At 57.4% G+C, this 57,671-nt stretch carries 46 protein-coding genes, 1 other RNA gene and 3 pseudogenes (2 of these 50 cut by a window edge); 21 read left to right on the top strand and 29 right to left on the bottom strand.

Annotated features, from left to right (window positions below):
* Positions 1–164 carry the 3' portion of a hypothetical protein gene (locus tag RHM56_RS16335; protein ID WP_322233929.1) on the top strand. The gene continues 22 nt to the left of window position 1, outside the view, so 164 of the gene's 186 nt are visible here — the last part of the coding sequence; the start codon falls outside the window, past its left edge; its stop codon occupies positions 162–164.
* 62 nt (positions 165–226) lie between these two features.
* Positions 227–784, top strand: a complete 558-nt coding sequence (locus RHM56_RS16330; protein ID WP_322233928.1) for a hypothetical protein — start codon at positions 227–229, stop codon at positions 782–784.
* 128 nt (positions 785–912) lie between these two features.
* Here RHM56_RS16330 and RHM56_RS16325 read toward each other — a convergent pair.
* Positions 913–1,169, bottom strand: a pseudogene (locus RHM56_RS16325) (recombinase family protein); the annotation flags it as partial.
* Positions 1,170–1,612: 443 nt separating this feature from the next.
* Here RHM56_RS16325 and RHM56_RS16320 point away from each other — a divergent pair.
* Complete coding sequence (locus tag RHM56_RS16320; RefSeq protein ID WP_322233925.1) at positions 1,613–2,149, top strand: hypothetical protein; 537 nt, start codon at positions 1,613–1,615, stop codon at positions 2,147–2,149.
* Between the two features lie 67 nt (positions 2,150–2,216).
* Positions 2,217–2,888 carry a hypothetical protein gene (locus tag RHM56_RS16315; protein ID WP_322233923.1) on the top strand — a complete coding sequence of 224 codons (672 nt, stop codon included), beginning with the start codon at positions 2,217–2,219 and terminating at the stop codon, positions 2,886–2,888.
* A 136-nt stretch (positions 2,889–3,024) separates the two neighbouring features.
* Here RHM56_RS16315 and RHM56_RS16310 read toward each other — a convergent pair whose 3' ends face one another.
* Entirely contained in the window at positions 3,025–3,594 is a 570-nt protein-coding gene (locus RHM56_RS16310) for a recombinase family protein (RefSeq protein ID WP_322233922.1), read from the bottom strand.
* 575 nt (positions 3,595–4,169) lie between these two features.
* Here RHM56_RS16310 and RHM56_RS16305 point away from each other — a divergent pair.
* A complete protein-coding gene (locus RHM56_RS16305; RefSeq protein ID WP_322233921.1) occupies positions 4,170–4,757 on the top strand; it encodes a hypothetical protein in 588 nt (195 codons plus the stop codon).
* A gap of 55 nt (positions 4,758–4,812) precedes the next feature.
* Here the strand turns inward: RHM56_RS16305 and RHM56_RS16300 are convergent, their stop codons facing one another.
* Positions 4,813–5,130 carry a helix-turn-helix transcriptional regulator gene (locus tag RHM56_RS16300; protein WP_322233920.1) on the bottom strand — a complete coding sequence of 106 codons (318 nt, stop codon included), beginning with the start codon at positions 5,128–5,130 and terminating at the stop codon, positions 4,813–4,815.
* Between the two features lie 179 nt (positions 5,131–5,309).
* On the opposite strand from RHM56_RS16300, the gene RHM56_RS16295 reads away from it, so the two are divergent.
* The 3 genes and pseudogenes from RHM56_RS16295 to RHM56_RS16285 all read left to right on the top strand — a co-directional run.
* Positions 5,310–5,534 carry a hypothetical protein gene (locus tag RHM56_RS16295; RefSeq protein ID WP_235571170.1) on the top strand — a complete coding sequence of 75 codons (225 nt, stop codon included), beginning with the start codon at positions 5,310–5,312 and terminating at the stop codon, positions 5,532–5,534.
* Positions 5,535–5,552: 18 nt separating this feature from the next.
* Positions 5,553–5,846, top strand: coding sequence for a hypothetical protein (locus tag RHM56_RS16290; protein WP_322233919.1), 294 nt, complete (start codon positions 5,553–5,555; stop codon positions 5,844–5,846).
* A gap of 609 nt (positions 5,847–6,455) precedes the next feature.
* A pseudogene (locus RHM56_RS16285) lies at positions 6,456–6,728 on the top strand (TonB family protein); the annotation flags it as partial.
* A 524-nt stretch (positions 6,729–7,252) separates the two neighbouring features.
* On the opposite strand, the gene RHM56_RS16280 reads toward RHM56_RS16285, so the two are convergent.
* Together RHM56_RS16280 and RHM56_RS16275 are read right to left on the bottom strand one after the other, a co-directional pair.
* Entirely contained in the window at positions 7,253–8,743 is a 1,491-nt protein-coding gene (locus RHM56_RS16280; RefSeq protein ID WP_322233918.1) for a DEAD/DEAH box helicase, read from the bottom strand.
* 332 nt (positions 8,744–9,075) lie between these two features.
* Complete coding sequence (locus RHM56_RS16275) at positions 9,076–10,389, bottom strand: site-specific integrase (protein WP_322233916.1); 1,314 nt, start codon at positions 10,387–10,389, stop codon at positions 9,076–9,078.
* A gap of 123 nt (positions 10,390–10,512) precedes the next feature.
* Here RHM56_RS16275 and ffs point away from each other — a divergent pair.
* The 4 genes from ffs to recR all read left to right on the top strand — a co-directional run bounded on the left by ffs (position 10,513) and on the right by recR (position 14,229).
* Positions 10,513–10,605: signal recognition particle sRNA small type (ffs, locus tag RHM56_RS16270), an RNA gene on the top strand.
* A 237-nt stretch (positions 10,606–10,842) separates the two neighbouring features.
* Complete coding sequence (gene dnaX, locus RHM56_RS16265; RefSeq protein ID WP_322233914.1) at positions 10,843–12,918, top strand: DNA polymerase III subunit gamma/tau; 2,076 nt, start codon at positions 10,843–10,845, stop codon at positions 12,916–12,918.
* Between the two features lie 76 nt (positions 12,919–12,994).
* On the top strand, positions 12,995–13,333 hold the full coding sequence (locus RHM56_RS16260; protein WP_016780291.1) for a YbaB/EbfC family nucleoid-associated protein: 339 nt from the start codon (positions 12,995–12,997) through the stop codon (positions 13,331–13,333).
* Between the two features lie 293 nt (positions 13,334–13,626).
* Positions 13,627–14,229: a recombination mediator RecR gene (recR, locus tag RHM56_RS16255; RefSeq protein ID WP_322233912.1), complete on the top strand. Its 603-nt coding sequence runs from the start codon at positions 13,627–13,629 to the stop codon at positions 14,227–14,229.
* Between the two features lie 205 nt (positions 14,230–14,434).
* On the opposite strand, the gene RHM56_RS16250 is transcribed toward recR, so the two are convergent.
* The 16 genes from RHM56_RS16250 to ccoN (RHM56_RS16175) form a co-directional block, all read right to left on the bottom strand.
* Positions 14,435–14,977, bottom strand: a complete 543-nt coding sequence (locus RHM56_RS16250) for an adenine phosphoribosyltransferase (protein WP_322233910.1) — start codon at positions 14,975–14,977, stop codon at positions 14,435–14,437.
* Positions 14,978–15,032: 55 nt separating this feature from the next.
* Positions 15,033–15,767, bottom strand: a complete 735-nt coding sequence (fnr, locus tag RHM56_RS16245; RefSeq protein WP_322233908.1) for a fumarate/nitrate reduction transcriptional regulator Fnr — start codon at positions 15,765–15,767, stop codon at positions 15,033–15,035.
* A gap of 179 nt (positions 15,768–15,946) precedes the next feature.
* A complete protein-coding gene (gene hemN, locus RHM56_RS16240) occupies positions 15,947–17,329 on the bottom strand; it encodes an oxygen-independent coproporphyrinogen III oxidase (protein ID WP_322233906.1) in 1,383 nt (460 codons plus the stop codon).
* A gap of 94 nt (positions 17,330–17,423) precedes the next feature.
* On the bottom strand, positions 17,424–18,107 hold the full coding sequence (locus RHM56_RS16235; RefSeq protein ID WP_322233903.1) for a sulfite exporter TauE/SafE family protein: 684 nt from the start codon (positions 18,105–18,107) through the stop codon (positions 17,424–17,426).
* Positions 18,100–18,330: a cbb3-type cytochrome oxidase assembly protein CcoS gene (gene ccoS / locus RHM56_RS16230; RefSeq protein ID WP_322233899.1), complete on the bottom strand. Its 231-nt coding sequence runs from the start codon at positions 18,328–18,330 to the stop codon at positions 18,100–18,102. The genes RHM56_RS16235 and ccoS overlap by 8 nt, the downstream gene beginning before the upstream one ends.
* Positions 18,331–18,350: 20 nt before the next feature.
* A complete protein-coding gene (locus tag RHM56_RS16225) occupies positions 18,351–20,801 on the bottom strand; it encodes a heavy metal translocating P-type ATPase (RefSeq protein WP_322233897.1) in 2,451 nt (816 codons plus the stop codon).
* A gap of 106 nt (positions 20,802–20,907) precedes the next feature.
* Positions 20,908–21,450 carry a FixH family protein gene (locus RHM56_RS16220; RefSeq protein WP_322233895.1) on the bottom strand — a complete coding sequence of 181 codons (543 nt, stop codon included), beginning with the start codon at positions 21,448–21,450 and terminating at the stop codon, positions 20,908–20,910.
* 12 nt (positions 21,451–21,462) lie between these two features.
* The gene (ccoG, locus tag RHM56_RS16215; protein WP_322233892.1) at positions 21,463–22,878 is read right to left on the bottom strand and encodes a cytochrome c oxidase accessory protein CcoG; all 1,416 of its coding nucleotides are present in this window, start codon (positions 22,876–22,878) and stop codon (positions 21,463–21,465) included.
* A gap of 304 nt (positions 22,879–23,182) precedes the next feature.
* Positions 23,183–24,160 (bottom strand): cytochrome-c oxidase, cbb3-type subunit III, encoded by a 978-nt coding sequence (ccoP, locus tag RHM56_RS16210; RefSeq protein WP_322233890.1) that lies wholly within the window; start codon positions 24,158–24,160, stop codon positions 23,183–23,185.
* Positions 24,157–24,348, bottom strand: coding sequence for a cbb3-type cytochrome c oxidase subunit 3 (locus RHM56_RS16205; RefSeq protein ID WP_322233886.1), 192 nt, complete (start codon positions 24,346–24,348; stop codon positions 24,157–24,159). Before RHM56_RS16205 ends, ccoP (RHM56_RS16210) begins: the two co-directional genes overlap by 4 nt.
* 5 nt (positions 24,349–24,353) lie before the next feature.
* Positions 24,354–24,962, bottom strand: coding sequence for a cytochrome-c oxidase, cbb3-type subunit II (gene ccoO, locus RHM56_RS16200; RefSeq protein ID WP_416194918.1), 609 nt, complete (start codon positions 24,960–24,962; stop codon positions 24,354–24,356).
* A 2-nt stretch (positions 24,963–24,964) separates the two neighbouring features.
* Positions 24,965–26,407: a cytochrome-c oxidase, cbb3-type subunit I gene (gene ccoN / locus RHM56_RS16195; RefSeq protein WP_322233881.1), complete on the bottom strand. Its 1,443-nt coding sequence runs from the start codon at positions 26,405–26,407 to the stop codon at positions 24,965–24,967.
* Between the two features lie 486 nt (positions 26,408–26,893).
* Complete coding sequence (gene ccoP, locus RHM56_RS16190; protein ID WP_322233878.1) at positions 26,894–27,832, bottom strand: cytochrome-c oxidase, cbb3-type subunit III; 939 nt, start codon at positions 27,830–27,832, stop codon at positions 26,894–26,896.
* The gene (locus tag RHM56_RS16185) at positions 27,825–28,019 is read right to left on the bottom strand and encodes a cbb3-type cytochrome c oxidase subunit 3 (RefSeq protein WP_322233876.1); all 195 of its coding nucleotides are present in this window, start codon (positions 28,017–28,019) and stop codon (positions 27,825–27,827) included. Before RHM56_RS16185 ends, ccoP (RHM56_RS16190) begins: the two co-directional genes overlap by 8 nt.
* A 15-nt stretch (positions 28,020–28,034) precedes the next feature.
* Entirely contained in the window at positions 28,035–28,643 is a 609-nt protein-coding gene (gene ccoO / locus RHM56_RS16180) for a cytochrome-c oxidase, cbb3-type subunit II (protein WP_322233874.1), read from the bottom strand.
* A 10-nt stretch (positions 28,644–28,653) separates the two neighbouring features.
* On the bottom strand, positions 28,654–30,078 hold the full coding sequence (ccoN, locus tag RHM56_RS16175) for a cytochrome-c oxidase, cbb3-type subunit I (protein ID WP_322233870.1): 1,425 nt from the start codon (positions 30,076–30,078) through the stop codon (positions 28,654–28,656).
* A 72-nt stretch (positions 30,079–30,150) separates the two neighbouring features.
* On the opposite strand from ccoN (RHM56_RS16175), the gene RHM56_RS16170 reads away from it, so the two are divergent.
* A complete protein-coding gene (locus tag RHM56_RS16170) occupies positions 30,151–30,828 on the top strand; it encodes an alpha/beta family hydrolase (protein ID WP_322233866.1) in 678 nt (225 codons plus the stop codon).
* A gap of 93 nt (positions 30,829–30,921) precedes the next feature.
* Here the strand turns inward: RHM56_RS16170 and RHM56_RS16165 are convergent, their stop codons facing one another.
* From RHM56_RS16165 to acnA, 3 genes are all read right to left on the bottom strand, one after another.
* Complete coding sequence (locus tag RHM56_RS16165) at positions 30,922–32,487, bottom strand: PAS domain-containing methyl-accepting chemotaxis protein (RefSeq protein WP_322233863.1); 1,566 nt, start codon at positions 32,485–32,487, stop codon at positions 30,922–30,924.
* A gap of 112 nt (positions 32,488–32,599) precedes the next feature.
* A complete protein-coding gene (locus RHM56_RS16160) occupies positions 32,600–33,391 on the bottom strand; it encodes a type II CAAX endopeptidase family protein (protein ID WP_322233860.1) in 792 nt (263 codons plus the stop codon).
* 176 nt (positions 33,392–33,567) lie between these two features.
* Positions 33,568–36,309 (bottom strand): aconitate hydratase AcnA, encoded by a 2,742-nt coding sequence (acnA, locus tag RHM56_RS16155; RefSeq protein WP_322233857.1) that lies wholly within the window; start codon positions 36,307–36,309, stop codon positions 33,568–33,570.
* A gap of 482 nt (positions 36,310–36,791) precedes the next feature.
* Between acnA and rlmM the strand changes: the two genes are divergently transcribed.
* On the top strand, positions 36,792–37,868 hold the full coding sequence (gene rlmM, locus RHM56_RS16150) for a 23S rRNA (cytidine(2498)-2'-O)-methyltransferase RlmM (RefSeq protein WP_322233854.1): 1,077 nt from the start codon (positions 36,792–36,794) through the stop codon (positions 37,866–37,868).
* Positions 37,869–37,882: 14 nt separating this feature from the next.
* The gene (gene tusA / locus RHM56_RS16145; protein ID WP_322233852.1) at positions 37,883–38,131 is read left to right on the top strand and encodes a sulfurtransferase TusA; all 249 of its coding nucleotides are present in this window, start codon (positions 37,883–37,885) and stop codon (positions 38,129–38,131) included.
* Positions 38,132–38,237: 106 nt separating this feature from the next.
* Here the strand turns inward: tusA and RHM56_RS16140 are convergent, their stop codons facing one another.
* On the bottom strand, positions 38,238–39,638 hold the full coding sequence (locus RHM56_RS16140; protein WP_322233849.1) for an MATE family efflux transporter: 1,401 nt from the start codon (positions 39,636–39,638) through the stop codon (positions 38,238–38,240).
* Between the two features lie 185 nt (positions 39,639–39,823).
* Here RHM56_RS16140 and pdxB point away from each other — a divergent pair, with 185 nt between their 5' ends.
* Positions 39,824–40,966, top strand: coding sequence for a 4-phosphoerythronate dehydrogenase PdxB (gene pdxB, locus RHM56_RS16135; protein WP_322233846.1), 1,143 nt, complete (start codon positions 39,824–39,826; stop codon positions 40,964–40,966).
* A gap of 107 nt (positions 40,967–41,073) precedes the next feature.
* Here pdxB and RHM56_RS16130 read toward each other — a convergent pair whose 3' ends face one another.
* A complete protein-coding gene (locus RHM56_RS16130) occupies positions 41,074–41,247 on the bottom strand; it encodes a PA1571 family protein (RefSeq protein ID WP_322233844.1) in 174 nt (57 codons plus the stop codon).
* A 253-nt stretch (positions 41,248–41,500) separates the two neighbouring features.
* Here RHM56_RS16130 and RHM56_RS16125 point away from each other — a divergent pair, with 253 nt between their 5' ends.
* Positions 41,501–43,267, top strand: a complete 1,767-nt coding sequence (locus tag RHM56_RS16125) for an ABC transporter transmembrane domain-containing protein (RefSeq protein WP_322233841.1) — start codon at positions 41,501–41,503, stop codon at positions 43,265–43,267.
* Positions 43,268–43,355: 88 nt separating this feature from the next.
* Here RHM56_RS16125 and RHM56_RS16120 read toward each other — a convergent pair whose 3' ends face one another.
* The gene (locus RHM56_RS16120; RefSeq protein WP_322233839.1) at positions 43,356–43,637 is read right to left on the bottom strand and encodes a pyrimidine/purine nucleoside phosphorylase; all 282 of its coding nucleotides are present in this window, start codon (positions 43,635–43,637) and stop codon (positions 43,356–43,358) included.
* A 90-nt stretch (positions 43,638–43,727) separates the two neighbouring features.
* Positions 43,728–44,270, bottom strand: a complete 543-nt coding sequence (locus tag RHM56_RS16115) for an exonuclease domain-containing protein (RefSeq protein ID WP_322233836.1) — start codon at positions 44,268–44,270, stop codon at positions 43,728–43,730.
* 212 nt (positions 44,271–44,482) lie between these two features.
* Here RHM56_RS16115 and RHM56_RS16110 point away from each other — a divergent pair, with 212 nt between their 5' ends.
* On the top strand, positions 44,483–45,259 hold the full coding sequence (locus RHM56_RS16110) for a transporter substrate-binding domain-containing protein (RefSeq protein WP_322233834.1): 777 nt from the start codon (positions 44,483–44,485) through the stop codon (positions 45,257–45,259).
* An 83-nt stretch (positions 45,260–45,342) separates the two neighbouring features.
* A pseudogene (locus RHM56_RS16105) lies at positions 45,343–45,957 on the top strand (GNAT family N-acetyltransferase); the annotation flags it as partial.
* 183 nt (positions 45,958–46,140) lie between these two features.
* Here the strand turns inward: RHM56_RS16105 and RHM56_RS16100 are convergent.
* Positions 46,141–46,689, bottom strand: a complete 549-nt coding sequence (locus RHM56_RS16100; protein WP_019407685.1) for an RNA polymerase factor sigma-70 — start codon at positions 46,687–46,689, stop codon at positions 46,141–46,143.
* A gap of 324 nt (positions 46,690–47,013) precedes the next feature.
* Here RHM56_RS16100 and RHM56_RS16095 point away from each other — a divergent pair, with 324 nt between their 5' ends.
* Positions 47,014–47,766 (top strand): thioesterase II family protein, encoded by a 753-nt coding sequence (locus tag RHM56_RS16095; RefSeq protein WP_322233829.1) that lies wholly within the window; start codon positions 47,014–47,016, stop codon positions 47,764–47,766.
* Positions 47,767–47,837: 71 nt separating this feature from the next.
* Positions 47,838–57,671 carry the 5' portion of a non-ribosomal peptide synthetase gene (locus tag RHM56_RS16090; protein ID WP_322233826.1) on the top strand. Its footprint extends 3,147 nt past the window's final position, so 9,834 of the gene's 12,981 nt are visible here — the first part of the coding sequence; it begins with the start codon at positions 47,838–47,840; its stop codon lies off the right edge, out of view.

Below are 57,671 nucleotides of genomic sequence, written 5' to 3'. Positions count from 1 at the left end.
TTGATGAGTTCCGCGAGAACCAGCGTCTTTCGTATGCTGAGGCTGCTACGCGTATTCACCAGGCAGCCCAAGCTGTATCCCAAGACAGAAAGTCAGCTAAAACCTTCCTCCAGCGGATTGGTATAGTCGATCAAAAAGGCGAGCTCAACGAAGCCTATCGTTGATGTATCAGCTTCTTCCCTCGTTCGTCCTAGGATTTCATGGGTGTGACCGAGAGACAGGCGAGATGGTGCTTTCCGGCAACACTCAACTGAATCCCAGCAAAAACTCATACGACTGGCTCGGCAAAGGCGTTTATTTCTGGGAGAACAATCCAGAGCGAGCGCTGAGCTATGCAACCTTTCTCCGCGATCATGATAAGCGCGCCATAAAGGCGATCAACAATCCGTTTGTCGTTGGAGCTGTGATTGATTTGGGGTTTTGTCTTAACCTCACCGACGAGAATGCTTTGATCCTTGTGCAGCAGGCGCATAGTGATCTTGCATCTATTTCAGCAGATGCTCAAACCGCTATGCCGATCAATGAACCGGGCTTCAAGGGTGATCAGGACTTACTCAAGCGGCACCTCGATTGTGCAGTCTTCGAGACTTTGCATGGGTTGCGTGAGGAAGGGCAGTTGGATCCGTTTGACTCAGTCCGGGCCCCCTTCTGGGAAGGTGATGAGCTCTTTCCTGGAACGCTGTTCCGTCAGAAGACACACATTCAGCTTTGTGTACGCAATCCTAGGCGCATTAAAGGTTATTTTCGGCCATTAGGTGAGGACGGTAGCCCGCTTCAGCCATGATCGTAGTCACCCTTTTCTCGAGCGTTGGCTTTGTGGTGTTTCTCTGCTTGACGCATAGGCTTAAGGTTTGCCGGGAAAGTGGGTGTGGAAGGTTTTTGCCTGTGCGTGCCATTCGCTACAGGGCGTTCTCACTCAAGCCAGCCCTCAGGCACTGACTGTCCCTCATCGATCAGCCGTCGCGCATGGTCTAACTGCTCAGAAGTCAGATAGGCTTTGGCCCAAATCGAACTCCTTTAACTTTAGCATCAGATCGGCCAGCACTGGTGCGCTCACCAATAAGGTGTCGCTCGAAGTCGGCCATCCCTGCGATGATCGTCAACACCATTAGCCCTTCTGGTGAAGTTGTGTCAGCCCATGGCTCAGCAAGCGACCGCACGCCTGCCCCTGGGTAGATACCCGAGCGTATCCAATCTGCTGTCCTGCATTTTCCATGGGGCACCTGTCGCATTAGTCGTCGCGGGTAGGCTAGCGCCTGCGACTGACTTATGCGACAGTCAGAAGCCCGCAGAACCTGATCAGGTGCCTGAGTAACATAACTCAGGAGTAGCGCGACAACTGTGGGGTGGTGAAACCGGAAGCCAGAATGTGTAGACAACTCCTGTCGCACTTCCCATTCTTGGAGTCTCAGTTGCAGAATGGATTTTATAGTCTGAACAAGGGTTTATGCATTGGTTTGGATAGTTGTCCTGCATTATTTTGGGTATTATTCGACAGCGATGTCGTCTAATTAGTTGTCAGGCCACGTTGAAATGCAATGCTGCCTGCGGCAGTTTGCTTCGCTCGTTCATGTCTGCGTTGCTCAGCCTTTAACCAAACATTCGGCATATTATGAAATATCTACCCGGTCTTGGAAAAATAGCTGAAGAAAGCTTGGAAATGGTTTCATTGGCTAACACGTTATTTGTAAGCTGTGATAGCCAAAAAACGCTATCCACACATCCGTATACAGAAAAATTCATCTTCCAAAACGGCCATAAATTAATAATAGAAAAGCTTCTCTCCATAGCCATCAAAATGAGATTTCTAGACGATCAGTGCCAATTGCTAAACGAGTATGATCGTAAAAATAGCGGCAGAGTCAGCACTCAAAAAGTAGATGTTGGCCTGCGCGAAGCGTTCAACAAAATAATTCATAGCGGATCTATTGAGATATTTTCCCGGCCTACCAAAGTAACTGTATCGCGAGAATATGGAGATAGTTCGGAGCCTGGTCTCCGCATACCAGAGGGAGTCTATAAAAGCCATTCGATATTTATAGAAGTAAAGGGGGTCAAAGGTGGCGCAGAGTGGACTTTTAATACTGAACTATTTCATCTGTCCAATGAGATATTTCGAGTGATCTCGCACTTCAAGCCTGATGCTTAGCTTTAATATTCCTAACACTATGTATTCAAGCCGTTCGTTTCGCTTGCTCGGGACTTAGAGGGTCAAAATGAGAGCCAGACTATTTGCAATAGCACTGCTGGCCCTGCCGCTGGCAGCACAGGCGCAAACCACAGCGCATGAAATAGAAAGCACTTGTGCGACACAATCCAAAGTGGCCGCCGATATCATGAAAAGGCGATTGGATGGCGAGCCCATAGAAAGCCTTTTGGCGGTATTCCGGCAGGCTGAAAATTTCCCCGGCTCGTTCAGGACGCGCGTTAGAGAAGCTTACCAAGTAGAGGTTGGTTCGGAGGCGGAGAGAGAAGGGAAAATAGAGGCGTTCAGCAAAAAGCACTATTTAGAATGCAAAGCGCATGAGGTTAGCAAGCCTGCAAGGCCCAGCTACACAATAGAGGACTGGCTACAAAATCCCCAAGGCTTCGGCACTGACCCACAGACGATTACGGAAGCAGATCACAATCAGTGCAAGGAGTTGGGTGCGCTCGTGATGGGCGTGGTTAAGATGACGCAAGAAGGTGTCCCGGAGAACATCATTCGGCAGACGCTCGCGGATTCAAATCAACTGCACCTGAACAATGCCATTAAGTACGCCTACTCACTGCAGCAATTTCCCCGGCATATGAGCGATCAAGTTGCGATGCAGTCATCCGAGGCAGCTGTTATGGTATGTTTCCTGAAAAAGGGCGGGGTAATATTTAAGTACGGGGAACAGTTATGAAAGAAAGGCGGCCTGGCTCTGTGGCGCAGTCAGGACATAGGTGCGGACAGGTCAGTCCTGGTCGGATTTACCATAAAGGCCGTTATGGGTAACGCATCACTGGGTTCCTCTCAGTGCTAGATGCAAGAAAACCCACTCAAGCCTTATTCCAATGTCGTTTGATTGTAGCAATGCCTACCCCCAGTTCCGCTGCTGCCTGGGCCTGTGTCATGTCCTTTGCTTTGAGTCGTTGTACTGCTGTTGTAGTGCCAGCAGCCTCTGGTCTACCCAGTTTCTTGCCCGCAGCCTTTGCGCGAATCAAACCTTGCTGGGTACGTTCGATTAGTAAGTCACGCTCAAACTCAGCTACAGCGCCCAGCACTTGCATGGTCATCTTGCCTGCTGCCGATGTCAGGTCTACACCGCCAAGGGCGAGGCAGTGAACGCGGATGCCTGTGACAGCCAGATGCTCGACTGACTGCCGTACATCCATCGCGTTACGTCCTAGACGGTCAAGCTTGGTAACGATCAGCACGTCTCCACTCTCCATACGTTCCAGCAGCTTCTGAAAGCCTGGACGTTCCTTGGCAGCCACACTACCCGAGATGGTTTCCTCAATTACCCGGCCGGGCTGTACGTCGAAGCCGGCGGTCTTGACCTCCTGCACTTGGTTTTCAGTGAACTGGCCTAAGGTCGAGACACGGGCATAAAGGAAAGTGCGGGACATGGGGCCACTCCGTGAGGGATCATTTAACGTGGGATCATAGTATCATGGTGTCGTAAATAAAGAAACCCTATTTAGATGATACCTTTCCAAAGACAGGCTAATAGCATCATTTAACGGTCGTTTGATGAGCCATAGCTGACCTACTGACACCAAGACTTATGGTTGGGTACGGTCGAGTACAAATGGCCCTTTGCTACCACAAAAAGAAGAATGGGTATACGATCCTTAAATCTTTACCGACTGAGCAAAGGAATGTATGGCACAGGTTTCGATTCCATCCGTTGCACATTATCCTCTGGAGGATCAATCAGTCAGGGTTGAACCCACCTTGCTGGCTAACGCGGTTCGCATCCCCCAGAACACTATTTGGACGACGAACATCATGGTTCGATTTATTGTCCTGAATGTGGAGTTATGTGCAGCCGTATGCCACGTAAGCAAGCCAAGCGAATAGACAATGTGGACGCATTCTATTTCCACATACGAGGATTCGACGAGGTGGTGTGCCCACACCGTAAACCGGGTGGAAGTGCCGGTCTCGACGGTACTGGTAAAGAAAAAAAGCGATCAACCTCGTGACTTTCGCAGGCTGGAAGAGCCTGGACGATAATGAACTGACCGAAGACGAAGAGCCGGAACAAGCTTCGACGCATAAACGTGTGGTTCAGGGTGGATCTGCCGGAAATGGACGCGGGGTTGAACTCGTCTTTGATGCAAATGGCGGTTTACTAAACGCAGGTGAGTTCCGCACCGTGCGTAGGCTCGTATTTCTCGCTCAAAAATCACTCGATATATCAGTACAATTTGACGATCAGGACGCAACAAGGCTAGGTGACCTGATTGTGTGGACTGAAAGAGTTGAGAAGAACCCTAGCCGATATATAGGGAAGAGCTTTCTATTTTTTGGCCAACCAACCTCAATTCGGCAGGGGACACATCGGGTTTTCTTCAACTTCCAATCTCACGCACACCAGCTAAGCGGACACTGTGATCCTCGTATATTTGAAAAGCGGGGATGGAAGACCTTTGAGCGCAGCCATTACTACATTTTTTATGGATTGGTTGAAGGAGCCGAAGCACACATGACGGTTCGAATTCTGGAGTCGGGTCAAATTGACCGACTTCCTTTGTCGGCACATGAGCTATTCAATTCATTGCGCTGATTCGCTGTTCTAAAAAAACGGGGTGAACATTGAGCTCTTCACTATGAGTTTACTGCTAGCCACCCCGCGCCTTTCGAATAGCTTTGAGCATGCCCATCAATACTTTGGGGTCTTCGGTTTCATAAATGATGTCGCAAAGCTGATGCCGAAGCTCGCCAGCACCCAATGGTTCTTTGGCTTCAAATTGAAGAAGTGACGCCAGCGAAACACCCAATGCCTTCGCAAGCTGATGCAGCGCATCAAATCCCGGCGAATACTCACCACGTTCAAACCTGCTTATGGTCATCGGTTCATAGTCCAGTGACTCTGCAAGCTGTGCCTGAGTCAACCCCAACGCCTTTCGTAATGCCCTGATCCGTTGGCCGAGAACCATGGACGCATCCCGAGTCATAAACAATCCAAATCAAAAGATTGATGCTCACACCGGAAACCGTCGTCATGAAGGACACAAAAAGATAGTAATGATGCAAAAAATATCATCTGATGATATTTTATACTGCCATTTGCCATCATGATTGGCATGCAAATCAGGCGCTGCAGAAGGAAACGGGGATGAAATTGTACTTTGGGATTTTTTTGGCCGTTTTAAGTATGCCACTGGCCAGTCTGGCAGGCATCTTTGCCATGGAGCTCGGCTATGTCTGGAATATACGGCAAGCCATCGGAGTCGGCGTCGTCGTGAGCTTGGTGTTACTTTTGTTAGCGTTGACCCTGTTTTTATGTGGCATACCATCAACCTTGCAGCGTCTACGGGTCCAGACCAGCGCCAGCAACTGATTTTCAAGGATGAGCTACATGAACATGTTTAGACAGCTGCGTTGGCTGGCGCTGACGACCAGTGCGACCGCTTCAAACGCCGTATCAGCCGCTCAAACGGGTAGCGGCTCATCTGATCAGATGCTATGGGCATTCCTTCTAGCGGCCCCACCAGCAGCTTATGCCGGTAATAAGTGGTGGCGTTGGGGCATAGGTTTCAGGTTCGGTGCTGCAAGCGGTTCGGATTTTCTATCTGCTTTGAAATGGTCATTGATAGCCGCTGTATGGGTAGCAGTCGTGATGGGACTTGCATGGCTAATGCATCAGAAATGATATATCTAATGTGTATTTAGCAATCCAACCCCAAGGTCCATTCTGTAGCACGTACCTTTAGATGTGGTTGTCAGCAGGGTCACCATACTTGAGGTCGTTCCCTGTTGATGGTCAATCTAATCCGTCAAGTATTTGGTCGATGGAAATATTATGCGAAACACTATTTTAGCTTTGACCTTTTTGCCTTCCATCACATTTGGTCATAACTTTAGTGAGTCCAGCCTGAAAGATCTGGAAGACGCTTACAGCGTGAAGTTTTCAGGTGGACTTTCGAGTGCATTTTCAAACGATCACGACCAAGGGTTGAATTGGTTCAAAAATAAAGCATTTGAGCTGGATAACGATTTTACAATCAGGATGTGCGGCGACGGACTTTGTTACATTCGGGAAAATACCGGATCATTGATGCTCGCGGTAGAGCAGAAAAAAAGTGATTTCAACGGTAGAAAACTTCAAGGACAGCTTGTCCGAATTATTGGCACGGACATGTATGGAACCATGGTTCTTGAAAGATTATCTACCCACAATAAAACTGTAAAGCAGCTAGTTAAACTGCCAGTTCCTAGCCCAACCAAGTCAGAATATAATTTGGCTGGAAAAATTAATGAACTGATCAAGGTCCGATCCGCTGAAGGCTGGGCAAGACCACCATCAGTAAGGAAGGAAATGGTAGTTGAACTAGAAATTAGCATGACACCAGACGGCACAGTTAAATCAGTCAGCGTAACCAAGACCAGTGGTGATGAACCATTTGACACATCAGCAGTTGCAGCAGTCAAAAACATTGGGCGACTGACTGAGATGCAGGAAATTAAACCATTGGATGTTGACCGATACCAGTCATTTAAGATGAAGCTCACACCAGAGGACTTGACTCTGTGAAAGTGGTATTTAAAGTATTTGTATGCTGAAACAGTTTTTGTGAGCCCAAGATTCGGTTTGTTTGCACAGTTATTTAATGGGGCTGATCCTTGTGCTTTAATAGTTTTCGAGAATCAGCGGCTCTGGAACTGCATGTGAGGTAACGAACGTGCAATGCGCAGCATACGTTATAAGCGAATAAACGGTGTTTCGGCGGGGTAAAACTAATTTGGGTTGCCTAGTGTTGGTTTGAGTTCGATCAAGCCTTAACTGGAATCTCAAAGATTCTTGAAGGCTTAATTGGCTTCACAAGGTCACTGCAGGTACTGTTGAAATTATAACTCTGTGTAAAGAACTGCGACGCGAAGCGGAGTATCCCTTGTCGTGCAAGGGATCTAATATATTTCATTTGACTCAGTACGAATTCTTAGTTGAAATTCGTCTGCTTCGCATCCGAATTATTCGCTGTGCGAATGTATGTTATAAATTTCTAGTAGGTTTCCTTAAAGAGTGTAAGGTAATTAACTAATTATTAGAGTGCCGAACTAAATTTGATTTTCTAAGCCTAGCCGTTTCACCTCCTTGGTGTAATTATATATCGTGCTTACTAGTATATTGGTTCTTTTTGCTACGGTGCCTGGCTTTAAGCCAGATGCTAGCAAACGCATTGCTTCGGGTTTGTTTGTTTCCGGTTTTGGTCCCCGAGTTTCATGCTTTCTATACGTTCTGGTATGCTTTGTATCGATGATCGCTTCTTTCAGATACGTGTTAACTAAATATTCGGCAACCTCGTAGGTTTGCACGTATAAGTTTACATCTTCTGTGGACGTATCATCCCGTAACGAACAACGGTACACGTTTTGAAGCGTAGCATCGAACAAGTATGTTCTCTTCCAGGCATCACGCAGTGATTCATAAGACTTATTGTACTTTTCGGCTAAATATTTCAAGCACTTAGTAGCAATGGTAACGTGATTTCCATGAAACATGCACAATACATTAGATACGTGCAGCCACTCATTCAAGCCACGGCTGTCCATAGGGCATTCAATAAGGTTGCTTTTATGATCAAGGAGTGCCCAATTTTGTACGAATACAAGGTATTCTCGGGTAGGTCCGACTAAGTTTGATACGAGGTCTGTGATAATTTGAATGTTGCGTTTTTCTTTGCCAGTTACAGCATTTCCAGTTTGGGGCTTGTGAGTGGAGTTCAATACCGACTTGCTACACTGATCCCAAGTAAGCATAGGGTAGATTGTTACTTTCTTGTTGTGTTTGAGTGTGTTGCTTGGTAATAGGATCGAATTGCGATAATTAAAACCGTGGGCGTCTGCGAACCACTCGAAAAGAGAACCAGCCCATGTGGCAGTGAGCAGATGCACTTCACGGCAATGTTTGAATCTATCGAAGAACCCAGCCTCATCAGCAAAGTACACAACGGAATATTTTTTATCTTCCCCGGTTGAGACGAAAATTTCTTGGTTAGCATATGCTGCTTCGTATATTTGAAGAGCCTCCTTCGACAATAATGAGGTCGGACCGGTCCCGTTTGAATTTGGACGAAAGGCCCGCAGCTCAATTTCAATGTTTTTTACGCAACCTGATTTGATAGTTACTCGACCGGACGTGTCAATATCAAGGTGTTGTAATGCTACCAGCTGGGAGGTTTTAATCTTGTTGGCTTGTGGCCTTACAGCTAAAGGTAACTCATCGACAATCACAGTCCAGCTGCCTAGGTGTTTTATTCTGCATTGGTGAAACGATGCATGCTGACATACGATCAGATTATTATCCTCAGCCGGGTCAAGGTGTTTGTTTAATGTTGCAATTGCGGCAGTCCCATCGCGACTATCAATTTTCAAAGGCGCGAGCCCCAAATCGCGTAATTTGCTGGAAACTTCATCTGCAAGAAGCTTTGTTGGTACCACAAATAATACTCGGTTGCCTAAAGCTATCCATTGGGGAATGATTCGGCAAGCATTTGTGGTTTTGCCTGTTCCGGGGCGAGATGAGGCGATGTTGATTGTTTTATTCATTATGATTTCGGTTGAAAGCGTTATTGCTTGTCCTCATCCTCTCACGATTACAGCCTTGGATAAACATTGGCCTGGATGAATGTCTTTCAGTTCCTAATTTACGCTTATCGACGAATTTTTTTCGTCTGCATGAAAAGCAAATTGATTGTATCTAATGCCAGTACGTATTGTTGGGGGGGGACCTTGTTTTGTTGGTTGTGGTTGTATCAAATTCATAGGGGCGAAGGCTTTGAAGTTGTCCAAAGCCTTATTCTATAAAATTATTTTTGTTGCATTATTTGATTGAGGATGATCCTTGTTTTTTTGGTGCGTGTGTAGGCTGGGTTGATGGTTTAGGTGAGTTGGGGGGGTGGCAGTTCAATGTGTTTTATTGCTTCCATCATGGCGTTCATCGGGGTGCGGCTTCCGTAGATGCCAAAAGTGACTGAGCTATCTTCATGACCTGCTATGCGTTTAATTAGAGAGTCCTGTACCCCTGCATCCCGCATTTCATCGATGATCGTGTGGCGAAAGCTGTGGAAGGTCTTTCTAGAGTCGGTAATGCCCAGCTTCGTTTTGTATCGACCGAACCATTTGCTTGGGGCATGACCTAATTTTCCGCGTGTCGGTTCAAGATCTGAAAAAAGACGAGTGACACCACTGCTGCGAATATCCTGGATATGGTTAAGTAATCCGAGTGCAATCAGCGCGGGATGTATTGGGAGCACGCGGCGGCTACTGGAATTCTTTAGTTTCTGATCTTCACGGTTGTCATCAATACGGATGCAATGAATACCTTGTTGCAGGATAAAGTCATCGACATGAAGCTGGCACAACTCTTCAAGTCTTGCCCCTGTAGTACGACCTAGCAAAGGGAGCCAGTAGCGCCATGAATGCTTTCGTGCTTCAAATGTCAACGTCTTAAGGTTTAACAACTTGGCCAAGTCATCCTGATCGAACGAAATCCGTGCATCTTTCGCAGTGCCGGTCATGACCCGAAGACCAGCCAACGGATTTTCACTGGTATAGCCGTTCACTTTGCACCAGTTAAAAAAAGCAGAAAGCTTTCGGAGTCGGTTGTTCACCGTTACGGCGCTGATAGTTTTGTATGTGTTGTTTGAATCGACCACCTGTCCCAATGTCTTGCCTTTGAACCTAGGCAAGAGTCCAAAGTATTGCGGGCACCGACTCAGCCGGTCCTTGAGCGTACGCGCTTGTCCTGCATCGAAGTCTGAAACAGGCATATCGCCCATCAGTTCGAACAGATCACGCATGGCACGTTCCACCTCGAAGGCACTGACCTCCCGCCATGTCCCACCGCGTTTTCCTTCTTCGATATAAAGCTTGGACAATGTGGCGAGGGTAGGGCCGTCACCATTCCGCATCACTTTGTCGGTTGTAGGCTTTCTTGCGGCTGGTTGGATTGTTTGTGAGGGGGCAGAGTCCCGCCACTCCGAACACAGCCTACGCAGTGTCGGAAGGTCTGCCATGGGGTGTTCGTTCAGGTGAGTGTGCACTTGCTGGGCGAGTGAAGTTGCCAGGAAGAGTGCGTGTTGACGATGTCGAATGTTCAAGCTCAAACGCAATGTGTGACACCTCGGGAAGAGATGCCCGGGTAGTCTGAGATTCAGGTAATAGACGGGTCCGCGACGGGTTATGTAGGCCATGTTGTACACCTGTGTTGTGCAGCGAAGTTGTACAGTGCTGACTACACCCCATTTTTTGACTGCCCGTGCAGCGAGTTTGCACGGAAGAAATATTACCCCAAAAAAGCCTGAAACCCTTACCCCATATGGCTCGCAACGATTACCCGTGAACCTGGTCAGATCCGGAAGGAAGCAGCCACAGCGGGAACATTGTGTGCCGGGGTGTGGCTGGTGGGGTTGCCTCCATTTTAAAAATCCTCAATTCGCAGGGTTTTTAATCCAGAAACAAAATACCTTCCTTCCTCTCTATCTATATAAAATTTCGACGGCTGAATGCTCTGTCGGCGCATTTCCGTGTCCGCATAAAATGCCCGGCCATGAGCGCCTGAGCAGTTAAAAGTGCGCATCGGATGCAATTTTGCCCCTGCTCCGCTAGCATTAGCCCCCTCCGCTTTTCAGATGCGACGGTTATCAATGAGTTATCAGGTTCTTGCACGTAAATGGCGTCCGCGCTCGTTCCGCGAAATGGTCGGCCAGACCCATGTGCTCAAGGCTCTGATCAACGCCCTGGACAGTCAGCGCCTGCACCACGCCTACCTGTTTACCGGTACCCGTGGCGTTGGCAAGACCACCATTGCGCGGATTATCGCCAAATGCCTGAACTGTGAAACAGGTATCACCTCGACGCCCTGTGGGACGTGTTCGGTGTGTCGCGAAATCGATGAGGGGCGTTTTGTCGACCTCATCGAGATCGACGCCGCGAGCCGGACCAAGGTTGAGGACACGCGTGAGTTGCTCGACAACGTGCAGTACGCGCCAAGCCGTGGGCGCTTCAAGGTCTATCTGATCGACGAAGTGCACATGCTTTCCAGCCATTCCTTCAATGCGCTGTTGAAAACCCTCGAAGAGCCGCCGCCCTACGTCAAATTCATTTTGGCGACCACTGATCCGCAAAAGCTGCCAGCGACGATCCTGTCTCGCTGCTTGCAGTTCTCGCTGAAAAACATGACGCCTGAGCGCGTCGTCGAGCACTTGACCCACGTGTTGAGTGTCGAGAACGTGCCGTTCGAAGACGATGCGCTGTGGTTGCTGGGCCGTGCCGCTGATGGCTCGATGCGTGATGCCATGAGCCTCACCGATCAGGCGATTGCGTTCGGCGAAGGCAAGGTGCTGGCCGCCGATGTGCGGGCGATGCTGGGTACGCTCGACCACGGTCAGGTCTTTGACCTGCTGCACGCCTTGATTCAGGGCGATGCGCGGGCGCTGCTTGAGGCGGTGCGGCATTTGGCCGAGCAAGGCCCGGACTGGAATGGCGTGCTGTCCGAGATTCTTAACGTGTTTCACCGTGTTGCGATTGCCCAGGCGCTGCCTGAAGGCGTCGACAACGGGCATGGCGACCGAGATCGTGTGTTGGCCCTGGCGCAGGCATTGCCCGCCGAAGACGTACAGTTTTATTACCAGATGGGCCTGATCGGTCGGCGCGATCTGCCGCTGGCGCCAGACCCGCGAGGCGGTTTTGAAATGGTCCTGCTGCGGATGCTGGCCTTCCGCCCAGCGGACACCGGCGATGCGCCGAGTCAGCCGCTAAAGCCAGTGGGGATCAGCCAGGCCACAGTTGATTCCGCCCAAACCGTGGCTGGCGCGGCTGCTGTTGCGCCAGTTGTTGAGCCGCGTGTAGAGCCGGCTCCCGTGGCTGTTGCTGTGCCGGTCGAGGAGGTGGTTGCGCCTGCGCCTGCGCCTGCGCCTGTGGCCGCTGTGCTGCCGCCTGCCGTGCCTGAAAAAGATTTGCCGTGGAATGACCGGTCAGCAACTGCGCCTGCAATCGAAGACGACGTCGTGCCTGAGCCGATGCTCGATATGGTCAGCGAGCAGCCCGATTTGCCGCCAATGCCGTTGCCGACGCCAGACAGCGTTGTGCCGGACGCGCCGGAGTGGGTGGCGGCGCCGATCGTTGAGCCAGCCGTCGAGCAGGTAGATGCTGCGGTGCCGGGCATGGATCGCGACGACGAACCGCCCCTGGATGAAGACTACATCGAGCCGGACATGGACTCGGCGGCGTACAGCTACCTGGACGAATTGGCCAGCGAGCATGCGGTTGAACCTGCGCCAGAGCCTGAACCCTTGCCAGCCGCAATGCCTGCGACGGGCCTTGCCCTTGAATGGTTGAACATGTTCCCCCAATTACCGGTATCGGGCATGACGGCGAGCATTGGCGCCAACTGCACCTTGATCGCCGTTGACGGTGATGACTGGTTGCTGCACCTGGACCCGGCTCACAGCGCGCTGTTTAACGCGACCCAGCAGCGTCGACTCAATGATGCGTTGAACCAGTTTCATCAGCGCACGCTCAAAGTGACGATAGAGCTGGTCAAGCCCGAGCAGGAAACCCCGGCCCAGGCGGCCTCGCGTTTGCGCGCCGAGCGTCAGCGTCTGGCCGAAGAGTCGATTTACGCAGACCCGCTGGTCCAGCAAATGATTCAACAGTTCGGCGCGGCAGTCCGCGACGATACGATTCAACCTGTCGACGTTGTAGAGGCTCAGGCTTCGTAGCGACAGGGTTAGCACTTACAGCCCGAGGTCATGTGATTGCGGGTGCATTGTCCAAATAACGTTTGAGGTGATTCCCATGATGAAAGGTGGCATGGCCGGCCTGATGAAGCAGGCGCAGCAGATGCAGGAAAAAATGGCCAAGATGCAGGAAGAACTGGCCAATGCCGAAGTCACGGGTAAGGCCGGTGGCGACATGGTGACGGTGGTCATGACTGGCCGTCATGACGTCAAGCGCGTGAGCATTGACCCAACCCTGCTCGAAGGCGTGAGCGAAGATGACCGCGAAGTGCTGGAAGATCTGTTCGCTGCTGCCGTCAATGACGCCGTGCGCAAGATCGAAGCCAACAGCCAGGACAAAATGTCTGGCGTGACCGCTGGCATGCAACTGCCGCCGGGCATGAAGCTGCCATTCTAAGGCGCTCAAAAAATGCCGGGCTTTGGGCTAATGCCAGTCAGTTAACGCATATTCCCGGTGGGAGCGGCCTTGCTCGCGATGGTATCGACGCGGTTTAACAGAAAAACCGCATCGCCTGCATCGCTGGCAAGCCAGGCTCCCACAGGTTTTCGCTGTATTTAAAACAGCGTTCGCTTGACTGACTGGCATTAGGGCCTTGAGCCCGGTATTTTTTTGCCTGTTTGATGGGTATTTGACGCTGACCCGGCCCACGGGTATAAACCGCCTCTCGTTGTTTTGTCGGACCTTTCTCTATGAGCTTCAGCCCCCTTATTCGCCAACTGATCGACGCCTTGCGCACTTTGCCGGGTGTGGGTCAAAAGACTGCGCAGCGCATGGCCCTGCAACTGCTTGAGCGTGATCGCAGTGGCGGTTCGCGCTTGGCGCTGGCCTTGAGTCAGGCGATGGACGGTGTGGGTCATTGCCGCCTGTGCAGAACCCTGACCGAAGATGACTTGTGCCCTCAGTGCGCTGACATGCGCCGCGATGACACGTTGCTGTGCGTGGTTGAGGGGCCAATGGATGTTTATGCCGTTGAGCAGACCGGCTATCGCGGGCGTTACTTCGTGCTCAAGGGGCATTTGTCGCCGTTGGATGGCTTGGGCCCCGAGGCGATTGGTATCCCGCAATTGATGACGCGCATTGCCGAACAGGGCACTTTCAAAGAAGTGATTCTGGCGACCAACCCGACAGTCGAAGGCGAGGCCACAGCGCACTACATTGCCCAATTGCTGAGCAGCAAAGGCCTGATCGCTTCGCGCATCGCCCACGGCGTACCGTTGGGTGGCGAGTTGGAGTTGGTGGATGGCGGCACCCTGGCGCACTCGTTTGCCGGGCGTAAACCCATCGCGTTGTAATCAATCGCTGCCGATCAACTGCATGCACCTGACCCGTAGCAGTTGACGAGTGTTGCGAGGCTACGTCCGGCTGCGTAGCAGCCGTAAAGTCAGGTGCAGCGGAGCGTCAGTTCAACCTTGTGCTTAGCGTTTACGATCGCTTCGCAATCGGACGTAGCCTCGCAGGCTCGGCAACTGCTACGAAATCGGCTTGCGGCGCACTTCATTACTCAGTCAGTGAAAACTCAGTCAGGCAAAAAGTCGGTACGCCCAGGTCTTGCAGGCGCTTTGAGCCGCCCAGTTCCGGCAGGTCAATAATCGCCGCCGCTTCAAACACCTGGGCACCCATGCGGCGCGCCAGGTTCACTGCGGCGATCAACGTCCCGCCCGTGGCGATCAAGTCGTCGACAATCAGCAGCGAATCGCCCTCGCACAAGCTGTCGGCGTGAGCCTCCAGAAACGCTTCGCCATATTCCGTCTGATAGCCTTCGGCCAATACATCGGCTGGCAATTTGCCCTGCTTGCGAAACAGGATCAGCGGTTTGTTGAGTTGATGAGCCAGTACTGAGCCAATCAAAAAGCCACGGGCATCCATCGCTCCGATGTGGCTGAACTCAGCTTCGACATAGCGCTCGATAAAGGTATCGGCGATCACCCGCATGGCGCGAGGCGACTGGTAAAGCGGGGTGATGTCACGAAAGATCACGCCTGGCTTGGGAAAATCGAGCACTGGACGGATCAGGGATTTGAGGTTGAAGTCGTTGACCATCGTCTGGATGTCCTGGCGGCGTTGGGGCCGCCAGTATAGCCCTCAAACAGTCGTGTCAGGCCTCTACCGAACCACCGGCCAGTGCGCACAGCTTGATTGGATCAAGAATGTGCACTTCTTTGCCTTCAGCCGTGATCAACTGGTTTTCTTGCAGGCGAGTGAACACGCGCGAAACCGTTTCAACCGCCAGGCCCAGGTAATTACCAATCTCGTTGCGCGACATGCTCAGGCGGAACTGGTTGGCCGAAAAGCCACGTGCGCGGAAGCGTGCAGACAGGTTCACCAGGAAGGTTGCAATCCGCTCATCGGCAGTCTTTTTCGACAGCAGCAGCATCATTTGCTGATCGTCACGAATTTCTCGGCTCATGATGCGCATCAGTTGGCGACGCAATTGAGGCAGTTGAACCGAGAGTTCGTCCAGGCGCTCGAAAGGAATTTCGCAAACAGGCGTAGTTTCGAGCGCTTGAGCCGACACAGGGTAAGTGTCGGTGTCCATGCCCGACAGGCCAACCAGTTCGCTGGGCAGGTGGAAACCGGTGATCTGTTCTTCGCCGCTGTCACTCAAACTGAATGTCTTAAGTGCGCCAGAACGTACGGCATACACCGAGCCGAACGCGTCGCCCTGGCGAAACAGAAACTCGCCTTTCTTGAGAGGGCGACCGCGCTTGACGATTTCCTCCAGCGCATCCATGTCTTCCAAATTCAACGAAAGAGGCAAGCAAAGGGGAGCAAGACTGCAATCCTTGCAGTGAGCCTGGGTATGAGCGCGCACTTTTACTGGCTCGGACATTTCTTCAATCCTTGTGGGAAAACACACATAAGACGCAAGGGTACCCCAGTGAGTGGGTCGAGGCCAGTGCGCCTATAAAGTGCGTTTAATTCAAGCACTGATCAATCCATTGAGTTGTGTTTCAAGACCTCAAAATAGGGCTTGAGCCAATGTCTATAGTACTTTCGCCGCAGTTGGCGCTAGATAACCCGTGAGTAACGCTGACGGCTTTGCTGTGCCAGATACGCATCAAACACCATGCAGATTGAACGCACCAATAGCCGCCCTGCGGGCAGTACCGTCAGGTGTTCGTTGTCCAGTGCAATCAAGCCATCTGCCGCCATCGTTTCCAGTGCCGGCCACTGATTTGAAAAATACCCCCTGAAGTCGATGTTGAACATCTGCTCAATGCGCAGGAACGGCACGTGCAGGTTGCAGATGATGTGCTGAATCACCTCGCGGCGGATTCGATCATCCTGATTGCACAGCAGGCCGCGGCTGGTCGCGAGTTGATCGCTGCCCAGCGTGTGCTGATAGTGCGCAATGTCGCTGCTGTTTTGGCAGTACAGGTCGCCGATCTGGCTGATGGCCGACACGCCCAGCCCGATCAGATCGCAATGGCCGTGGGTGGTGTAGCCCTGAAAGTTGCGCTGCAGGGTAGACTCTTCCTGGGCAATCGCCAGTTCATCGTCTGGCAGAGCGAAATGGTCCATGCCGATGTAGCGATAACCGGCGCCAGTGAGTTGCTCGATAGTGCGCTCAAGCATGCTCAGCTTTTCGGCAGGTGAGGGCAGGTCGCTGGTGTTGATCCGGCGCTGCGGCATGAAACGCTCTGGCAAGTGCGCGTAGTTGAACACCGACAAGCGATCCGGTTGCAGGCTGATGACTTCTTCAAGGGTGCGGGCGAACGCCTGCGGGGTTTGTTTGGGCAAGCCGTAAATCAGGTCGATGTTGATCGAGCGGAACTGCAAGGTGCGCGCTGCATCGATCACGGCGCGGGTCTCTTCCAGGCTTTGCAGGCGATTGACGGCCCGCTGCACCTCGGGGTCGAGGTCTTGCAGGCCAATGCTCACGCGATTGAACCCCAGTTCACGGAGCAATCCCATGGTCGACCAGTCGGCTTCCCGGGGGTCGATTTCGATGCCGTAGTCGCCAGAGTCATCGTCGAGCAGATTGAAGTGCTCGCGCAGATGGCCCATTAGCTGGCGCAACTCATCGTGGCTTAAAAAGGTTGGTGTGCCACCGCCAAAGTGCAGCTGTTCCACTGCTTGCCTGGGATCGAGATGGCAGGCGATCAGGCGGATTTCCTGCTTCAGCCGCTTCAAATACGGCTGGGCACGGCCACGGTCCTTGGTGATGACTTTGTTGCAGGCGCAGTAGTAGCAAATATTGGCGCAAAACGGCACGTGAACGTACAACGACAGCGGGCGCATGGCTTTGCGGCTGTCGCGCAGGGCGTGCAGAAAGTCGAATGGACTGATCTGCTCATGGAACTGCAGCGCTGTCGGATACGAGGTGTAGCGCGGCCCGGCGAGGTCATAACGGCGAATTAAATCTGAGTCCCAACGAATGGCGTCGAGCATGCGGGCATTCCCCTGGGATGGCTAGCAATGCTCAGGAGTCTAGGGGCAGCCGATGTGTAACACCTTGATTTGCATCAACGCCCGCTACGGCCGCTCAATGCCCCATCAACCAATGCTGGTGCGGGCCGGGCAGGGTCCAGATGCCGAACAGCATCACGAGCAACCCGCCAGCCATGCGCACGCTGCGTTTGCGCAGCAGCGCCGTCATGCGTTCGGCTGCCAGGCCTGTGGCCAGCAGCAAGGGCCAAGTGCCCAAGCCGAAAGCCAGCATCAGCAAGGCGCTGTCGAGCGCGCTGCCCTGACTGGCTGACCAGATCAAGGTGCTGTAAACCAATCCGCAGGGCAGCCAGCCCCACAGCGCGCCCAGCAGCAAGGCGCGGGGCAGGCTCGACACTGGCAGCAAGCGGCTCGCGACTGGCTGAATATGCCGCCACAGGCCGCGCCCCAGGCTTTCGATGCGGGTCAGGCCGCTCCACCAGCCCGCCAGGTACAAGCCCATGCAGATCAACAACACCCCGGCCAGAACCCGCATCGCCATGGCCGCCGGGCTGTTGGCGACGGCCCAGCCTGCGAGCCCCAGCAGTAAACCTGCGGTGGCGTAGCTGAGAATTCGACCCAGGTTGTAAGCCAGCAACAGTTTGAAGCGTCGGCTGCGTTGCTCCTTGGGGATGGCAAAGGTCAAGGCGCCCATCAAGCCACCGCACATGCCCAGGCAATGCCCGCCGCCGAGCAGGCCCAAAATCACTGCGGACAGCAGCAGCGGCGCCAGCTCAAGCATGGGGTGGGGCCTTGTCGCCGGTTTCTTTGGCGGCGAGCACGTGAGTGCCTTTGGCCTCTTCGACGGCCGCTGTGTGTTGTGGGTCCTGGTCATCAAACAGGATGCTGTGGGCCGGGCTGTCCAGGTCATCGTACTGGCCGCTGTCCACGGCCCAGAAGAAGATGTAGACGGCAATTGCAACAATCAGCAAGGCCGCAGGGATCATGATGTAAAGCGCTGGCATAAAGGCTCCAGGCGACCGGCTCAGGCCGGTAGCAGGCGAGTGTCTGACGTGGGCTGGGTCTGCGTCTGACGCGGCATGCGGGTCAGGCGCAGGGCGTTAAGCACCACGGTCAATGAACTGATCGACATGCCGACCGCGGCCCAGATCGGCGTGATCCAGCCCAGTGCTGCAAAGGGCAGCATAAGGCCATTGTACAAACCGGCCCACAGCAGATTCTCGATGATCACCCGACGTGTACGGCGGGCCAGGCTAAAGGCTTGGATCAGTGCTTCCAGGCGATTGGACAGCAGTACCGCGTCCGCGCTGGTTTTGGCCAGGTCAGTGGCTGAACCCATCGCCACGCTGATGTCGGCGGCGGCCAGCACCGGCACGTCGTTAACCCCATCTCCCAGCATCAACACCTTGCGTCCCTGAGCGTGCAACTGTTGCAGCACGCGCAGTTTGTCGTCGGGTCGCAACCCGCCTTGAGCGTCATCAATGCCCAACTCGGCAGCGACACTGGCAACCATCGGCGAGCTGTCGCCCGAGAGCAGCAACGTGTGCCAGCCGCGCGCTTTGCAGGCCGCCAATAAGGCCGGGGCGTCGGCGCGCAGGCGGTCGTCGAGCACCAGCCAGGCCAGCGCGCCTTCGGTATCGCCCAGCAATAGCCATTGGCCGGGTTCGTTCGGCATGTCCGGGATTGCGCACAGGCTCAGCGCGCAGACGAACGTAGGTTGGCCAATCCGTAAGCGTTGTTCGCCGACCCGACCTTCAAGGCCGAGCCCCGGCGTGCTGTGCACTTCATCGGCGGCTTGCGGGGCGCGACCAAAGGCGCGGGCGATGGGGTGTTCGGAGCGATTTTCGAGTGCAGCGGCCAGAGCCAGGCACTGATCGCTGCTGAGGTTGCGCAAGGGGCGAATGGCCCGCAACGCCAGCCTGCCTTCGGTCAAGGTGCCGGTCTTGTCGAAAATCACCGTGTCGATCTGGTTCAGCCCTTCAATCACGTGGCCCCGGGTCAGCAGCAACCCCAGCTTGTGCAAGGTGCCAGTTGCGGCGGTCAAGGCCGTCGGGGTCGCCAGCGACAGTGCACAAGGGCACGTAGCCACCAGCATTGCCAGCACGATCCAGAAGGCTCGAGACGGGTCGAGTTGCCACCACAGCAGGCCAATCGCAATAGCCGCAATCAGCGAGAACAGTAGGAACCATTGCGCAGCCTTGTCGGCGATTTCGGCCAGGCGCGGCTTTTCGTTTTGGGCGCGGTCCAATAACCGCACGATGGCGGACAGGCGCGTGTCTTGACCCAATGCCAGTACTTCAACGGTCAGCGCGCCTTCGACATTCAAGGTGCCCGCTGTCACGGCATCGCCCACGTTACGCGGCTGCGGCAGGTATTCGCCGGTCAGCAGCGACTCGTCGATGCTCGATTGGCCGTCAAGGATCTTGCCGTCGGCCGGAAGAATCGCGCCGGGGTGCACCAAAACGTTGTCGCCGAGCTTGAGTTCGCTCAGCAGGATGCGTTCACTCTGGCCGTCGCCACTCAAGCGCAAGCACGAGGCGGGCAGCAAATTGACCAGTTGCGCCGTGGCTGCCGCTGTGCGTTCACGGGCGCGGCGCTCAAGGTAGCGTCCGGCCAGCAAGAACAGGGCGAACATGCCGACCGCATCGAAATACAACTCGCCGACGCCGGTGATGGCGGTCCAGATACCGGCCACGTAGGCGCCACCAATGGCCAATGACACCGACACGTCCATGGTCAGGTGGCGCGTGCGCAGGTCACGCATTGCGCCTTTGAAAAGCGGTGCACAACTGTAAAACACGATAGGCGTGGTCAGAAACAGCGCGACCCAACGCAGGATGGTATGCATCTCGGGGCTGAGGTCGATGTTGAATTCGGGCCAGGTGGCCATGGTCGCCATCATCGCCTGAAACCACAGCAATCCGGCGACGCCAAGCTGACGCAAGGCCAGGCGATTTTCGCTGGCCAATTGCTCCGTCGCTCGATCCGCCTGATACGGGTGGGCGGCGTAACCGATATGACGCAGCTCGCTCAGCACTTCGCTCAGCGGCAGTTGGATGTCGGCCCAGCGGATGTGCAAGCGGTGGTTGGACAGGTTGAGCCTGGCTTCACTTACCGCAGGCAGGCGCAGCAGGTGTTTCTCAATCAGCCAGCCACAGGCGGCACAACTGATGCCCTCGATCAGCAGCGTGGTTTCGGCCTGCTCGCCTTCGTGCCGGACGAAGGGCTTTTGCACGTCAGGGCGGTCATACAGCGCCAGTTCTTCCATCAGTTGCACGGGCAGCGCCTGCGGATTGGCCGACGCCTCACTGCGATGTTGGTAATAGCTTTCCAGGCCACCAGCTACGATTGCCTGCGCCACGGCCTGACAGCCCGGGCAGCAGAATTCGCGGGTCTGACCCAGTACGTCGGCGGTGAACCGGCTTCCAGCTGGAACGGGCAGGGTGCAGTGGTAGCAGGGAACGGGAGAGGTCATGGCGGTCTATCGCGATATGGTGGCGCCGGGAGGTCCGTCATCGCGGGCAAGCCCGCTCCCACAAGGTTCGTGTATCCCTGTGGGAGCGGGTTTACCCGCGATGGGGTTATTGCGTTTTGCGGTCTTCAGCGCCCTGAATCGGCTCGTCGCCCAGCGTCAGGTCTTTGTCATGGTCGACCAATTCTTCTTCAAACAGGCGCCAGGTCTTGCCGTCTTCTACGCCCAGCAGTTCAACGAAACGACGGCCCTGCACCTTGTCATCCAATTGGCCGGTATAACGGCCCGGCTCTGATGGGCTTTGGGTCAGGCTGACTCGGCGGTCCTTTTCCGGTTGTGTCGGCGAAATCAGGTTCAGCTCCAGGGCCTGCGGCTGGCTGTTGCCTTCAAGCAGCAGCACCACTTCGCCGGTCACTTCGTCCAGACGCAGCTTGGCTTTCAGTTGCAGGGTCTGCCCCAGCAGTTCGCGGTCCAGCGAACGGTTAATCCCTTTGCCAGCTTCGTAGTAATTGTCGTTAACCAGGTTGTCCGGGTTTTTCACGGCAATGGTCACCATCGACAGAGTCAGCGTCACCGAGCAGGCGAGTATGGCGATGATGATCCACGGCCATATGTGCTTGTACCAAGGGCTGTAGGCATTTGCTGCGGGCATGGAGAGTTTCTCTTATCTGATGTGTGGGCCGATGAAACGGCTCTTGGCTTTAACGTAGATGTCGCTGTTATCGGCATCTTTAAGGATGAAGAACACCTCGTTGGTGCTGGACGGCAATTGTTCCGGTGCTATCGACAATTCGACAGGCAGGCTGACAATGTCACCCGCCGCGACGTTGATCTCGCGTTTGCCTTGCAGTTTCAAGTCGGGCAAGCCGCTGGCTTCCAGCACGTACGTATGATCGCGCTGATCTTTGTTCATGATCTTCAGGCTGTAAACGTTTTCGATCCGGCCTTCGGCGTTTTCGCGATAGAGCACGCGGTCTTTGCTGACATCAAAACCGACCAGCGAGCGCGTGAAAAAGGCGGCTGCCAGCAGGCCCATCATGGTCAGTAAAACCAGCGCATAGCCAATCAGGCGCGGACGCAGTTTATGGGTTTTCTGGCCGGACAGGTTGTGCTCGGTGGTATAGCTGATCAAGCCGCGCGGGTAGTTCATCTTGTCCATGATGTTGTCGCAGGCATCGATACACGCCGCGCAGCCGATGCATTCAATCTGCAAGCCGTCACGGATGTCGATGCCGGTCGGACACACCTGAACGCACAGGGTGCAGTCGATGCAGTCGCCCAAGCCCTGCGCCTTGTAGTCCGCGTCTTTTTTACGCGGGCCGCGCATTTCGCCGCGACGCGGGTCGTAAGAAACAATCAGCGTGTCTTTGTCGAACATCACACTCTGGAAGCGCGCATACGGGCACATGTAAATGCACACTTGCTCGCGCAGCCAGCCCGCGTTGCCATAGGTGGCCAGGGTGAAAAAGCCGACCCAGAAGTAGGCCCAGCCATCGGCCTGGCCAGTGAAAAAATCAAACACCAATTCGCGGATCGGGGAGAAGTAGCCGACAAAGGTCATGCCCGTCACAAAGCCAATCAGTAGCCACAGCGTGTGCTTGCTGAACTTGCGTACGAACTTGTTGGCGCTCATTGGCGCCTTGTCGAGCTTGATGCGCTGGTTGCGATCACCTTCGGTGACTTTTTCGCACCACATGAACACCCAGGTCCATACGCTTTGCGGGCAGGTGTAACCGCACCACACGCGGCCTGCGTACACGGTGATAAAGAACAGGCCAAAGGCTGCGACGATCAACAGGCCCGACAGCAGGATGAAATCCTGTGGCCAGAAAGTGGCGCCAAAGATGAAGAACTTACGCTCGGGAAGGTTCCACCAGACGGCTTGGTGGCCGCCCCAGTTGAGCCACACCGTGCCGAAATACAGCAAGAACAGCAGGGCGCCACCGGCGATGCGCAGGTTGCGGAAAAAACCGCTGAAGGCGCGGGTGTAGATTTTTTCTCGGGCGGCGTACAGGTCGACGCTTTCAGTGGGTTTCTTGGCAGGTGGCGTGACGTTTTGGACCGGAATGTTATTGCTCATTAGTGCGTCCCACGGCAGTGGAAAATGCCTCGGTCAGTACGTGCCAACCGTGGTCAGAAGGTGTTGCGATGGCGCAATGATACCCCTGTGACTCTAGCTCAAGGGTGCGACCTTTGGTCGCGTTCCGAAACGTGCAAAGTTGGTATAGAAGATGCAATAAGTCATGACGCAGATCAATTGACTTAAGGCGCGGATTAAGGTGTTAAAGCCTCTGAGTCAGAGCTCCCAAGGGCCGTGGCTAAATAAAACGGCCCCGACAACGGTCGTTGGCAGGGCCGGTTTTGGGAGCGATTACCCGAGGGTTTTACTCCTCTGTCTTGGCCTCATCGCCATGGGACAGGCTGTACACGTAAGCGGCCAGCAAGTGCACCTTGTCATTGCCTTGCAACTCAGCCTGGGCAGGCATCTGGCCCTGACGGCCGTAACGGATGGTCTGCTGCAACTGAGCGAAGCTCGAACCGTAGATAAACGCGCCGGGGTGAGTCAGGTTGGGTGCGCCCATCAATGGGTTGCCTTTGCCTTCCGGGCCGTGGCACATCGCGCAGTTGGTGGCGTAGATTTCCTTGCCCTTGAGCGGGTCGGCCTTCGCACCGTCTGGCAGTTTGCGGCCGTCCAGACTGGTCAGTACGTAAGCCGCCACGTCGCTGACGCCTTGCTCGCCGATCACTTGCGCCCAGCCCGGCATGACGGCGTGACGCCCGGCCATGATGGTGGTCTTGATGTCGGCGGGTGTACCGCCCCAGCGCCAGTCGGCGTCGGTCAGGTTGGGAAAGCCATAAGCGCCCTTGGCGTCGGAACCGTGGCACACCGAGCAGTTGGAGGCGAACAGGCGGCCGCCCATTTTCAGTGCTTGCGGGTCCTTGGCGACTTCTTCGATGGGCATGGCGGCAAACTTGGCAAAGATCGGTCCAAATTTTGCGTCCGACTTGGCCATTTCCTTTTCCCACTCATGCACGCCGGTCCAGCCGGTCTGGCCATTGGCAAATGGGGTTTGCTCTTTGGTGTCCAGGTACTGATAACCCGGCAGCAGGCCTTTCCAGTTCCCCAGACCCGGGTACAGCACCAGGTAGCCGAGGGCAAAAACGATGGTGCCCACAAACAGCATGAACCACCATTTGGGCATTGGGTTGTCGTACTCTTCGATCCCGTCGTAAGCGTGCCCGACTTTCTCGTCGGTCTGCTCGCTGCGCTGGCCCTTGCGAGTGGCCAGCAGCAGCCAGGTCAAAGCGAAGATCGTACCCAGAGTGAGGACTGTGACGTACAGACTCCAGAAGGTAGTCATTCTTTGTTACTCCTAGACGCTTGCTCTTGCTCGACGTGCTTGATGGCTTCGGGATCGTCCATGAACGGCAGCATCGTCGCGTCGTCAAACTCTGACTTGCGTCGCGGGCTGAACACCCACAGCGCCAAACCGATAAACGCCACCATCACCACGACAGTGCCCAGGCCACGAATCATCCCGATATCCATCCAGATCACCGTTTGCTTTTGATGAGGGTGCCCAAGCCCTGGAGGTAAGCCACCAGTGCGTCCATTTCGGTTTTGCCCTTCACTGCATCCTTGGCACCGGCGATGTCTGCATCGGTGTAAGGAACGCCCAGTGTGCGCAAGACTTCCATTTTTTTAGCCGTGTCTTTGCCGTCCAGTTTTCGTTCTACGAGAAACGGGTAAGCCGGCATGATCGACTCAGGCACCACGTTGCGCGGGTTGTACAAGTGCGCACGTTGCCAGTCATCAGAGTAACGACCGCCCACGCGTGCCAGGTCCGGCCCGGTACGCTTGGAACCCCACAGAAACGGGTGATCCCAGACGCTTTCACCGGCGACCGAGTAGTGCCCGTAACGTTCGGTTTCGGCGCGGAACGGGCGGATCATTTGCGAGTGGCAGCCCACGCAGCCATTGGCGATGTAAATATCGCGGCCTTCGAGTTCCAGCGCACTGCGCGGCTTCATGCCCTCAACCGGGGTATTGGTCACGTCCTGAAAGAACAGCGGAACGATTTGCGTCAGGCCGCCGATGCTCACAGCGATGACCATGAAGAAGGCCATGAGGCCAATATTCTTCTCGATAGTGTCGTGCTTAATCATCAGTGGGCTCCCACTACCGCGATCTTGCTCGCGGCTTCAGCTTCAACCGGGTTCGAGGCGCGTACTGTGCGGAATACGTTGTAGGCCATGAACAGCATGCCGCTGGCGAAAATAGCCCCGCCGAGGGCGCGGACGATAAAGCCAGGGTGGCTGGCTTGCAGTGCTTCGACGAACGAGTAAGTCAGGGTGCCGTCGTCGTTGATCGCGCGCCACATCAGGCCCTGAGTGATGCCGTTGACCCACATCGAGGCGATGTAAAGCACAGTGCCGATGGTCGCCAGCCAGAAATGCACGTTGATCAGACGGGTGCTGTACATCTGCTTTTGGCCGTAGATTTTCGGGATCATGTGGTACATGGCGCCAATCGAAATCATCGCGACCCAACCCAGCGCCCCGGCGTGTACGTGGCCGATGGTCCAGTCGGTGTAGTGCGACAGCGCGTTGACGGTCTTGATGGCCATCATCGGACCTTCGAAGGTCGACATGCCATAGAACGCCAACGACACCACCAGGAAGCGCAGGATCGGGTCGGTGCGCAACTTATGCCAGGCGCCCGACAGCGTCATCATGCCGTTGATCATGCCGCCCCAACTTGGCGCCAGCAGAATGATCGACATGGCCATGCCCAATGACTGCGCCCAGTCCGGCAGTGCGGTGTAGTGCAAGTGGTGCGGACCTGCCCAGATGTACAGGGTGATCAGCGCCCAGAAGTGCACGATAGACAAGCGATACGAGTAAATCGGGCGCTCAGCCTGCTTGGGCACGAAGTAATACATCATGCCCAGGAAGCCGGTTGTCAGGAAAAACCCTACCGCGTTGTGCCCGTACCACCACTGAATCATGGCATCCGTCGCACCCGCGTACGCCGAGTAAGACTTGAAAAAGCTCACTGGCAGGGACGCGTGGTTGACGATGTGCAGCATGGCCGTCACCACAATAAACGCGCCGTAGAACCAGTTGCCCACATAGATGTGCTTGGTTTTACGCCGGGTAATGGTGCCGAAGAACACGATGCCGTAAACCACCCAGACGATGGCCAGCAGGATGGCCAGCGGCCATTCCAGTTCTGCGTATTCTTTGGTGGTGGTGTAACCCAGCGGCAAGGTGATGATTGCGCCAACGATCACCGCCTGCCAGCCCCAGAAACTAAACGAGGCCAGGGTGTCGGAAATCAATCGGGTTTGGCAGGTGCGTTGCACCACGTAGTAAGAGGTGCCAAACAATGCGCAGCCGCCGAAGGCGAAAATCACAAGGTTGGTGTGTAAGGGGCGCAGACGGCCAAAGGTCGTCCATTCAAGGCCAAGGTTCAGTTCGGGCCACACCAGTTGCGACGCGATAAAAACCCCGAGTCCCATGCCAAGGATCCCCCAGACCACCGTCATGATGGCGAACTGGCGGACGACCTTATAGTTATAAGCAGTCGGACTGATTGCTGTGCTCATTCTAAGGTTCCACGGTTTTATATTTTATTAGGAGTAAAAAGCGGTCGTGAGTATGGGTAATGTGCCGGGCTATTGCAACGCAGCTTGACCTGGGTCAATGCGTTGCAGCGCTTATTCTGCGGCCTTTCCATGTGTTGTGTGGGGTCAAAATGGCCGTGAAAAAACACCGCGCGCAAGGGAATGGCGAACGGGCTGGGCGAGGCGAATCTGAGGGAGAAAGTAAAAGAGGCGAGAAGGAATGTCCAGCGATTGTTCACATAGATGTATACAACTTTTCAAGAAATCCAAGACGATGATCCGGCTTATTCGGCCGATGCCAGTCAGTGAAGCGCACTCCGTTTCAGAGAGTGCAAAAAAATGTGGGAGCCTGACGTGCCAGCGATGCAGGCGATGCGGTCTGTTGTCAGATCGCGTCGCCTGCATCGCTGGCAAGCCAGACTCCCACAGAGGACAAGCGTCGTGTCGTTTAACTAACGGGCATTACGATTACTCGGCGGTTTTTTCCTCTTGATTGCCGTGCGACAAGCTGAAGACGTAGGCGGCCACCAATTGCACCTTATCGTTACCCAGCAACTCGTTTTGCGCTGGCATATGGCCTTGGCGACCATGACGAATGGTTTGCTGCAATTGCGCCAGGCTGGTGCCGTAAATAAAGGCCGCCGGTGCCGTCAGGTCTGGCGCGCCCATCAGCGGGTTGCCTTTGCCGTTTGCGCCGTGACACGCCACACAGGTGGTGTCGTACGCTTGCTTGCCCGCGTCCAGATTGAACGTCGTGCCCTGCGGCAGAGGCAGGCCTGCCAGGCTATGACGCACATAGGCCGAGACGTTTTTCACCCCGTCCTCACCCAGCACCTCACCCCAGGCGGGCATCATCGCAATGCGCCCCCCCATGATCGTGGCTTTAATGGTGTCGGCATCACCGCCCCAGCGCCAAGAAGCGTCAGCGAGGTTCGGAAAGCCGAACGCGCCCTTGGCATCCGAGCCGTGGCACACCGAGCAGTTGGAGGCGAACAGGCGGCCGCCCATTTTCAGGGCCGCCGGATCTTGCGCAACTTGCTCGACCGGCATGGCGGCATACTTGGCGAAAATCGGGCCGAACCGGGCATCAGCCTTGTCCATTTCCTTTTCCCACTCGTGGGCGCCGGTCCAGCCATCTTCGTAACCCGGCAGCAGGCCTTTCCAGTTGCCCAGGCCCGGGTAGAGGATCAAGTAGCCGACCCCAAATACCAGCGTGCCGATGAACAACATGAACCACCAGCGCGGCAGCGGGTTGTCGTACTCCTCGATGCCATCGAAGCTGTGCCCCATGGTTTCGACGGTTTCGCTTTTTTTCTCGCCCTTGCGCGTACCGAACAGCAGCCAGGTCAGGCCGATCAACGTGCCAATGGTCAGCACGCTGACGTAGATACTCCAGAACTCAGACATGTTTGTTACTCCTGGACGCTTGCGCTTGCTCGACGTGTTTTATGGCCTCTGGATCGTCCTTGAATGGCAGTAAGGTCGCGTCTTCGAACTCCGACTTGCGCCGTGGGCTGAACACCCACAGCGCCAGACCGATAAAAGCCACTGCAACCACCACAGTGCCCAGCCCGCGAATCATTCCACTACTCATCTCAAACACCATGGCTCACCTCTTGCTCTTGATGGCAGTGCCGAGCACTTGCAGGTAGGCCACCAGCGCGTCCATTTCGGTTTTACCCTTGACTGACTGCTTGGCATTGGCGATGTCTTCATCGGTGTATGGCACGCCGAGGGTGCGCATCACTTCGAGTTTTTTCGCGGTATGGCTGCTATCCACCGGTGTTGAAACCAACCACGGGTAGGCGGGCATTTTGGACTCGGGCACGACGTTGCGCGGGTTGTACAAGTGCGCGCGGTGCCAGTCATCCGAGTAGCGGCTGCCAACGCGTGCCAGGTCTGGCCCGGTACGCTTGGAACCCCACAGAAACGGGTGATCCCACACGCTTTCACCGGCCACCGAATAGTGGCCATAACGCTCGGTTTCGGCGCGGAACGGACGGATCATCTGCGAGTGGCAGCCCACGCAACCTTCGCGGATGTAAACGTCGCGGCCTTCCAGTTGCAGCGCGGTGTAAGGCTTCATGCCTTCGACGGGGGTGTTGGTCACGTCCTCGAAAAACAGCGGCACGATCTGTGTCAGGCCGCCGACACTCACGCACAGAATCATCAGCAACAGCATGAGGCCGATATTTTTTTCAATAATCTCGTGTTTCATGGCGAACTCCTTAAGCCATCTGCGCGGCGGCTACAACGTCGGCGGGCTCGGCATTACGCACGGTGCGCCAAGTGTTGTAAGCCATCAGGAACATGCCACTCAGGAAAATCGCCCCGCCGATCAGTCGCACCACATAGCCCGGATGGCTGGCCACCAGGGTTTCGACGAAGGAGTACGTCAGCGTGCCGTCTTCGTTGACTGCGCGCCACATCAGGCCTTGAGCGATGCCGTTGACCCACATCGACGCGATGTAAAGCACGGTGCCGATAGTGGCCAGCCAGAAGTGCGCGTTGATCAGGCCGGTGCTGTACATCTGCGGGCGACCGAACACTTTGGGAATCATGTGATACAGCGCGCCGATCGAAATCATCGCCACCCAGCCCAGAGCCCCGGCGTGTACGTGGCCGATGGTCCAGTCGGTGTAGTGGGAGAGGGCGTTGACGGTCTTGATGGCCATCATCGGGCCTTCGAACGTCGACATGCCGTAGAACGCCAGGGAGACCACGAGGAAGCGCAGGATCGGGTCGCTGCGCAACTTATGCCAAGCGCCCGAGAGCGTCATCATGCCGTTGATCATGCCGCCCCAGCTCGGTGCCAGCAGAATCAGCGACATCACCATGCCCAGCGACTGGGCCCAGTCCGGCAGCGCGGTGTAGTGCAAATGGTGCGGACCGGCCCAGATGTACAGGGTGATCAGCGCCCAGAAGTGCACGATAGACAGGCGATAGGAATAGATCGGGCGTTCGGCCTGTTTCGGCACGAAGTAATACATCATCCCCAAAAAGCCCGCTGTCAGGAAAAAGCCCACGGCGTTGTGGCCGTACCACCACTGCACCATGGCGTCAGTTGCGCCACCGTAGAGTGAGTAGGACTTGGTGAGGCTGACCGGAATTTCCAGGTTGTTAACGATGTGCAAAATGGCCACGGTCACGATAAACGCGCCGAAGAACCAGTTGCCCACGTAAATGTGCTTGGTCTTGCGCTTCATGATCGTGCCGAAGAACACGATGGCGTAAGCGACCCAGACGATGGTGATCAAAATATCGATCGGCCATTCAAGCTCTGCGTATTCCTTGGAGCTGGTGTAGCCCAGCGGCAAGCTGATCGCAGCCAGCAGAATGACCAATTGCCAGCCCCAAAAGGTGAACGCGGCGATTTTGGGTGCAAACAGCGTGGTCTGACAGGTGCGTTGCACCGAGTAGAACGAGGACGCAAAAAGTGCGCAACCGCCAAAGGCGAAAATCACTGCGTTGGTGTGCAATGGGCGCAGACGCCCGAAACTGGTCCAAGGCAAATCGAAGTTAAGTTCAGGCCAGACCAACTGCGCGGCGAGAAAAACGCCGAGCCCCATACCGACGATGCCCCAAACCACCGTCATAATGGCAAATTGGCGGACCACCTTGTAGTTGTAGGCGGTACTTGTAGAAGTGTTCATGGTTCCCCATCCACGGATCAGGCGAGTTCAACGCACGCCTGGAGTTATAGGCAGACTAAAAGCGAGGCAAGCATGGGCGTAGGCGGCAAAGTGGGTATTGACGAGGATCAATGGGCGCAGTGCGTGCAGGCACGGGGCTGGTTGTGGAACGCTGCGCAAACGCCTTCAGCGTCGACCTTGATCCTGGCGCACGGCGCGGGGGCGCCGATGGACAGCGACTGGATGACCGGCATGGCCGAACGCCTTGCTGCACACGGGATCAACGTGCTGCGCTTCGAGTTCCCGTACATGGCGCAACGGCGTCGAGAAGGTGGCAAAAGGCCGCCTAATCCACAGGCCAAATTGCTCGAATCCTGGCGCGAGGTTTACAGCGAGGTGCGACGGCATGTCGCTGGGCCATTGGCCATTGGTGGCAAGTCCATGGGGGGGCGCATGGCCAGCCTGGTGGCGGATGAGTTGGAAGTGGATCGATTGGTGTGTCTGGGCTACCCGTTCTATGCCGTCGGCAAGCCGGAAAAACCTCGGGTCGTGCACCTGGCCGAGCTAAAGACACCGACCCTGATCGTGCAAGGCGAGCGTGATGCGCTGGGCAATCGCGAGGCCGTACAAGGCTACACGCTGGCGCCGAGCATTGAAGTGTTCTGGTTGGCGGCGGGTGATCACGATTTGAAGCCGCTCAAAGCGTCGGGCTGCACCCATGAGCAGCATCTGGAGGCGGCGGCAGACAAAATCGCCAACTGCCTGAAATAAACCCCTTGTAGGAGCGAGCTTGCCTCGCGATCTTTTTAAGATCAAAAGATCGCGAGGCAAGCTCGCTCCTACAGAGAAGTCACATGACCATCATTAGCGGTTAAACCGCTCCACCAGCGAATACTGGATATTCACGGTCTGCGCCAGTTCTTCGCTCAATCGCGCTGAATGCTGCGCCTGTTCAGAGGTTTGGTCGGCCAGGTCGGCAATGGTACTGATGTTGCGGCTGACTTCTTCAGCCACAGCACTTTGTTCTTCGGTGGCGGCGGCAATCTGGGTGGTCATGTCGGTGATGTTGGCCACCGCTTCACTGATCCCGACCAGTGCTGCGTCGGCTTCCAGTACCCGCGCCACACCTTCTTGCGCCTGGCGGTGCCCGGCGTTCATGGTCTGCACGGCAGTTGCTGCGGTCTGTTGCAGCTTGGCAATCAACGCATGAATCTGCCCTGTCGACAGGCTGGTGCGTTGCGCCAATTGGCGCACTTCATCTGCTACCACGGCAAAGCCACGGCCCATCTCGCCGGCTCGTGCGGCTTCAATTGCTGCGTTCAGCGCCAGCAGGTTGGTTTGATCAGCAATCCCTTTGATCACGTCGACCACGCCGCCGATCTCGTCGCTGTCCTTGGCCAGTTGAGTCACGGTGGTGCCGGTTTCACCCACGACCACCGACAAACGCTCAATGGCTTCTCGGGTTTCGCCTGCTATATCGCGACCACGGCTGGTCAGACGGTTGGCTTCTTGTGTGGCGTCCGCGGTGCGTTGCACGTGGCTGGCGACTTCTTGCGTGGTCGCGGCCATTTGATTGACCGCAGTGGCAACCTGCTCAGTCTCGACGCGCTGGCGCTCCAGCCCGCTGGAACTCTTGTGTGCCAGCGCATCCGATTGCCGGGCTTGCTCGCTCAGGTGCTCAGCGGTGTCTTGCAGACGGGTCAGGCAGGTTTTGAGGCGTGCTTCCTGGCTCAGGATGGACATTTCCAGACGTGCTTGCGGGCCTCGGCTGTCGGTGTACATCTGCGCAATCAGCGGGTCGGACGTGGTTTGCTCGGCCAGGCGCAGCAAGCGCTTGATCCCGCGTTGTTGCCAGGTCAGGCCGAGCAGCCCCAGCGGGATCGACAACAGGGCTGCCAAGGCAAAGCCCCAACTGGAGTTGAGCAGGGCGCCGATGATGAAACTCAGTTGGCTGACCAGAATAAACGGCAGCCAGTCTTGCAGCACCGGCAGCCATTTATCACGGCGCGGAACGGCGGGTTTACCGCGATTAAGCCGCAGGTACAGCGCCTCGGCACGGCGGATTTGCTCAGCGCTCGGCTTGACCCGCACCGATTCGTAACCCACCACTTGCTCGTTTTCAAACACCGGGGTGACGTAGGCATTGACCCAGTAATGGTCGCCGGACTTGCAGCGGTTTTTGACGATGCCCATCCACGGCATGCCCTTTTTCAGGGTGCCCCACATGTGTTCGAACACAGCGGGGGGGACATCCGGGTGGCGCACAAGATTGTGCGGTGCGCGTATCAGCTCATCGCGCGAGAACCCACTGATCTCGACAAAGGCGTCATTGCAGTAGGTGATCATGCCTTTGGCATCGGTCGTGGAAATCAACCGTTGTTGCGCGGGGAATGTGCGTTCGCGTTGAGTGATGGGCTGGTTGTTACGCATGTCGTTTCAATCCGCAAGACTTTGACAGGCTGTCGGCAGTGGGCGCGAATTGTTTAATTTATATTTCTGCAGCAACAGCGTGCATGAACGCTGTTGCAGCGATTGGGTGAGGTTAAAGCGCCAGCATGGGATAGGTAAAGAATGCCAAGTGCAGCACGTTCAAGCCAAAGTGCGTCGCGATCGCCGCACTTAGCCCGCCAAAGCGGTAGGCCAGGCCGTAGCAAAGCCCGGCAATGCCCGCCAATAGCACCCACTGCCAACCTGCGCCGATATGCGCCAGGCCGAACAACAGCGAGGCAAGCACCAAGGCCAGGGTTTGCCCGTACGGCAGTTGTTTGAAGCAGCGACTCAGCCCGCCCTGGAGATAGCCGCGAAACAGCGCTTCTTCGACCAGCGTCACCAGCAGCAGGTTATTCAATAGCCATATCCAGCCTTGGCTGGGCCACTTCGGCGCCCAGACAATGATGCCCAGCAACAGCGCGCCACCCAATGCAGCCATGGCGGCCAGTACCAGCCCCACTAACGTGGCGCCTACTGACGCTCGCCAGTTAAAGCGCGGCGCAACCCACGGGCAAACCAGCAGCAGCCAAAAGCCGATCAGAGGTTTGTCCAGATTCAGGTACATCGAAAAGGGCACGGCATCCGGGGTCAGGCGCTCGGGGCTGATGGCGCGGCCGTTGTGAAAACCGGGTAGCCAATGCAGGGCCAAGGCGAGGGCCAGCAACACAAACACCCCATGACCGGCGTAGCGTAGCCATGGGTGTCGGGTTTGATAGGCGCCAAGCCCGCTAACCACCAGGGCGGCCAAGGCAATAAAGGCTTGAACATCTAATTGGCCGTAGCTCAGGGCAATCCCGTAGCCGAGGGTTAATAGGGCGAGATAAGGCCAGGGCAGGGCGATCATGCGGATCCTAGGGGGGAGATCAGGGCGCATGAGTATAACGATTCAGCGTGAAGCAGATGGGTGAACATAGACGTGTGGGAGCCTGGCTTACCAGCGATGCAAGCGATGCGGTTTTTCTGTTAAACCGCATCCTTTGCATCGCGAGCAAGCCCGCTCCCACAGGGGGTTAATGGCGGCTACGAAGCAATCAACTGACGCAGTACGTAGTGCAAGATCCCGCCTGCCTTGAAGTATTCCACTTCGTTCAGGGTATCGATCCGGCACAGCACGTCGACTTTTTCCTGCTGGCCATTTTCACGGGTGATTACCAGTGTCAGGTTCATGCGAGGTTCAAGTTCGGCGCCGGTCAGCCCAAGAATATCGAGGGTTTCCTTGCCGGTCAGTTTCAGGCTCTTGCGGTTCTGGTCCAGCTTGAACTGCAAGGGCAATACGCCCATGCCGACCAGGTTAGAACGGTGGATGCGCTCAAAACTCTCGGCAATCACCGCTTTGACCCCCAGCAGATTGGTGCCCTTGGCAGCCCAGTCACGGCTGGAGCCTGTGCCGTATTCTTGACCGGCAATCACCACCAGCGGCGTGCCGGAAGCCTGATAACGCATGGCGGCATCGTAGATCGGCAGTTTCTCGCCAGTCGGGATGTAAATCGTATTGCCGCCTTCTTCGCCGCCGAGCATTTCATTGCGAATGCGGATGTTGGCGAATGTGCCGCGCATCATTACTTCGTGGTTGCCGCGTCGTGAACCATACGAGTTGAAGTCACGCGGCTCGACGCCTTTCTCGCGCAAGTAACGACCGGCCGGGCTGTCGGCCTTGATGTTGCCCGCAGGGGAGATGTGGTCGGTGGTCACCGAATCACCCAGCAGCGCCAAAATGTTTGCGCGTTTGACGTCTTCAATCACCGGCAATGGGCCGCTAATCTCATCAAAGAACGGCGGGTGCTGGATGTACGTGGAGTCTGGCTGCCAGACATAAGTGGCCGCCTGTGGGACTTCAATGGCTTGCCATTGTTCGTCACCGGCAAAGACCTCGGCGTACTCCTTGTGGAACATGCCGGTACTGACCTGCGCCACCGCGTCGGCGATTTCTTTTTGGCTGGGCCATATATCACGCAAGTAAACCGGTTTGCCGTCTGTGCCCACGCCCAACGGCTCACTGCTGATGTCGATGCGCACCGTGCCCGCCAAGGCATAAGCGACCACCAGTGGCGGCGAGGCCAGCCAGTTGGTTTTGACCAGCGGGTGCACACGGCCTTCAAAGTTTCGGTTGCCCGACAACACCGAGGCCACGGTCAGGTCGGACTGGGTGATGGCTTTTTCAATCGGCTCGGGCAATGGCCCGGAGTTGCCAATGCAGGTGGTGCAGCCATAACCGACCAGGGCAAAACCCAGTTGGTCGAGGTACGGCGTGAGGCCTGCCGCCTTGTAGTAATCGGTCACCACCTTGGAGCCGGGGGCCAGCGAGGTTTTGACCCACGGCTGGCGTTTAAGGCCTTTTTCGACCGCTTTTTTCGCCACCAGCCCGGCCGCCATCATCACGCTCGGGTTAGAAGTGTTGGTGCACGAGGTAATCGCGGCAATCACCACGGCACCGTTTTTCAGGTGATAGGTGTGCCCTTCATAGGTGTATTGCGCCTCGCCGACCAAGTCGGCATTGCCCACGGCCACGCCACCACCGCCTTCGCTTTCCAGGCGGCCTTCTTCTTTATTGGCGGGTTTAAATTGCAGGCTCAAAAAGTCGCTGAAAGCCTGTGCAACATTGGGCAGCGCCACCCGATCTTGCGGGCGTTTCGGCCCTGCCAGGCTGGCTTCGACTGTGCCCATGTCGAGTGCCAGGATTTCAGTAAAGATCGGCTCCTGCCCGGCTTCACGCCACAGGCCCTGAGCCTTGCAGTAAGCCTCTACCAGTTTGACCGTGGCGTCGGGGCGCCCGGACAGGCGCAGGTAATCAAGGGTGATGTCATCCACCGGGAAAAACCCGCACGTGGCGCCATACTCAGGGGCCATGTTGGCAATCGTCGCGCGGTCGGCCAGCGGTAAATCAGCCAGGCCGTCGCCATAAAACTCAACAAACTTGCCCACAACGCCTTTGCTGCGCAGCATTTGTGTGACTGTCAGCACCAAGTCGGTCGCAGTGATGCCTTCTTTGAGCTTGCCACTGAGCTTGAAACCCACCACTTCGGGGATCAGCATCGACACGGGTTGGCCGAGCATCGCGGCTTCGGCCTCGATACCGCCGACGCCCCAGCCCAGAACGCCGAGGCCGTTAATCATGGTGGTGTGCGAGTCGGTGCCCACCAGCGTGTCCGGGAACGCATACGTGCGGCCGTCTTCGTCTTTGGTCCAGACCGTACGGCCCAGATACTCCAGATTCACCTGATGGCAAATCCCGGTGCCGGGCGGCACCACACTGAAGTTATCGAACGCATCCTGGCCCCAGCGCAAAAACGCATAGCGTTCACCGTTGCGTTCCATTTCGATGTCGACGTTCTGTTCAAAAGCACTGGCGCTGGCGAACGTGTCGACCATCACTGAGTGGTCAATGACCAGGTCCACCGGCGACAACGGGTTGATGCGCTGTGGATCGCCACCCGCCTTGGCCATTGCGGCGCGCATGGCGGCGAGGTCGACCACCGCCGGTACCCCGGTAAAGTCTTGCATCAACACGCGGGCCGGTCTGTACTGGATTTCCCGGTCGCTGCGCCGCTCTTTGAGCCAGGCGGCGAGGGCTTTAAGGTCGGGTTCGGTGACGGTTTTGCCATCCTCCCAGCGCAACAGGTTTTCCAGCAGCACTTTGAGCGACATCGGCAATTGGCTCAAATCGCCCAGGGTCTTGGCGGCGAGCGGCAGGCTGAAGTAGTGATAAGTCTTATCGGCGACTTTTAGTGTGGCGAGGGAGTTCAGGCTATCGAGGGAGGACATGAAATGACTCCTTTTGATCCGCACGGCACGGATCGTGTGATACGAGCAGAGCTACTAACCTAGCCCTGATTCAATGATCTGGCTAATAACTGGACTGTCTATGCGGGTTCAAGGTTCCGAACTCAGTTATCATGCCCGCCTTTTCGTGACAGTCCTTGCGTTAGGGTCTGTTGACGTTTCGTTGTAAGCCGCGTCGCTGGGTCAAATTTAGCCAGGCAAGGCGCAGGGCGAAGGGAATGGTTGTTCCCTTCTCAAGCCCTGTAACGCAGTCTGGCTAAATTTGACACGCGACCCGAAGGGACGATAGCCCACGTGGCGCAGGGCGGTGTTGCTCGCAGTTTATTTGGAACAACCAAACTACACTGCTCGCGCCTTGCCCTGCGCCACGTGGGCTATCGTCGCGGCCACAACGAAACGTCAACAGACCCTTGAGCAAGGTTGCGCAGCCAGCTAATTTCCGCTTGCTGCCCAGGAGTAATTCAATGAACACCGTTTTTATGCATTGCCGTCCCGGTTTCGAAGGCGAAGTCTGCTCGGAAATCGCTGAGCATGCCGCCCGCCTCAATGTGTCCGGGTACGCCAAGGCCAAGCCGAGCACCGCCTGCGCCGAGTTTGTGTGCACCGAAGAAGGCGGCGCCGAGCGTCTTATGAAGGGGTTGCGCTTTGCCGAGCTGATTTTCCCGCGCCAATGGGCACGCGGCAGCTTCGTCGATTTGCCGGAAACCGACCGTATCAGCGTCATCCTTGAACACATGGCTGACTTCCCGGTGTGCGGCAGTGTGTGGCTGGAAGTGGTCGACACCAACGACGGCAAAGAACTGTCCAACTTCTGCAAGAAGTTCGAAGGGCATCTGCGCAAGGCCTTGCTCAAGGCGGGCAAGCTGGTCGAAGACGCCGATCACAAGCCGCGCTTGCTGCTGACGTTCAAAAGTGGCCGCGAAGTGTTTCTGGGGCTGGCAGAGTCCAATAACTCCGCTATGTGGCCAATGGGCATCCCGCGCCTCAAGTTCCCGCGTGAAGCACCGAGCCGTTCGACCCTGAAGCTGGAAGAAGCCTGGCACCACTTTATCCCTCGCGATCAGTGGGACGAGCGCCTGCACAGTGACATGACCGGCGTTGACCTGGGTGCCGCCCCCGGTGGCTGGACTTGGCAACTGGTCAATCGCGGCATGATTGTGACCGCCATCGACAACGGTCCAATGGCTGAAAGCCTGATGGACACCGGCCTGGTGCAGCACTTGATGGCCGATGGCTTTACCTTCAAGCCCAAGCAGCCGGTGGACTGGATGGTTTGCGACATCGTCGAGAAGCCGGCGCGTAACGCGGCCATGCTCGAAGAGTGGATCGGTGAGGGGCATTGCCGTGAGGCGGTGGTCAACTTGAAGTTGCCGATGAAACAACGCTACGCCGAAGTGCGTCGCCTGCTGGACCGTATTGCCGACGGCTTCAAGGTGCGCGGCATTCAGGTGGAGATTGGCTGCAAGCAGCTGTACCACGACCGCGAAGAAGTCACCTGCCATTTGCGTCGATTGGACGTTAAAAAACCCAAATCTCGTTGATTCAGGAGTCTCTGATGAACGCTGTTGATCTGCCGCTTGACGGCATTCTGGATGCCACAGGCCTGAACTGCCCGGAGCCGGTGATGATGTTGCATCAACACATTCGCGACTTGGCGCCGGGAGGCTTGCTGAAAGTCATCGCCACCGATCCGTCGACCCGCCGCGACATCCCCAAATTCTGTGTGTTTCTGGACCACGAACTGGTCGGCCAGGCAGAAGAAGCGGGCACGTACCTGTACTGGATACGCAAAAAGCAGGACTGATCCTGCAAACTTCGCCGGGATCTTGTAGGTGCAGTTGATCGACGCTCGATTGCCTCGCGATCTTTTAAACGATTAAAAGATCGCGAGGCAAGCTCGCTCCTACGTGTTAAATGGCGCGGCGAATATGTTTCTTCACGCTGCGAATCAAGCGCACCGCCAGCATCAGCGCCGCACAGGTCAGACCCGCGATCAACCCTTGCCACAGCCCGCTCGGGCCACTGGCTTTACCGAACCAGTCGGTCAACCCCAGCGCATACCCCACCGGCAACCCGACGCCCCAATAAGCGAACAGCGTCAGGATCATCGTCACCCGCGTGTCCTGATAGCCGCGCAGAGCGCCTGCTGCGGTCACTTGAATCACATCCGAAAACTGATACAGCGCGGCAAACATCAACAGCATGGTTGCCACTTCAATCACGCTCGGATCGGCGGTGTACACCGTGGCAATCGGCCCGCGCAGCGCGTAAATAAGGCTCGCCGAAATACACGCCCAGACCAGCGCAGTGCCCATGCCAACGCCTGCAACAAACCGCGCTTCACGTGGTTGCTGGCGGCCCAGCGCCTGGCCGACACGCACAGTAATCGCCATGCCTAGCGAATACGGGATCATAAACACCAGCGAGCTGAAGTTAAGGGCAATCTGATGGCCCGCGACCACCGTGGCGCCCAGGCTGCCGATCAACAATGCAATCACTGCAAAAATGCTCGACTCGGCAAACACCGCCACACCCATGGGCACACCTACATTCAGCAGGCGCTTGATGATCGCCCACTTAGGCCATTCAAAATGGCTGTACACCCGGCTCGATTGGTAGATGGCCCCGCGAAAGGTCCAGACCACCATTCCCAGCGCCATAAACCACATCACAATCGCCGTGGCCCAGCCGCACCCCACGCCGCCCATGGCCGGCACGCCAAAATGGCCATAAATGAAGACGTAGTTGAGCGGGATGTTAAGCGCCAGGGCAGACAGGCCCAGGATCATGCTGGGCCGGGTCTTGCCCAGACCATCGCTGAAGCAGCGCAACACGCAGTACACCCCGACCGCGGGCATGCCGCTGGCAATGCCGTGCAAGTAGCCCATGCTCGGCTCGATCAAGTCCGGGTCGACCTTCATCAAGCGCAATAAGGGTTCAGCGCCGATCAATAACCCGGCGGCGCAAAGCCCGGTGAACAACGCCAGCCACAGGGCTTGGCGCACAATCGGGCCAATCTCGGGATGGGCATTGGCGCCAAAACGCTGGGCAACTTTAGGGGTAGTGGCCAGCAGAATGCCCGACATCAGCAAAAAAACCGGCACCCAAATCGAGTTGCCGAGTGCCACTGCGGCCAGGTCGCGAGGCCCGACCCGGCCTGCCATCACGGCATCAACAAAGCCCATCGCTGTGGTAGCGACCTGGGAAATGATGATGGGAAACGCCAGCGCCAATAGCGCTCGCACTTCGGCGCTAACCCGTGCTGGGCGGCTGATAGCCATAGAAGAAGAGGGTTGAGTCACAGAGTTCACAAGCGTGCATCCACAGTATTTAACGCGCAAAGCCGGCAATTGTACGCCTGACCAAGTGGTCAGCAAACGTTGAGTTGTCGCGGCGTTGTAAACGCGGTGTGTAGCCGATTTCACAAGATGCTACGCCTCGCTGGCTCATTGCGCTCTACAACGCCTACACTGCGATTCCGCGAAAGGAGCCTGCCATGTTGATTGTTGCTGATGAAAATATTCCGTTGATCGAAGCGTTCTTTGCAGAGTTCGGTGAAATACGCCGCTTGCCAGGGCGCCAGATCACCCGTGCCGACGTGCACGATGCGGATGTCTTGCTGGTGCGCTCGGTGACCAAAGTCGACCGTGACTTACTTGAAGGCAGTGCGGTGCGTTTTGTCGGCACCTGCACCATCGGCACCGATCACCTGGCCCTCGACTACTTTCAGCAACAAGGCATTCAGTGGTCCAGTGCGCCGGGCTGCAATGCTCGCGGTGTGGTCGACTACGTGCTCGGCAGCTTGCTGACATTGGCCGAGATCGAAGGCGTCGACCTGACTCAGCGCACTTACGGTGTGGTGGGGGCAGGTGAAGTGGGCGGTCGGCTGATCAGCGTTCTGCGTGGCCTGGGCTTTAACGTACTGGTCTGCGACCCGCCGCGTCAGGCGGTCGAAGGCGGTGATTACGTCAGCCTTGAGCAGATCCTCGAACGTTGCGACGTGATTAGCCTGCATACGCCTCTGGACAAGACAGGCGCTAGCCCGACCTGGCATTTGTTCGACCACCAGCGCTTGAATCAGCTCAACCACGGTACCTGGTTGATCAACGCCAGCCGGGGGCCGGTCATCGACAACAACGCCTTGCGCGAGGTGCTGACCCAGCGCGAAGACCTGCAAGCGGTATTGGATGTGTGGGAAGCCGAGCCGCAAGTCGACGTCGAACTGGCTGATTTGTGCGTGCTGGCCACCCCGCACATCGCCGGATACAGCCTGGACGGCAAACAGCGCGGCACCGCGCAGATTTACCAGGCGTTGTGTGATTTTCTCGGTCAGGAGGCGCCTATCAAGCTCGCGGACTTGCTGCCCGCGCCCTGGCTGGCCAAGGTTGAACTGAGTGCGCAGAGTGATCCGGCTTGGGTTCTGGCGATGCTGTGTCGCGGTGTTTACGACCCGCGCCGCGATGATGCGGATTTTCGCCGTAGCCTGATCGGCAGTGTTCAAGAACAGAAACTGGCGTTCGATGCGTTGCGCAAAAACTATCCAGTGCGCCGCGAAGTCGAAGGGTTACAGGTGCATATCGAAGGCGAGTCAGTGGCTTTGAAGCAACTGGTCAAAGCCTTGGGTGGTGAGTTGGTGTAAATACGGGGCAGAAAGGTCGCCTTTAGGAGCGAGTTTGTCTCGCGATCTTTTGCTTTTAAAGATCAAAAGATCGCGAGACAAACTCGCTCCTACAGGCATTGTGAGGTTCAGTCCTTGCGAGCAGGTTTGACCAAACGCTGTTCCAGTTCATGACAGGCAGTCTGAATCATCTCTTCAGTGATGAGAATTTCCTTACCTTCGGCGTCGATAAATGCACACCCCAACGACGCCTGTGGCTGAGTGCGAATTACCGGTACTTCTTGAGCGTTGATTGGTTCCATGGCCTGTCTCCTCATCAAGGTGTAGCGCTACTTTAGATCCGTTAAATGACCAAGCTGTTACAACTTGGCGGCGACACCCAGTCCAACAGAAATACCCCGAAACTTCCAGTCTCACTTTAGAACATTAAGGCCTAGGTCTTGTGGCGCCCGGTCATATTCAAACCGAGTGAGAAAGGTTTACCGGTTTTATTCTGGGTTCGATGTACGCTATGCCTTGTTTTTGGCATTTGCCCTTGAGTGATTGACCTTCTGGATGCCCTCGATGCTTTCTTCCCGTCAACGCCGTGCCATTCGTCTGGCCGCCCATTTTGTAGCTCCTTATCGCTGGCAGGCCCTTGGCGCCTTGCTGGCCTTGATCGTCACGGCGGGTATCACGCTGTCGATGGGGCAGGGCATTCGCCTGCTGGTCGACAAAGGCTTCATGACCCAGTCGCCGCACATGCTCAACCAGTCCATTGGCTTGTTTTTGCTGTTGGTGCTGGGGTTGTCGGTGGGCACGTTTGTGCGTTTCTACCTAGTGTCCTGGATTGGCGAGCGCGTGGTGGCCGACATTCGCCGACAAGTGTTCAACCACTTGATCGGGCTGCATCCAGGGTTCTATGAAAACAACCGCAGCTCGGAAATCCAGTCGCGACTGACCACCGACACCACCTTGCTGCAATCGGTGATTGGCTCATCGCTGTCTTTGTTCTTGCGCAATAGCCTGATGGTGATCGGCGGCGTGGTGCTGCTGTTTATCACCAACCCCAAACTCACCAGCATTGTGGTGGTCGCCTTGCCATTGGTGCTGGCGCCGATTTTGATTTTCGGTCGTCGGGTGCGCAGCTTGTCCCGTCAAAGTCAGGACCGGATCGCCGATGTCGGCAGCTACGTCGCCGAAGCCCTGGGCCAGATCAAAACGGTTCAGGCTTACAACCACCAGCAGCAAGACCAGCAGCGCTTTGCGCAAACCGTTGAGGGCGCATTCGCCACAGCACGCAAGCGAATTCTGCAACGCTCATGGCTGATTACTCTGGTGATCTCGCTGGTGCTGGGCGCAGTAGGGGTCATGCTCTGGGTCGGCGGCATGGACGTCATCGCCGGGCGAATCTCCGGCGGGGAGCTGGCGGCGTTTGTGTTTTACAGCCTGGTGGTGGGCAGTGCCTTTGGCACCTTGAGTGAAGTGATTGGCGAACTGCAACAAGCGGCGGGCGCGGCTGAGCGAATTGCTGAGCTGCTGCAATCCAAAAGCCAGATCCAGGTGCCTGACAGCGGTGTGCAGGTGTTGCCGGAGCGGGTAGAAGGCAACTTGCAGCTCCAAGACCTGTATTTCTCTTACCCGTCGCGGCCTGAAAGCTACGCAATTTCCGGCCTTGATCTGACGATCAAAGCAGGCGAAACCCTGGCGTTGGTCGGGCCTTCAGGGGCAGGTAAATCGACATTGTTCGACTTGCTGCTGCGTTTTTATGACCCTCAGCAAGGCCAGATCCTGCTGGAAGGTCACCCGATCAAACAGCTTGATCCGCATGACCTGCGGCGCTGTTTTGCCTTGGTCTCGCAAACGCCGGCGCTGTTTTTCGGCTCAGTCGAAGACAACATTCGCTATGGCAATGCCCAGGCGACTGACGCTCAGGTCGAAGCAGCGGCGCGCATTGCGCATGCCCATGACTTTATTTTGCAAATGCCCGATGGCTATAAAACTCACCTGGGGGATGGCGGGCAGGGCTTGTCCGGCGGTCAACGCCAGCGCTTGGCGATTGCCCGGGCGTTATTAGTCGATGCGCCGATCTTGTTACTGGACGAAGCCACCAGCGCCCTCGATGCGCAAAGTGAACACTTGATCCAGCAAGCCTTGCCAAGCCTGATGCAAGGCCGCACCACGCTGGTCATCGCCCATCGTTTGGCGACGGTCCAGAATGCGGATCGCATTGCCGTGATGGATCAGGGCAAGCTGGTTGCGATTGGCACCCACGCGCAGTTAATCGCCAGCAACCCGCTGTATGCGCGGTTGGCAGCGTTGCAATTCAATACGGCGGGGTAAAACCCTGTATGAGCGAGCTTGTCTCGCGATCTTTTGAGCGTTTAAAAGATCGAGAGACAAGCTCGCTCCTACAGAAGAATTGACTAACTCAGCGGTACTCGCACAGGTAAGCGGTTTCAACCACGACCTTGAGCTGGAACTTGCTGTTTGCAGGGATGTTGAACTGGTCGCCAGTCTTGAACGTTTCAAATTCGCTGCTGCCCGGCAGCTTGACGTTCAGCTCGCCATACACCACGTGCATGATTTCACGCTCGGCAGTGCCGAACTCATATTCACCCGGGGCCATGACGCCAATAGTGGCTTTGCCTTCAGTTTGTGCGAAAGCAATCGACTTGACGGTACCGTCGAAGTATTCGTTGACTTTAAACATGGCGATTCCTCGGAATGGGCTAAAAAGGCTGGCCAGTATGCAGAAGCCGATTTATCCAGTCACGCCCTTTTATGACAGCTTTACGCGGCCCTAAACCTTGAAAACCAGCGGCAATAAACGCGCTGTATTGCGGGCGTCTTCCAGCGCGCGGTGTTGTTGCCCACTGAATTGCATGCCCGCCAGTTGCAGTGCGCTATTAAGACCCAGCGGGCTCTTTAGCTGGCGGACCTGAGCGAATTGCTGCTTGAGGTTCATGTGCGGCAGATCCGTCAGCGCGCTCTTCAGCTTTTTTTGCTGCCATTCCTGTTCCAGTTGTCGGCGGTCGTAATCCCCCCAACTGGCCCAGCCTTCGAGTTTTGGCAGGTGCTGGCCAAGCCAGCGCTCGAACTGTTCCCAGACCTGCACCGTTGGGCTTGCGCTATCAATATTGGCCTGGGTGATATGGGTTAACTGGCGGCAAAAAGGGGTCAGCAACGGGCGGCGTTGCGGACGGATAAAGCGCTGGAAATGATCCACCTCGCGCCCGGAACGAGTGACCACGCTGGCGCCGATTTCAATCACTTCCATTTCTGCCAGAGGCCAGCCGCCGTCATCGGTAGTGGCTTCCAAGTCAATTACCAGCCAGTGAGGCATGTGCAGCTTCCTTTAAACAACGTCGGCGTTGAAGATGCAGCGTAGCTAAAGCGCTGCAACAGGGTGCTTAATTTGTAGTGGGCCAGTTCCGCGTTTGCTTGGTAGTCTAGGCGCACTTAAATTACGGTCTTGCCTGATCTCAGGTCCTGTACCCACCAATAAGTTCCAGTCATGGGCGCCACCCGAGGTGCACAGCATTGAAGTGTTTGCCAATGTGGATGGTCCACTGTGTGTTGCTGACGCTGGGTGCTGCTGTGCTGACGCCATCGTGGGCGGCTCAGGAAGTCAGAGTCGGCGCAGCGCACTTTCCACCGTACATCGTGCGCCCTGAACGTGGTGTTGATACCGGGTTGCTGCCGCAATTGCTGAAGGCGCTCAATCAACTGCAAAGTGACTACCACTTCGCCATCGTTCCCACCTCCGTTGCTCGACGAGTACGTGACTTTGATCAGGGGCGAGTGGACATGGTGCTGTTTGAAAACCCGGACTGGGGCTGGCGAGATGTTGTCTACAGTCGCGTCGACCTTGGCCTTGAAGACGCAGAAGTATTTGTGACGAGCCGGCAACCGGGCCGTGAGCAAACCTATTTCGACACCCTGGATGGCAAGCGAATGGCCCTGTTTACGGGCTATCACTATGCGTTTGCCGGTTTTAACCCCAGCGCGAAATTCTTGACCAACACCTTCAACGCCACCCTCACGTATTCCCATCGAAGCAACTTGCAGATGGTGCTGCGGGGTCGGGTCGACATCGCGTTAATGACCCGCTCCAATCTCAGAGAAATACTCAACAACAACCCGCAGTTCGAAAACCAGGTCATGGTGTCTGAGCGTGTGGATCAGACCTATCACCATTACGCCTTCTTGCACCCGCAGGGGCCGATCCGGAGCCAGGAATTTAGCCGGCTGATGCAAATATTGCGCGACAGCGGCCAATTGGAAGCGATCTTCGCGCCTTATCACATTGAGCAGGTTGCCACGATCCCCTAAATTTCTCTTGCCGGGCAACGTCACACAGCCCATCTGTTGACGAAAATCGTGAGCCCAAGATGACCATGACCTCCCCGCACCCCCATCCGCAGCGTCCGGCCAAACCCCAAGGCGAAGTGTATCGCCGCTTCGATCCACAACTGGGTGCCTGGATTTCCTTGCGCACCCTGGACATCGACCTGGACCTTGAGCGTTTCAGCCGTTGGCAAAATACCCCGCGCGTGCTCGCTTTTTGGGACGAAGGCGGGAGCCTTGAAGAGCATCGCCACTACCTGGAAAAACTCGCAGCCGACCCGCACACCCTGACGTTGATCGGTTGCTTCGACGACCAGCCGTTTGCCTATTTCGAGGCCTACTGGGCCAAAGAAGACCGCATCGCGCCGTTTTACAACGTGGGCGACTATGACCGCGGCATCCACATGCTGGTGGGGGAAGAGGCGCATCGCGGGCCGCATAAAGTTGCCAGCTGGCTATCGGCGCTGACCCGCTACCTGTTTGAAGATGAACCGCGCACCCAGCGCGTGGTGGCTGAACCCCGTGCCGACAACGCCAAAATGATTGGCTACATGCAAGCGCAGGGTTATGAGCGGATCAAGGAATTCGACTTCCCGCACAAACGGGCGGCGTTGATGGTGCTCGACAGAGCGGGTTTGGCTGAGCGCAGCTCCCGTGGGGCCAAGGCGTACGAAAACTCGTAGCAGCTGCCGAGCCTGTGAGGCTGCGTCCGGCTGCGTAGCAGTCGTAAAATCAAGCACTGCGGTGTGTCAGTTCAACCGTGCACCCAGTGTTTGCGATCGCTTCGCAATCGGACGTAGCCTTCGGCAACTGCTACGAAATCGGCAATCTCCCACGAATGTTTCGGCTTGTATCGAGGAAGAGTCTCACCGCCGAGCAAACGTATCTGCCCGAGTCCCCGAGACTTTGCGGCAATGAATCAACGCATCGCGAATCATGAAGTTCACCAGCGTCGGTGACACCCCCAATTCCTTGGCAATGTCCTTTTGCTGAACGCCGTGCAAGCGGTACATCTCAAACGCATAGCGCGTCCGGGTGGGCAGCTCGGTCAGCGCTTCAGCGATGTTTTCCAGGGTCGAAAAATTGATGTGCGAAGTTTCCGGCGATGCGCCGTGAATCACCACATTCAAGCCTTCCTCTTCCGTGCCGGAATACTTCTGCTCCAGCGCCTGCTTGCGATAGTGATCAATCGCCAGGTTACGCACGATCTGAAACAGGTAACTCAACTGCGCCTTGAATGAAGAGGTGATCTGCGGCGCTGACTGCAAGCGGAAGAACGCATCCTGCACCACGTCTTCGGCCCGTGAGCGGCAACCGGTGATCCGCGCGGCGATTTTGACCAGGATTAATCGATTGTCGACAAAGGCCTGAAGTAAGGGTGAGTCGCACCTGCTTGTGGACATTTGTTCCGTCATGGAGATCACCTGTGGCAGTTGAAAAAGTGCAGGCCCTTACTCGGCAGTTGGCTACACAGTTGGCAACAAATTAGGATGAATGATAATGATTGTCAATTGAGAAACAGAATTAATACCGCGCCGAACAGGAGATTGCGAAGAGCCTCACATCCCGCGCGATTGACTCCAAAACGCCAGCATTGCAGCGACTAATTATTTGCTAGGGCCAACCGTTCTCAAGGGACAAAGGCTGGTGCAACAGACCGGCGATGAACGGGTTGCGAAGGAGGGCGATATGGTTGTTTGCACGTGCGCGGGCGGGGCTTCACAGCGGTGGCACCGATCATGAGTGAGGTGATCAAGCTGCGTTTGTTTTGCCTGCCTTACTCCGGCGCCAGCGCCATGGCCTACAGCCGCTGGCGCCGTTCGCTGCCCGAATGGTTGCAGGTGCGGCCGCTGGAATTGCCAGGGCGCGGCATGCGCATGGACGAGCCGTTACAACGCGAGATACGGCCATTGGCCCAGCAGTTGGCGACTGAAATCAGCACCGAACTGGACCGCCCGTACGCCTTGTTTGGCCACAGCCTGGGCGGCCTGCTGGCGTTTGAGCTGGCCCACGCCCTGCGCGAGCGCGGTCTGCCTGAGCCGCTGGCGCTGTTTGCCTCGGCCACCGCCGGTCCAGCCCGCCGAGATGTCAGTGAATACGCCGTGGCCAAAACCGACGAGCAACTGATCGAGCGCCTGCGGGAACTCAAAGGCACGGCTGAAGAGGTATTGGCCAATGCCGAACTGATGCAATTGCTGCTGCCGATCCTGCGCGCCGACTTCCTGTTATGCGGCAGTTTCAGCCATGGCCAGCGCGCGCCGTTGCCGCTGCCGATCCACGTATTTGGCGGCAAGCAAGACAGCGTGCGCGCCGAGCAACTGCTCGATTGGCAGGCCGATACCAGCAGCGCTTTCTCCCTGGACCTGTTCGAAGGCCATCACTTTTTCCTGCTCCAGCAAGAAGCCCCGCTGCTGCGTTGCCTGCGCCGCTACGCCGAAGAACATCTGGCGCGCTGGCGCAATCAACAGGCCCGACAGCTAAGCCACGGGTAAAGCGGCCCCGCGGTTTCTCGTCTCTCAAACACACCGAATTCATTGCAAGCCGACTTCAGGCAGGAAACCCCATGATGGACGCGTTCGAACTCCCTGGCACATTGGCCCAAGCCCTGCAGCAACGCGCTGCCCAGACCCCGGATCGATTGGCTTTGCGCTTTCTTGGCGATGACCAGAGCGCCAGTCAGGTCCTGACCTATCGCGATCTGGATGTGCGCGCCCGCGCCATCGCCGCGGCCTTGCAGGCCAATGCCTCGGTGGGCGACCGCGCAGTGCTTTTGTTCCCCAGCGGGCCGGATTACGTCGCCGCCTTTTTTGCCTGCCTGTACGCCGGGGTGATCGCTGTACCGGCGTATCCGCCTGAGTCGGCGCGGCGTCATCACCAAGAGCGTTTGCTGTCGATTCTGGCCGACGCCGAACCGCGCGTGTTGCTCACCAGCAGCCATGTGCGTGAGTCCTTGTTGCAGATGAGTGAACTGTCAGGCGCCGATTCGCCGCAGTTGCTGTGTGTCGACACGCTGGAACCGAGCCTCGCGCACGCTTGGCAGCCGGTGACATTGCAGGCTGACGACATCGCCTTTTTGCAGTACACCTCAGGCTCGACTGCGTTGCCCAAGGGCGTGCAAGTCACCCACGGCAACCTGGTGGCCAACGAGCTGCTGATCCGTCGCGGCTTCGGTATCGACCTCAACCCCGATGACGTCATCGTCAGTTGGCTGCCGCTGTACCACGACATGGGCCTGATCGGCGGTTTGTTGCAGCCAATCTTCAGCGGCGTGCCGTGTGTGTTGATGTCGCCCGCGTATTTTCTGACCCGCCCGCGGCGTTGGCTCGAAGCCATCAGCGAGTACGGCGGCACCATCAGTGGCGGGCCGGACTTCGCCTATCGACTGTGCAGCGAGCGGGTCAGCGACAGCGCGCTGGCGGGCCTGGACTTGAGCCGCTGGCGTGTGGCTTATTCGGGCTCAGAGCCGATCCGCCAGGACACCCTTGCACGCTTTGCCGAAAATTTTGCGGCCTGTGGTTTTAATTCCGACAGCTACTTCGCCTCCTACGGTCTGGCCGAGGCCACGTTGTTTGTCGCGGGCGGGCAGCGCGGGCAGGGCATTGCGGCCCTGTGCCTGGATGAGCGGGCGCTGGCCAACAACCGCATCGAACCGGGCGAGGGTAGCGCGGTGATGAGCTGCGGCACTCACCAGCCTGAGCACGCGGTGATGATCGTCGACCCGCAGACCCTCGACCCGTTGGCCGAAAATGGCGTCGGCGAAGTCTGGGCCAGCGGCCCGAGCATCGCCCACGGCTATTGGCGCAACCCCCAAGCCAGTGCCGAGACCTTTGTCCAGCAGCAGGGCAGCACCTGGTTGCGCACCGGCGATCTGGGCTTTGTGCGCGAAGGTCAGTTGTACATCACCGGCCGCTTGAAAGACCTGCTGATCGTGCGCGGCCACAACCTGTACCCACAAGACATCGAAAAAACCATCGAGCGCGAAGTGGAAGTGGTGCGCAAAGGCCGGGTGGCAGCGTTTGCGGTCACTGTCCAAGGCGAGGAGGGGATTGGCATTGCGGCAGAAATCAGCCGCAGCGTGCAAAAAATCATCCCGCCCGAAGCGCTGATCAACGCGATTCGCCAAGCTGTGGCCGACGCCTGTCAGCAAGCGCCGAGCGTGGTGGTGCTGCTCAATCCGGGGGCGCTGCCGAAAACGTCCAGCGGCAAACTGCAACGCTCGGCCTGTCGCAATCGCCTGGCCGATGGCAGCCTCGACAGCTATGCGCAGTTCCCGTCTGACGACAGCCCCAAGACCACGACCGACTCGGCGCAGCGTGCCAATTCGCTAGAGGCGCTGATTGCGTGGGTCTGGTGTGAACATTTGCAGGTCGAGCACGTGGCGGCGGACGACCACTTTTTCCTGTTGGGCGGCAACTCGATTTTGGCCACGCAAGTCATTGCCCGCTTGCGCGAAGAGCTGAAGCTGGAACTCAGCCTGCGCCTGTTGTTCGAGGCCCCGACCTTGAGCGCGTTTGCTGCTCGAGTCGGCGCGTTGCAACAGGATGGCGGCCTGGCCCAAGGCAGTATCGTGCGCCTGAGCCGTGAGGACGCACTGCCGCAATCATTGGCCCAAAACCGCCTATGGTTTATGTGGCAGCTTGACCCGCACAGCAGCGCCTACACGATTCCCGGCGCCTTGCGCCTGCGCGGTGAACTGAACCAGGCCGCGCTGTGCAGCAGTTTTGCGCACTTGGTCGAACGCCACGAAGCCCTGCGCACACGCTTTTACGAGCGTGATGGGCAAGCCTTGCAGCAGGTCGATGCAGCGGCTGATTTCGATCTGCAAGTCATCGACATCAGCGACTTGCCTAACGCAGAGCGTGAAGCGCGGGCGCAGCAGATCCGTGAGGATGAGGCGCGGACCTCATTTGATCTGCAAAAGGGCCCGCTGTTCTGGGTCACGCTGGTCAAGCTGGGCGACGAAGAGCATCAATTGCTGCTGACTTTGCACCACATCATCGCTGACGGCTGGTCGCTCAACCTGTTGATCGACGAGTTCTCCCGACTGTACGCCGCGGCGTGCCTGCAACAACCGCTGGCACTGGCGCCGCTGGCCCTGCAATACGCGGACTACGGCAGTTGGCAGCGCCAATGGCTGGCGCAAGGCGAGGCCAAGCGCCAACTCGATTACTGGACGCAACAGCTCGGCGACGAGCATCCGACCTTGAATCTGGCCACCGACTCCCCGCGTTCAGCGGCCCGGCAACACAGCGCTGCGCGTTACAGCCTGACACTGGATGCGTCGCTGTGCGAAGCCGTACGCCAGACGGCGCAGGCCCACGACGTCACACCCTTCATGCTGTTGCTGGCGACCTTTCAAACGCTGCTGTATCGCTACACCGGGCAGCGCGACATTCGCATCGGCGTGCCGAGTGCTAACCGCCCGCGTCAGGAAACCCACGGCCTGATCGGTTTTTTCATCAATACTCTGGTGCTGCGTGCGCAATTGGACCCACGATTGCCGTTCGCCGAGTTGCTGCAACACACCCGCAGCGCCACCCTCGATGCCCAAGGGCATCAGGACCTGCCGTTTGAACAACTGGTTGAAGCCTTGCCGCAGGCCCGCGAACACGGCCTGTTTCAAATCCTCTTCAATCATCAGCAGCGCGACCTTGACGCGTTGCGGCGTTTGCCGGGCTTGCTGGCCGAAGAGCTGGAATGGCACAGCCGCGAAGCCAAGTTTGATTTGCAACTGCACAGTGAAGAAGACCGACAGGGCCGCCTGAAACTGTCCTTCGACTATGCCGCTGAACTGTTTGATGCCCGCACCATTGCGCAACTGGCCGAGCACTTTGTCAGCCTGCTGGGGCAAGTGTGCACCGATGCCCGCACGGCGTTGGCCGACCTGAATCTGCTCAACCCGACACAACAACTTGAGCAGCAACACTGGAGCGCCGCGCCGTGCGCGCCTGCCGAATACGGGTTGCCGCAACTGCTTGAACAGCAGGCGCAACAAACCCCTGATCACCTCGCGTTACTTTGGGACGGCGGCAGCCTCGACTTCGCCAGTCTGCATGCCCACGCCAACCGGTTGGCCCATTACCTGCGTGACAAAGGCGTCGGCCCGGATGTGCCGGTGGCCATTGCCGCTGAACGTTCGCCGCACCTGTTGATCGGCCTGTTGGCGATTCTCAAGGCCGGTGGCGCCTACGTGCCATTGGACCCGGATTACCCGCCAGAGCGTCTGGCCTACATGCTGCAAGACTGCGGAGCGGCCTTGCTGCTGAGCCAAAGCCATGTGTTGCAGCACTTGCCGAGCGTGGAGGCGGTCAGCGTCATCGCCATGGACTGCCTCAAACTCGACAACTGGCCTAGCCACGCGCCGGGCTTGCAGGTGCATGGCGACAACCTGGCCTACGTGATTTACACCTCGGGTTCGACCGGCCAGCCCAAAGGCGTCGGCAACACCCACGCGGCCCTCAGTGAACGCTTGCAGTGGATGCAAGCCACGTACGCACTGGATGCCAGCGACGTGCTGATGCAAAAAGCCCCGATCAGCTTCGACGTATCGGTGTGGGAATGTTTCTGGCCATTGATCACCGGCTGCCGTCTGGTGCTGGCCGGGCCGGGCGAGCATCGCGACCCGCAGCGCATCGCACAGTTGGTGCAGCAATTTGGGGTGACGACCTTGCACTTTGTGCCGCCGCTACTGCGCTTGTTTGTCGATGAGCCGCAGGCTGCGCAGTGCCGTTCATTGCGCCGGGTATTCAGTGGGGGCGAAGCCTTGCCCGCTGACCTGCGCAACCGGGTGCTGCAACAGTTGCCCCACGTGCAACTGCACAACCGTTATGGGCCGACCGAAACCACGATCAACGTCACTCACTGGCACTGTCGCGCAGAAGATGGCGAGCGCTCACCGATTGGCCGACCACTGGGCAATGTGCTGTGCCGGGTGCTCGACAGCGAGCTGAACCCGCTGCCCGCCGGGGTGCCGGGTGAGTTGTGCATTGGCGGCATGGGGTTGGCGCGGGGGTATCTCCAACGTCCGGGGCTGACCGCTGAACGCTTTATTGCCGACCCGCTGGGCGAGCCGGGTGCACGTCTGTATCGCACGGGCGATCAGGTGCGCTGGAGCCATGAGGGCGTGCTCGAATACCTCGGGCGCCTCGATCAACAAGTCAAACTGCGCGGTTTTCGCGTCGAGCCGCAAGAGATCGAAGCGCGCTTGCTGGCCCAGCCCGACGTGGCGCAGGCCGCGGTGCTGATACGCGACACGCTGGCCGGACCACAACTGATCGGCTACTACACTGCGCTGGACGGCGACTTGCCTGACACCGAGCACAGCGCCCAGCTCAAGGCGGCGCTGGCGGCTGAACTGCCGGAGTACATGGTGCCAGCGCAATTGCTGCGCCTCGACGCCATGCCATTGAGCCCGAGCGGCAAACTGGATCGTCGGGCCTTGCCGGAGCCGGTGTGGCAGGTGCGTGAACACGTTGAGCCGCACACCGCGCTGCAACAGCAAATCGCCGCGATCTGGCGTGAAGTGCTGGGGCACACCCACATTGGTCTGCGTGATGACTTCTTCGCCTTGGGCGGGCATTCGTTGCTGGCCACGCAAATCGTCTCCCGCGTGCGTCAGGCCTGCGACGTCGAACTGCCTTTGCGGGTGTTGTTCGAAGCCAGTGAACTGGGGGCGTTCGCCGAGCAGGTTGAGCGACTCCAGGCCGCCGGCCAGTGCAACACCCAACGGCCGATTTTGCCCGCCGACCGCAGCCAGCCGGTGCCGCTGTCGTATTCCCAGCAGCGCATGTGGTTCCTTTGGCACATGGAGCCAAACAGTCCGGCTTACAACGTCGGCGGCATGGCGCGCCTCACCGGGCGACTGGACGTCGAGCGTTTCGAGGCGGCCTTGCACGCCTTGATCCAGCGCCACGAAACCCTGCGCACCACGTTCCCCAGCGTCAACGGCGTGGCCTGCCAGCAGGTGCAGCGCGACACCGGGCTGAACATGGGCTGGCTCGACCTCAGCCAACTGGACCCAGCAAGCCGTCAACAGCGTTTGCAGGCGCTGGCCGACAGTGAAGCGCATCAGCCATTTGATCTGGAACACGGGCCGTTGCTGCGTGCGCATATGGTCAAGGCCGCCGAGCGTGAACACTACTTTGTGCTCACCCTGCACCACATCGTCACCGAAGGCTGGGCGATGGATATTTTTGCCCGCGAACTGGGCGAATTGTACGAAGCGTTTCTCGACGACCGGGCCTCGCCGCTGGCACCGCTGGCCGTGCATTACCTGGACTACAGCGTGTGGCAACGCCAGTGGCTGGCGTCGGGCGAGCGTCAGCGCCAACTCGATTACTGGGTGACCAAACTGGGCACCGAACACCCGTTGCTGGAGCTGCCCAGCGACCGGCCACGGCCACCGGTGCAAAGCCATAAGGGTGAGTTGTACCGTTTTGACCTGAGCGACGACCTTGCGGCGCGGGTGCGGGCGTTCAATGCCGAGCACGGCCTGACCCTGTTCATGACCATGACCGCCACCCTCGCGGTGCTGCTCTACCGCTACAGCGGCCAGACCGACGTGCGCATTGGCGCGCCGGTGGCCAACCGCATCCGCCCCGAAAGCGAAGGGCTGATCGGTGCTTTCCTCAACACCCAAGTGCTGCGCTGTGAACTGGACGGGCACCTGCGCGTCGATGAACTGCTGGAGCAGGTGCGCCAGACCGTGATCGAAGGCCAGTCACATCAGGACTTGCCGTTCGACCACGTGGTCGAAGCCCTGCAACCCCCGCGCAGCGCCGCTTACAACCCGCTGTTTCAGGTGATGTGCAACGTGCAGCGCTGGGAGTTCCAGCAACGCCGTCAGTTGGCGGGCATGACGGTCGAGTTTTTGGCCAACGATGCACGGGCCACCAAGTTCGACCTCAATCTGGAAGTCACCGACCTGGACCATCGTTTGAGTTGCTGCCTGACCTACAGCACTGACCTGTTCGACGAGCCGCGCATTGCCAAAATGGCCGAACACTGGCGCAACCTGCTGGCGGCGTTGCTGGCCGACCCGCACCAACGCCTGAGCGACTTGCCGCTGCTGAGCGTTGATGAGCAACAATGCTTGCTCGATGGACTGGCCCCCGCAGCCGGTGAACAGCGTCTTGATCAGTGCGTTCACCCGTTGTTTGCCGAACAGGCACGGGTGCGCCCGCAGGCCATCGCGCTGACCTTCGCCGGGCAACACCTGAGCTACAGCGAACTCGACGGCCGCGCCAATCAACTGGCCTGGCGGCTGCGTGAACTCGGGGTCGGCCCGCAGGTGCGGGTCGGTTTGGCGCTGGAGCGCTCGCCGGAAATGGTCATCGGCCTGCTGGCGATTCTCAAGGCGGGCGGCGCCTACGTGCCGCTCGACCCGGAATATCCGCTGGAGCGCCTGCATTACATGATCGAAGACAGTGGCATTGGCCTGCTGTTGAGCCAGCGCAGCTTATTAGATGCACTGGGCGAACTGCCCGCAGGCGTGGTGCGCTGGTGTGTCGAAGAACACGGCCCGGAGTTGGCCGCGTACCCCGCCAGTGAGTTGCCGTTTATCAGCGACCCGCAGCATCAGGCGTACCTGATTTACACCTCTGGCTCCACCGGCCAACCCAAAGGCGTGGGGGTGGCCCACGGCGAAATCGCCATGCATTGCCGCGCTGTGATCGAGCGTTTTGACATGCGCGCCGATGACTGCGAACTGCATTTCTATTCGATCAATTTCGACGCCGCCACCGAACGTTTGCTGGTGCCGTTGCTGTGCGGCGCCCGGCTGGTATTGAGGGCGCAAGGGCAATGGGGCGCCGAAGAAATCTGCCAGCTGATTCGTGAGCAGCAGGTCACTGTTCTGGGGTTTACCCCCAGCTACGGCAGCCAGTTGGCGCAGTGGCTGGCCACCCGTGAGCAAACATTACCGGTGCGCATGTGCATCACGGGCGGCGAAGCGCTGACCGGCGAATACCTGCAACGGATTCGTGTGGCGTTTCAACCAGACCTTTTTTTCAACGCGTACGGCCCGACCGAAACCGTGGTCATGCCGCTGGCCAGCCTGGCCCCGCAACAGCTGGAAGACGGCGCCGCCAGCGTGCCCATCGGCCAGATCATCGGCGCGCGGGTGGCGTATATCCTCGACGCCGACCTGGCGCTGGTGCCGCAAGGAGCGACCGGTGAACTGTATGTGGGCGGAGCAGGCCTGGCCCAGGGTTACCACCAGCGCGCCGGGCTGACCGCTGAACGCTTTGTCGCGGACCCGTTTACGCACACGGGTGGGCGTTTGTACCGCACCGGCGATCGGGTGCGCCAGCGCAGCGATGGTCTGGTCGAGTACGTGGGGCGCATCGACCATCAGGTCAAAATTCGTGGTTTTCGCATCGAACTGGGCGAAATTGAAGCCCATTTGTTGCAACACCCTGCCGTGCGTGAAGCGGTGGTGCTGGCGTTGGACATGCCGGGGGGCAAGCAATTGGCGGCCTGGCTGGTGTGTGATGAACAGCCTGAACCGGCGCAACTGCGCGAAGCGCTCAAGGCCCAGCTCAAGGCGCAACTGCCGGATTACATGGTGCCCGCGCACCTGATGCTGCTGGCCAGCATGCCGCTGACCGCCAACGGAAAACTGGACCGCCGCGCCTTGCCTGCGCCAGACCCGGAGCTGAACCGCCAACAGTACGTGGCCCCGAGCAATGCGCTGGAACTCAGTCTGGCGAGCGTCTGGTGCGAAGTGCTGAACCTGAAACAGGTGGGGCTTAACGATAACTTCTTCGAATTGGGCGGCGACTCGATCCTGTCGATCCAGGTGGTCAGCCGCGCCCGGCAACTGGGCATCCACTTTAGCCCCCGCGACCTGTTCCAGCATCAAACGGTGCAGGCATTGGCGAGCGTGGCGACCCTGACCGAACAGCCGTCGGCCGAGCAAGGTCTGCTCAGCGGTGAGTCGGCACTGACGCCGATTCAGCAGTGGTTCTTTGACACCGAGATACCTCAACGCGGGCACTGGAACCAGTCGTTGCTGTTGCAACCCACCGTTCAGCTTGACCCTGCGCAACTGGAGCAAGCGCTAGCGGCCTTGCTGGCGCATCACGACGCCCTGCGCCTGAGCTTCCAGCAACAGGCCGGGCAATGGCGCGCGCATTACGCCAGCGCCGTCGACCAGCCGCTGCTGTGGCGAGCTTCAGTACCGGACATGCAGCACTGTGAAGCGCTGTTTAGCGAGGCCCAGCGCAGCCTCGACGTGCAAGCCGGGCCGCTGTTGCGTGCGGTCTTGGTCGAGGGGCCGCAAGGTGAACAGCGCTTGTTGCTGGTGATCCATCACCTGGCGGTCGATGGCGTGTCGTGGCGCGTGTTGCTTGAAGACCTGCAAACCTTGTATCGCCAGCAACCACTGCCCGCTAAAACCAGCGCCTTCAGGGCCTGGGCCAGCCGCCTGCAGTCGTATGCGGGGAGTGATTCGCTGCGCGAAGAACTGAACCTGTGGCAGCAGCAACTCAAGGGCCTCAACGCCGAGTTGCCGTGTGCCAACCCGCAGGGCGGACGGCAAAACCTGCACGCGCATACCCTCAGCGTGCGCCTCGACACGCTGCGCACCCGCCAACTGTTGCAGCAGGCGCCGAGCGCCTATCGCACCCAGATCAACGACCTGCTGCTCACCGCGTTAGCGCGGGTCATTTGTCGCTGGACCGGCCAGCCGTCGACCTTGGTGCAACTGGAAGGTCATGGCCGTGAAACCCTGTTCGACGACATCGACCTGAGCCGCACCGTGGGCTGGTTCACCAGCGCCTACCCGCTGCGCCTGACCCCGCACACTGCAGACGGGCCGGGCCACTCGATCAAGGCCATCAAAGAACAACTGCGCCACGTGCCGCACAAAGGTCTGGGCTACGGCGTGCTGCGCTACCTGACTGACCCGGCCACACAGCAAACCCTGGCCGCGCTGCCTGATGCGCCGATCACCTTCAACTACCTTGGCCAGTTCGATCAGAGCTTTGCCAGCGATGCCTTGTTCCGCCCGCTGGACGCGCCGACCGGCGCCGCCCACGACCCACACGCGCCATTGCCCAACGAGCTGAGTATCGACAGTCAGGTTTACGGCGGCGAATTGCTGCTGCGCTGGACGTTCAGCGCCGAGCGTTATCAGCCGCAGACCATTGAAGCGCTGGCTCACGACTACCTGGCCGAGTTGCAAAACTTGATCGCCCATTGCTTGAGCACCGACGCGGGTGGACTGACTCCCTCGGACTTCCCGCTGGCCAGGCTCAATCAGGTGCAACTCGACAGCTTGCCGGTGGCGGCCGGGTTGATTGAAGACGTGTACCCCATGACCCCGATGCAAGAGGGCATGCTGTTGCACACCTTGCTTGAACCCGGCACCGGGCTGTACTACATGCAGGACCGCTAC

The sequence above is a fragment of the Pseudomonas sp. CCC3.1 genome, from assembly GCF_034347405.1.
Taxonomy (GTDB): Bacteria; Pseudomonadota; Gammaproteobacteria; order Pseudomonadales; family Pseudomonadaceae; genus Aquipseudomonas.
The sequence above is the reverse complement of the archived record's forward strand: the minus strand, read 5'-3'. Positions and strand labels throughout refer to the sequence as shown.

Coding starts and splice junctions, on each gene's coding strand:
- RHM56_RS16330 (WP_322233928.1), top strand. CDS start 227: ATGGTGCTTTCCGGCAACACTCAACTGAATCCCAGCAAAAACTCATAC.
- RHM56_RS16320 (WP_322233925.1), top strand. CDS start 1,613: ATGAAATATCTACCCGGTCTTGGAAAAATAGCTGAAGAAAGCTTGGAA.
- RHM56_RS16315 (WP_322233923.1), top strand. CDS start 2,217: ATGAGAGCCAGACTATTTGCAATAGCACTGCTGGCCCTGCCGCTGGCA.
- RHM56_RS16310 (WP_322233922.1), bottom strand. CDS start 3,594: ATGTCCCGCACTTTCCTTTATGCCCGTGTCTCGACCTTAGGCCAGTTC.
- RHM56_RS16300 (WP_322233920.1), bottom strand. CDS start 5,130: ATGGTTCTCGGCCAACGGATCAGGGCATTACGAAAGGCGTTGGGGTTG.
- RHM56_RS16295 (WP_235571170.1), top strand. CDS start 5,310: ATGAAATTGTACTTTGGGATTTTTTTGGCCGTTTTAAGTATGCCACTG.
- RHM56_RS16290 (WP_322233919.1), top strand. CDS start 5,553: ATGAACATGTTTAGACAGCTGCGTTGGCTGGCGCTGACGACCAGTGCG.
- RHM56_RS16280 (WP_322233918.1), bottom strand. CDS start 8,743: ATGAATAAAACAATCAACATCGCCTCATCTCGCCCCGGAACAGGCAAA.
- RHM56_RS16275 (WP_322233916.1), bottom strand. CDS start 10,389: ATGGCCTACATAACCCGTCGCGGACCCGTCTATTACCTGAATCTCAGA.
- dnaX (WP_322233914.1), top strand. CDS start 10,843: ATGAGTTATCAGGTTCTTGCACGTAAATGGCGTCCGCGCTCGTTCCGC.
- RHM56_RS16260 (WP_016780291.1), top strand. CDS start 12,995: ATGATGAAAGGTGGCATGGCCGGCCTGATGAAGCAGGCGCAGCAGATG.
- recR (WP_322233912.1), top strand. CDS start 13,627: ATGAGCTTCAGCCCCCTTATTCGCCAACTGATCGACGCCTTGCGCACT.
- RHM56_RS16250 (WP_322233910.1), bottom strand. CDS start 14,977: ATGGTCAACGACTTCAACCTCAAATCCCTGATCCGTCCAGTGCTCGAT.
- fnr (WP_322233908.1), bottom strand. CDS start 15,767: ATGTCCGAGCCAGTAAAAGTGCGCGCTCATACCCAGGCTCACTGCAAG.
- hemN (WP_322233906.1), bottom strand. CDS start 17,329: ATGCTCGACGCCATTCGTTGGGACTCAGATTTAATTCGCCGTTATGAC.
- RHM56_RS16235 (WP_322233903.1), bottom strand. CDS start 18,107: ATGCTTGAGCTGGCGCCGCTGCTGCTGTCCGCAGTGATTTTGGGCCTG.
- ccoS (WP_322233899.1), bottom strand. CDS start 18,330: ATGCCAGCGCTTTACATCATGATCCCTGCGGCCTTGCTGATTGTTGCA.
- RHM56_RS16225 (WP_322233897.1), bottom strand. CDS start 20,801: ATGACCTCTCCCGTTCCCTGCTACCACTGCACCCTGCCCGTTCCAGCT.
- RHM56_RS16220 (WP_322233895.1), bottom strand. CDS start 21,450: ATGCCCGCAGCAAATGCCTACAGCCCTTGGTACAAGCACATATGGCCG.
- ccoG (WP_322233892.1), bottom strand. CDS start 22,878: ATGAGCAATAACATTCCGGTCCAAAACGTCACGCCACCTGCCAAGAAA.
- ccoP (WP_322233890.1), bottom strand. CDS start 24,160: ATGACTACCTTCTGGAGTCTGTACGTCACAGTCCTCACTCTGGGTACG.
- RHM56_RS16205 (WP_322233886.1), bottom strand. CDS start 24,348: ATGGATATCGGGATGATTCGTGGCCTGGGCACTGTCGTGGTGATGGTG.
- ccoN (WP_322233881.1), bottom strand. CDS start 26,407: ATGAGCACAGCAATCAGTCCGACTGCTTATAACTATAAGGTCGTCCGC.
- ccoP (WP_322233878.1), bottom strand. CDS start 27,832: ATGTCTGAGTTCTGGAGTATCTACGTCAGCGTGCTGACCATTGGCACG.
- RHM56_RS16185 (WP_322233876.1), bottom strand. CDS start 28,019: ATGAGTAGTGGAATGATTCGCGGGCTGGGCACTGTGGTGGTTGCAGTG.
- ccoO (WP_322233874.1), bottom strand. CDS start 28,643: ATGAAACACGAGATTATTGAAAAAAATATCGGCCTCATGCTGTTGCTG.
- ccoN (WP_322233870.1), bottom strand. CDS start 30,078: ATGAACACTTCTACAAGTACCGCCTACAACTACAAGGTGGTCCGCCAA.
- RHM56_RS16170 (WP_322233866.1), top strand. CDS start 30,151: ATGGGCGTAGGCGGCAAAGTGGGTATTGACGAGGATCAATGGGCGCAG.
- RHM56_RS16165 (WP_322233863.1), bottom strand. CDS start 32,487: ATGCGTAACAACCAGCCCATCACTCAACGCGAACGCACATTCCCCGCG.
- RHM56_RS16160 (WP_322233860.1), bottom strand. CDS start 33,391: ATGATCGCCCTGCCCTGGCCTTATCTCGCCCTATTAACCCTCGGCTAC.
- acnA (WP_322233857.1), bottom strand. CDS start 36,309: ATGTCCTCCCTCGATAGCCTGAACTCCCTCGCCACACTAAAAGTCGCC.
- rlmM (WP_322233854.1), top strand. CDS start 36,792: ATGAACACCGTTTTTATGCATTGCCGTCCCGGTTTCGAAGGCGAAGTC.
- tusA (WP_322233852.1), top strand. CDS start 37,883: ATGAACGCTGTTGATCTGCCGCTTGACGGCATTCTGGATGCCACAGGC.
- pdxB (WP_322233846.1), top strand. CDS start 39,824: ATGTTGATTGTTGCTGATGAAAATATTCCGTTGATCGAAGCGTTCTTT.
- RHM56_RS16130 (WP_322233844.1), bottom strand. CDS start 41,247: ATGGAACCAATCAACGCTCAAGAAGTACCGGTAATTCGCACTCAGCCA.
- RHM56_RS16125 (WP_322233841.1), top strand. CDS start 41,501: ATGCCCTCGATGCTTTCTTCCCGTCAACGCCGTGCCATTCGTCTGGCC.
- RHM56_RS16120 (WP_322233839.1), bottom strand. CDS start 43,637: ATGTTTAAAGTCAACGAATACTTCGACGGTACCGTCAAGTCGATTGCT.
- RHM56_RS16115 (WP_322233836.1), bottom strand. CDS start 44,270: ATGCCTCACTGGCTGGTAATTGACTTGGAAGCCACTACCGATGACGGC.
- RHM56_RS16110 (WP_322233834.1), top strand. CDS start 44,483: ATGTGGATGGTCCACTGTGTGTTGCTGACGCTGGGTGCTGCTGTGCTG.
- RHM56_RS16100 (WP_019407685.1), bottom strand. CDS start 46,689: ATGACGGAACAAATGTCCACAAGCAGGTGCGACTCACCCTTACTTCAG.
- RHM56_RS16095 (WP_322233829.1), top strand. CDS start 47,014: ATGAGTGAGGTGATCAAGCTGCGTTTGTTTTGCCTGCCTTACTCCGGC.